Below are 43,799 nucleotides of genomic sequence, written 5' to 3' on the forward strand. Positions count from 1 at the left end.
ATTCATCAGGCTTTTGCAACAATTTTTCCTTCAAATAACACTCCATTTACTTTTAACAATTTCGTTTCTACCAGTTTACCCTTGAGACTAATATCACCTTTTGCCATTACCCTAATATAATTGTTTGTCAACCCTTCAATATAACCCTCTTCACCCTGCATCTCCTGCTCGTATAAAACTTCCATATCCCTTCCCACGTATCTTTCCAGATATTTTTTTTCAAGCTCATCCGAGAGGGCCAGCATTATTTCGCTTCTTCTTTCCTTCTCTTCTGGGCTTATCTGGTTCTTCATTTCTGCCGCAGGGGTTCCCTTTCTTGGTGAATATTTGAATACATGGATTTTCGAAAAACCGATTTCTTCCGCAAAATCACGGGACTTTAAAAAGTCCTCTTCCGTTTCACCGGGAAAACCTACCATCAAATCGGTAGTGATTGCAACATCAGGAATGTTGTTTTTAAGCAGCTCTACGCTTTTCCTATATTCATCAGTGTTATATTTTCTGTTCATTTCTGCAAGAGTTTTATCACAACCGCTTTGCAATGACAAATGGAAATGCGGACAAAGCTTGGGCAGTCTGCCTGCAGCTTCAACAAATTCCTTTGTAATTGTAGTAGGTTCTATAGAACCCAGCCGTATTCTTTTAATCCCGTCAATGCTGTGTATTTTCCGAATAATATCAAGCAGGTTGGTGTCTTGTAACTCTCTGCCATATGAAGCAAGATGGATACCTGTTAATACAACCTCTAAAAATCCACTGTCTGCAAGATGCCTTACCTCTTCTATTATATCATCCGGCTTTCTGCTTCGTATAGGCCCCCTTGCATAAGGAATTATACAATAGGCGCAAAACTGGCTGCACCCTTCCTGTATTTTCAGATATGCCCTTGTCCGCTCTTTATATGTACTTAATTTAAGCTCCTCAAAAGACCTTGAAGCCATTATATTGTCCACAGCATTTATTCTGCATTCACCTGCTTCAATTCTTTCTACATACTCCATAATTCTGCCGCGGTCTTTGGTGCCTATAACCATATTAACACCGGGAATCTTTAAAACTTCTTCTGAGGATGTCTGTGCATAGCAACCCATAACTACAACAATAGAATCGGGGTTTGTTTTCTTCGCCTTTCTAATAGCCTGTCTGGATTTTCTGTCACTTAGATTTGTAACCGTACATGTATTTATTATATAAACATCTGAAGCCTGTTCAAAAGAAACTACTTCATATCCGTTTTGCTCAAATATTGAAGAAACTGCTTCTGATTCGTATTGATTTACTTTGCAACCTAGTGTATAAAAAGCTACTTTTTTCATTAATGCTTTCAATCCTCATTTTTTATTTTATTCACTTTATATGGTTTCATATATATTAAAAAAGTATAACATTAATATCGTATTTATTTCAACACTAAGCTACCAGGATATTTGTTCAAATAATTATTGATTTGCTACCTTCTCAAAGTCGTTTCCGCTGTTGCCGCTTGCCTGACACCCTATCAGTGTTAAAATACCAGGATTGCTGTTCCAGGTAAAACCGTGTTTCTTATTATTGAATGCTTTGCAATTAACTAATTTGTGATTAACACTAATACCACTGCCTCCCAGCTTGAATCCGTTTCCGTCACTGTCTGTGGTTGAAGAACCATTTTCAGTCTTTCCGTTGTAGCTCGCTTCACAGTTTTCAAAATAAACTGAGCCGATTGGCCCCGTATCGTCTTTTGTATACAGATCCCAACCGTCATCAACATTATATTTAGATATACAGCCGATGAATTTATTACCTTGTCCGCATGTGAGTTTTGCTGCAAATCCGTCGGCGTCCTCACCATTGTCAGGGTCGTAGTTACTGTGTGAATAACAATTTCTTATAGTGTTATTGCTTGGCCACTGTGCTATTGTACTGTAGTTTGAATTAAATCTTGATAGTTGCAGACCTGAATCACTGTTTGCATAAAACTCACAGTCTTCAACTATGTTATTGTTTCCTGCCAGCAGCATTCCGTTGTCCCCGGCTTTCTGGATTTTAATGCCCTTTATGTTCCAGTAATTCCCGGCCAATATTACTCCCCTGTTGGATGAATTAAATGCCATGCCGGAGAAATCCAATACGGCTTTTTCATTACCCAGAACGGCTATGTTTTTCATACTGCCCTCATTTCCATTGTTACCCTCAGCTATGGTTACTGTCTTAAAAAATGAATATGTGCCGCTTTTAAGGTAAATTGTCTTGCCCGGTTTAATACTGTCAATAGCCTGTTGTAAAGTCATTGAACCAGTAGGTTCGATTGTAATATCGCCTTCTGTGGGATTAGTGTTCCCATTATTAACAGGGAGAGTAGCTACCTGTCCCAGCAAATATTTCTTTAATACTGCAAGATCAAGGATGGTTACTGCGTTATCGCTGTCAAGGTCAGAAGCCCCGATATTTATTGTAACCGGCTGTCCAAGCAAATACATTTTTAATGTTGCAAAATCAATGGTATCTATATTACCGTCACCATTTATATCACCGCATTTTACGGTTTGGCCCGGATCTTGTGGATCGGTGGGTTCAGTCGGGTCAGTTGGATTAGTAGGATTTGAACCATCCAGCTTACCCACACCTGCATACTGTGTAACCAGTTCCTTTACCCGATTTGCAGTAGTCAAATATCCTGTATACTCATATGGCGGGGTATAGTTGCAGGTTGAGATTGTTGGCTGATTACCTTTACAACTTACATATGTATTATCCTTTACATCATAATAACCGATTGAATCACTATTATATGAACCTATAGGACCTGATGCCAGCCCTGACTCTTCATTAACTGCACCCGAACCGACTCTTTCGAAGTAATTGCTTTCAACTTTGAGCTGAGCTCCCATTCTGGAATTCACAGCACTGTTCCAGACATCCGCGTAATAGTTGCTGAATATATGTCCTGTTCCGAATCTATAGCTAGGCAAACGTTCCTTTAGATTTTTAAAGACATTATGGTGATAAGTCATTTTTCTGTCATAGTTGTCACTGTCGGATGACCCGACAAGACTTGTCTTAAAGGAATCATGAAAGTAATTCCATGAAACTGTAATATATGCACTGTCTTTTTTACAATCCAGCAAGCCGTCATACCAGTCTACATCACCACCGGTAATATCTCCTTTCTCATCCACCTTTCCATCGCCGTTGCAGTCTCCTATCATGTTGTATAACTCACAATGGTCAATCCAGACATTTTTGCTGTTCTCGATTCCTATGCAGTCTGTAGGTGCCAGAGTATGGTGGATTTTCAGATTTTGAACTATAATATTGCTGGCTTTTACAATATTAAGCCCTACTCCTTCCAATTCTCCGCTGCTTCCGACACCGATTATTGAAACATTTGAAACCTCTTTAACTCCAATAGCACCTGTTCCTGTAAGCTTGGTTGCTACTTTTATAACCAGCGGAGAAGTGTCATCGTCCTTTTTTCTCTGGTTTAGAAGATCTGACATTTCTGTAGCACTTTTTACCGTCACCTCTTTTCCGCCGGCCCCCCCGGTGGTCCCGCCATTCATTGTAGCAAAACCAACCAGACCAAACAGCCCATTTTCTGCCGCATGAACTGTATTAACAGCACCAAGCCCTACAAGGGCTTGCGCCATGACAGCCCCAGCTAGAAGAAAAATTTTCATTTTTCTCAACATAATATTACCTCCTTGAAAATTTATTTTATTTTTTGTTACCTTTATCAAAATATAGGAGTGATTACCGATTTCCCGAGTTTTCTTTAGTACACGCGTCAAAAGTACTTCCGAAGGGCACTTTCCGACCTGTTCGGAAGACGGGTATAAATTAGAGAGTTTCCAAGTGATTTGGATATTCCGGGAGAAAAAGCGCAGGTTATTTTCCGATCTGCTTTCTGGCAGCTTCCATTCTAAACAACATACGATGATAAGCAAAATAAGTTTTATAGAGTATAATAAAGGGAATAAAGATAATCACGTAGAAACGTTTAGCCTTAAATCCGTAAGATATCACTTCCAGTATGGACTTAATATAATTTTTGGCGTATACCGGTAAACTGTTTTTTAACCCTTCAGGTCTTTTGTGCTGTTGACTGTTTTCCCTTTCAGGACTGGCGACAGGTTTTGCCCAGGACTTTCCATGTCCCATAAATTCACTGAATGTATCCCTGTTAATGTGAAGAACTTTGGCTTTAGGTTCAAAATACAGCCGGTATCCTCTATATGTAACTCTTAAACAAAAATCAACGTCTTCCCCTGTCTTCAAGTCCTCATTGAACACGCCTATTTCATCGACGAGGCTTCTGGAAATACTGATATTGGCAGAGGGAAAATAACTGTTGTTTATTTGTGGTTTCAAAGCAGGATGGTATGCGGACCATGAACAGAAGTCATCACAAACCGCCCAGAAGTTTTTGTTATAACCTCCTATTCCGCCACCTACCATTTTTACTTTAGGATTGCTTTTTTGTAAATCTAAATGGGCTTTAACATGATTCAGAACAAAATCACTATCAGCAAGACAGTCGGAGTCTGTAAAAATCAGATATTCTCCAGCGGCAAGTGATATTCCTTTGTTTCTTGAAGGGGATGGGCCTTTTTTCGCATTAAATACATACGTGACACCAAAAGATTTAATAATTTCAGCCGTATTGTCCGTTGAATTATTATCCACAACAATGATTTCCATTTTTTCTTTGGGATAATTCTGGTTAGTTATACAATTAAGGCATTTTTCAAGATATTTTTCCGCATTATATGCCGGAATAATAACAGATACGAAAGGGAGACTACTTGTATCCGAGCTATATATAAACTCATTTTTCATAAACCGCACCTCCTTTTTACACTAGCAGGTTTAATATCCATAAGTTTTTTATCATTATTTGATAGTTCCATTCAATTTAATACTACATATGTTATAATTTTACAGTAAATATTATATCAAATGAGCTAATCCATAGCTATAAAATTCACTACCAACCTTGTCTTAGTCCAAACAAATATTTCAAGAAATTATTGAATGAAAACATTGCCCAAACTTTGTAAGAAATGCACAACAATCTTCCAAACCCTTTATATAGTGGCATTCCATGGTATTATAATGTAAGGATTTACCCCAGTTTCAAACATCTTCATTGACTATTAATTCAAAAGCAGGTAATATTAAAATGTAAAAAAAATAATTGTTTTTTACCTTAATTATAAGGAGGATGGATAATATGAAATCATTTGATATTTCTTTAAAATCTATTAACGACGTAAAGGATTTCGTAAATATCGTTAACAAATATGACTTTGATGTTGATTTATCATCAGGACGTTACATCGTAGACGCAAAGTCAATCATGGGAATCTTCAGTCTTGACCTCAGCAAACCGATTAAAGTTGAAGTTCAGAACGATAACAGCGAAAAATTCTGTGATGAAATTAAGCGTTTTGTAGTTTAATTTATTTTTAACGAACTAACTATTAATAAATAGACAAAATAAAAGCGAGTTTTGAAACTCGCTTTTTGTTATTTAAGCATATAACTATTTCTCGGTCATATCCTCTTCAGTTATTACCTCAAAACCATTTCTTATTAAAAGTTCCGCTGTGACCCCGTTACCTTTAACCAGCTTTCCGCTGAATGTTCCGTCATATATCTTACCAACGCCACAGGATGGGCTTTTTGATTTTAATATTGCTTTTTTTATATTATAGAGTCTGGCTACCTTCAGTGCTTCTTCAGCACCCTTTAAAAATTTCTCTGTTTGATTTTGCCCTTTTGAGTCTATTATATTTGATTTTCCTGAAAGGACATCTCTTCCGTCTCCGCAGTCAATCTCACAAGAGTCCCTTGGGGTAGGCAGCCCGCCCATCTGTTCAGGGCATACCATAATTGCTTTGCCTTCCCTGACAAGTTTCTCTATATATTCGTTATAATTGCTTTTACCATTATATTTACTGTCAAGTCCTGCCAGACATGCACTAACCAGTATCATTTGACCCTACCTTTTTTTCCTTTTCCTTTTTCCCATTATTTTCTCATACACTTTTTTATCTATGATTTTTCCTTTTTTGGCGGGCTTATTGCCTGCAGAAGTATTCCTTCTGCCCTTATCCTCAGCTTTATCCGTTTTTGTACTCTGACTGTTTCTCTTAACTGATGAAGGTTCATTTTTGTGCTTTGTAAATATTATTGCATCTTCTGTTTCCTCGTCTATGCTGTCAAAATCCTCATCAGATTCAACCAATATAAACTCAATTTTCCTTGTAGATATATCGGCTTTTGCAAGAATAACCTTGACTGTATCGCCTATTCTGTAAATTTTGCGTGTTCGTTCACCTACAAGGCAGTAATGAACTTCATCATAGTTATAATAATCATCTTCCATGCTGCTCATTCTGACCAGACCTTCTATGGTGTTATCAAGTTCTATGAACATACCAAAGGAAGTTACATTTGCAATAATACCTTCAAATATTTCTCCCTCATGGGCTTTCATATATTCTACCTTTTTGAGGTCTTCACTTTCTCTTTCAGCCTCATCTGCTCCTCTTTCACGCTCAGAACATTGTTTTGCTATTTCAGGCAGTATTCCCTCCAATTGACTGATTTTTTCTTCACTCATTCCGCCTTTGAGATAAAGCTTCATAATTCTGTGAATTATCAGATCAGGATATCTTCTTATGGGCGAAGTGAAGTGACAGTAGTATTTTGCAGCCAAACCAAAGTGTCCTGTACTTTCATTGCTATACCTGGCTTTTTGTAGTGATCTTAGCATAACTGTACTGATTATTCTCTCGTGTCTGGTTCCTTTAACCTTTTCCAAAAGGTCCTGTAAGGCTCTAGGGTGAACTTTGTTTATGCCCTTAATACTGTATCCCAGATTGTAAAGAAATTCATTCAGATTGTGTATTTTTTCTTCATCAGGGTCTTCGTGTATTCTATATACAAACGGTGTATTGGTCCAGAAAAAATGCTCTGCAACAGTTTCATTGCAGGCCAGCATGAATTCTTCAATTATCTGGTTTGCAATGGTTATTTCATATCTTTTAACATCGATAGGCTTACCCTTTTCATCCAGCACTACCTTTGCTTCATCAAAGTCGAAATCAATAGCACCTCTCTGGAATCTTTTCTTCCTCAAAATCAGTGCAAGTTCCTGCATTTTGTAAAAGTCAGGCGTAACATGATTGTATCGTTTTATAAGGTCTTGGTCATTTTCCACCAGTATTTTATATACGTTGGTATATGTCATTCTCTCATCTATATTGATTACACTCTCAAATATTTCATGGTTATATACTCTTCCGTTTTTATCTATGTCCATCATTACGGTAAAACTCAGCCTGTCAACGTGTGGGTTAAGACTGCAAATACCGTTGGATAATTTTCTTGGGAGCATTGGTATAACCCTGTCAACAAGATATACGCTTGTCCCTCTGTCAAGTGCTTCCATATCAAGAGGAGAATTTTCCGTAACATAGTTTGTTACATCTGCAATATGAACACCAAGCCTGTAATTCCCGTTTTCCAGTATTTCAATTGAAACCGCATCATCAAGGTCTTTTGCATCTTCTCCGTCTATGGTAACCATACGGAGTCCCCTTAAATCACGCCTTCCTTGTATCATTTCCTCCGTTACTGTTTCACCTATGGAATTTGCCTGATTGAGAACATCCTCAGGAAAATCCTCTTCCAGATTATATGATTTTATTATGGACAGTATATCGACACCCGTTTCGTTCCTGTCACCGATTATTTCAATTACTCTTCCCTCAGCATTTCTTCTGGCTTCCGGGTATTTTAGTATCTCAACAACAACCTTCTGACCTTTCTTTGCACCATGAAATTCACTCTTTGAAACAAAAATGTCTCCTGAAATCCTCTTATTATCAGGAACTACAAAACCGAAGCTCATACTGTTTTCAAAGGTTCCAACCAAAGTGGTATTAGCCCTTTTCAATATACGGATTATCTCGCCTTCCATTCTCCTGTCTGTAGAACTTTTCTTATTTACCCGTGCCACAACTCTGTCATTATGCATGGCTCCGTTAAGGCTATCTGCGGGGATAAATACATCCTCCACAAGCTCATCATCAGGAATGAGGAATCCATATCCTCTTTCATGCCCCTGAATCCTTCCTGTAACCAGATTTAGCCTTGATGGTACGCCATACCTTTTTCCATGGGTCTTAAAAATTCTGCCCTCTTCTTCAAGTTCATCAATTACCTGTGTAAAAAGTTCAATATCTTCTTCCGGTACATCAAGTACCATTATAAGTTCCTTAAATAAAAGAGGTTTATACGCTTTATCCCTCATAAATGCGACTATTCGTTCTTTTCGTTCTTCCAAATCTGCCATGTATTAATTACCTTTCCATCATTTTTTAAAAAATTCACGTGCTTCTCCACTTATTCCTTATACTAATATATTATTCCAAGTATTTCAATTAAAATTCACCATTGTCATAGCTATTGTCAAAAGCCGTATCCGCAAACTCACCCCACATATCGGCATACTTTCCGGTGGCCCATTCGGTCATGATAATGGACTCTCCTTTTATAAGAGGTATTTTAAGCAACTGCTTGCTTATGGTATTCTTGTTTTGAACAGTATAAACAATTATATTATCTTCCGATGCCAATATAACGATATCCTTATTAGGTGACATATATGCATCCCTTGTCCACGGTGATCTGGATTTAATTTCATTCCATGGAATATTCATTTCATCATAGTGTATTAGCTTTGAAGGAACCATCTGCTTCAAATCAAAATCTTCAAACTTCCTGTCTCCAGCTGTGTCCTTATAATAAAGGCGGCTTTTCATTATCCAATGTCCGTTTCTTCTCTGCAAAGTAAAATTGTCTTCCTCCGTCTGATGGTTCAGTTTGTTTGCCCTTATGCTATCCAAAGAGGAAATAAACACTTCTGCCGATTGCTTTAAAGTATTGGCAGAGCCACCTTCAATTATATCTGACAGAAGCACCGGCTTTTTCGTTGCCAGATTGTCTATGGGTAAAACCCCAAGTCGCATGTCACTTTCAATACCTATATAGTCGTTCCCAACAAAAAGTATTTTTGAATCAGGCTTTTTATTTATGGTATTTATTTTGCTCATAATCTTTGGTTGGTGTTTTTTGGACAGTTCTGCAAAAGGCTCCGCATAAATATTTACCGAATTGTCAGTGGCTATGGAACCAATTTCCCAGAACCCCTTTGCCCTAGGAACTACAAGTTGGCTTGTATATAATTTTGCTTTGGCTTCACGGTTTTTAAAATAAAGCCATAGTGTACGGTAATTGTTATCGGCAGATCTTATTCCCAGAAGAACTCCCGACCTGAGCAAGGGGTCTTCCTTATAATCCCCACTGTCTATATCCAAACCTACACTTCCAAGACTTTCTGCTCTGATTTTTTCATCTATGTCCACAGAAATTCTTTTCAATGCTAAAAAACCACCTTCCATGTATACATATGCCGTATTTGCATCTGTAACTATAAGCTCATGAAAAAGCTGGTTATCTGTAGTTATTGTGACTATATTCACATTTTCGGTAGTAATTCCAAGTACGTCTTCACTAATACGGTATTTATTTTGTATAAAAGTACCTGCGGATGTTCTTATACTTTTGTATTGAGGGTTAATACAGACATCTTTATAAATAGCACTGACCTCATTATCAAAAACGGCTTCCTTCCCGATAAACTGTTCATACTTCTCCTGTTTTCCAGGTATTAATGCACTATTGTCAGTCAAAATATAATTCTGTATTTTCCATGTACCTTTTACTGCAATATTCTTGCCTTCCGGGGGCTTTATGGTATCCTCAATACTGAAATTAACGCTGCTGCAGCCTGAAAATAAGGATGCAGAAATTAATAATAATATGGTTAAAAGTACTCTGATTTTCTTTGCCAAAATATCAGCCTCCAAATGGAATCCTTACTGTTACAATTGTTCCTTTATCAAGTTCGCTTTCAATATTTAGACTTCCATTATGCAGCTTTACTATCTCATCGCAAATTGAAAGCCCCAGTCCGGTATGAGAGTTGCTGCTATTTCCCTTGTAGAATTTTTCCGTCACCAGAGGTAATTCTTCCGGGCTTATGCCGCAGCCCGTATCCTCAACTCTAAAAACAATATTCTCATTCTCCATAAATGAAATTAAAGCTACCTTTCCGTTCTGAGGAGTAAAATTGAAGGCGTTTCCCAACAGATTAATCAAAAGCTGAGTTATTCTGTTTCTATCCAATTCAACAATGGGAATCTTTTCACATTTAACATTAAAGCTAATTTTTTCTTTTTTAGCTCTATTACTCATTTGTTTCTCTATATAGTCAATAATTGAACTGACGTCTGTCTTTTCTTTTTTTAGCTCAACATTCCCCGAGACGAAACGGGAAAAGTCCAAAAGTTCCTCAACCATGTCTGTTAGACGATCGCTTTCCTTTACAATGATATTCAATCCGTCACTAAGAATTTCCCTGTCACTGTAATCATCATCAATTATGGTATTTGCCCAGCCTTTTATTGATGTCAGCGGTGTTCTAAGTTCATGTGAAACAGTAGATATAAAGTCATTTTTGATTCTTTCTCTTTTTTGTATTTCTGATGCCATGTAGTTCAGAGTGTCCGAAAGCTTACCTATCTCATCATTTCTGCTTTTGTTTATTCTAACATCGAGATTTCCCTCTGCCATTAATTCGGCTGCTCCCGTTACATTTTTCAACGGATGTATGATACTGTGTGCAAGTGCTATACTAATAGTACCTGCAACGAGAATAACAACTATTCCTATTATTATAAATATCATTGAAATATTAAATATTATTTTATCAACATCTTTCAACGATGTAATAAACCTCACTACTCCAACCTGCTCAGTATCTGATTTCAAAGGATAAGACACAATCATAATTTGCTCACTGCCATTGTTTAGTCTCCCTATCCAGACACCTTTTTTGCCCAGCTGAGCCTGCTTGAAGTCATTGCCGGACACATATTCTCCCGACTCAAGTCCTTGGGAATCCAGCAATACTTCCCCGTTGTTTCCAACAATCTGAACCTGTCCTGTAGTTTGTTTCCAGAATAAATCGGCATTGTCCATAATGTTAACATCCAAAGGGACATCAGAAAAATATCGGGTATAAAAGTCAGAAGCTGTCTTGATTTGATTTGTCAAAATACTCTCGACATTATTGTAGAAATAAAAACGCGTAAAATAAACAAGCAGTGCTTCAAAAGCAAGAACGCTTATAAGTATAATCAGTATGAAATTCCTTACCAATCTGGCCTGAATACTGTTTTTAAATGTCATAGAAGTCATTCCTTCCGCCATCTGTACCCAATACCCCACACTGTTTCGATAAACATACCGTGGGAATCCTTATCTTCAATCTTGCTTCTTAGTCTCCTTATATTGACATCAACTATTTTGGTATCTCCCATATAGTCATAGCCCCATATCTTGTCCAAAAGCTCATCTCTGGTAAATGCTTTATTTTTATTTTCCAGAAAGATTTTTAATAAGAAAAATTCTTTTGGTGTAAGCAGAATCTCTTTATCTTCCTTAAATACTCTTTGAGAATAAAGCTCCAGCTTGAATACACCACTTTTCAATGTATCCTCTTTACTATCTGCTGCACTTTTCCCTCCCAAACGTCTTAAAAGGGATTTTGCCCTCAGAATAAGCTCTGTAGTATTGAAAGGTTTTACAACATAGTCATCAGCACCGTACTCCAAACCCTTTATCTTATCTATATCCTGTCCTCTGGCTGTCAGCATTATAATTCCCAAGCCCGGCAACTCTTTTCTAAGTGTTTCACAAACCTGAAATCCACTTATTCCGGGTAGCATAACATCCAGTAGTACAACATCCGGATTTTCCTGTCTTGCTTTCAATAGTCCCTCTTCCCCTGTTGCTGCTTCGATAACAATAAAATTGTGCTTTTTGAAGTTTATTTTCAAGAAACCCCTTATACTTTCTTCATCTTCTATTATAAGAACTTTATTTTCCATATAAAAGAATTCCTTCCTACTTTTTCTTGTAAGCGTTATGATATACCTGTCCACTCTGAAGCTTTACCCCTCTGGCAGCAAAAAGCTCATCAATGGTGACCAATTTATAGCCCTTTGCAGTTAAGTTTTGTATTATTGCTTCGGCTGCCTGGGCAGTTGGTTTATACAAGTCGTGCATCAGCACAATGTCTCCGTCTTTTACCTTACCAACTACTTTATTTACTGTAGTTGTCTTACTCTTTGTCTTCCAGTCTAAAGTATCTATGGACCAAAGAATTAGCGGAGCGCCTGCGGATGATTTTACCCTGTTATTTACACTGCCATAAGTCGGTCTTATTATAGACGGTTTTTTTTGAATAATGTTCTGTAATATATCAGATGTTTTTGTCAGTTCCTTCTTTATACCGGCTTCATTTAGCTTTGTTAACTCTTTATGGCTATAGCTATGATTGCCAATCTGATTTCCATTTTTTGAAATTTGCTTTATAACAGCCGGATACTTCTCTGCTCTGTTACCTACAACAAAAAAGGTTGCATGTCCGTTATATTTCTTCAGAGAATTGAGTATCTGTACTGTGTACTGTGGATGAGGCCCGTCATCGAAAGTGAGTGCAACCATAGGTTTAACTTTAACAGGGGCCGGCTGTTTCGGCTTTTCCTTTTCCGGCTTTACCTTTTCCGGCTCTACAGGTTTTTTATCATCCGGCTTTTTGGTATCAGAGGGAACTGTTGGGTTCTCTTTAGACTCCTGAGAGGGTTCTTTTTTATTATCATCAGCTTCTTTTTGATTTTCTATTTTTGTTTCAATACTGCTATCATTGTTGTTATTTAATATTTTAGCTTCTTTGACAAATATCGTTGCAACCAAAACTATCAATACTAAAATGGCAATTGTTACCCCAAAAAATTTTTTCAATTTATTTTCACCCATACCCCTTTTTATTATATTATAATTATTTCAACTACCTTTATTTTATATTTATTTCTTTTTTGAGTAGTTACAAAACTACAAAAAAAAAGTTACAAATAAGTAACCTTTATATCTTTAAATTGTCAAAAGCCCTTTGCATTGCATTTAAGGTTATTTCTACAAATTCTAATAGAGTAATATTCAGTTCTTTATAATGCTTTATATGTTCAAAGTTTATTCCTTCAACATCTGATTTTGTAATATTTTCAATTACCATTTGGGCTGTAACATCTGAAAGGTTTTTATCAGGCAGTTTATCGGAACAGTAAGTTATTAACTGAGTAAGGTGATCTGCAGCATATAATACTTTATCCATTTTTCTTTTTCGTGGTATTTTATGGTAATCACTTTGAGAACGGATGCAGTATATAATCGATTCGTCTATATCAAAATTCTCGAGTATCTGAGCGGCTACAATACTATGTTTTTCCGGATCGCCGGTTGTTTTTTCAATATCAATATCATGCAGCAGCCCGGTCAATCCCCACGTCTCAATGTCGGCATCATAATATCTCGCAAACTCTTTCATTACTGCTTCCACCACTAAAGAATGTCTAAGAAGATCCTTATCGTACAAACGGACTTTGAGTTCTTCAAAAGCCTCATCTCTATTCATAATCAACCCTCCAGAAGCCGTAAATATAGCTATAGAATGTAATAAAAATGCATCCTACAACTCTTTTTTAATATTAGCATAGTATTATCTGGAATATCAACCAGTATATTATACCCATATTATATGCGAAAATATGCCTAACATGCAAAAAGCCCAAGTGTACGATATACACTTAGGCTTAATTTTATAAGTACAAATTAACCAACTCTATCTATCAACAAGTAAAGAGCAATAGATGTAACGAGAAATGCAATCGCAGCAAAAGCAGTATACTTTCCAAGCAATGCATCAATAGTACGACCCTTGTTCTTGCCGAAGAATGTCTCCGCTCCTCCTGCTATTGAGCCTGACAAACCAGCCTGTTTTCCCGACTGTAGCAATACAATAATAATAATTGAAACAGCAAAGACAATGTGAAGTATATTAACAATCCATTTTGCAGCTTCCAACTTAAACACCTCCTAAAATAGACAAGTCAAATTTTATCATACTTAAATGGAAAAAACAAGTCCGGAGACTTGTTTTTCTAATTTATTTTATAAAATAACTCTTTCCAAAAAAATTTGTGGGGTACAAGCTTAGCGCCCATATTTTTCTATGATATATGATTTTCACTTAGCATTTCTCTCAACCTTTAATGGTTCAATAATGGTTCAGTTTAAAAGGCATTAAGAAAGTGTTTTTAACGCCAAGCCGTACCCCGTAAACTAGGAAGGATATGTTTTGTATCTGGCTTTTATTAATGTTATTTTAGGTTAAACCATGCTTTTATACCCGGAAATTCTGCAACTTCTCCCAGTTCTTCTTCTATTCTTAATAATTGGTTATACTTAGCAACTCTGTCTGTTCTGGAAGGTGCCCCGGTTTTTATTTGACCTGAATTTGTTGCTACTGCTATGTCAGCTATAGTTGCATCCTCTGTTTCGCCTGATCTGTGAGATGTAACTGCAGTATAACCTGCACGGTTGGCCATTTGTATTGCATCAAGTGTTTCTGTAAGTGTACCTATCTGGTTTACTTTTATGAGGATAGAGTTTGCAACACCCTGCTTAATACCTTTTTCAAGTCTCTTTGTATTGGTTACAAAAAGGTCATCCCCTACCAGCTGAATCTTGCTGCCCAATCTCTCGGTCAACAATTTCCAACCTTCCCAGTCCTCTTCTGATACACCGTCTTCAAGAGAAATTATTGGATATTTATTAACCAGGTCAGCCCAGTAATCTACCATCTCATCTTTGCTCTTTCTTATGTTTGTTTTCCAGAAGAAATATGACCCATCTTCTTGATACATTTCGGTTGCGGCGGCATCAATAGCTATTCTGAAATCATCCCCGGGTTTGTAGCCGGCTTTTTCAACTGCCTCTAATATTACCTGAATTGCCTGTTCATCTGTTTCAAGATTTGGTGCAAAGCCACCTTCATCACCTACAGCAGTACTAAGGCCTTTGCTATGCAAGACTTTTTTGAGATTGTGGAATACCTCGGCGCACATTCTAAGGGCTTCCTTGAAGCTCTCTGCACCAACAGGCATTATCATAAATTCCTGTATATTTACGCTGTTATCAGCGTGCTTTCCTCCGTTTATTATATTCATCATAGGCACCGGAAGTGTCTTTGCATTTACTCCTCCGATATATTGATACAATCCTAATCCCAAAGCCTCCGCAGCAGCTTTTGCAACAGCAAGGGATACACCCAGTATTGCATTGGCACCCAATCTTTCCTTGTTAGGTGTACCATCAAGATCAATCATAAGTTTATCTATGGCAACCTGGTCAAATATATTCATTCCTTCTACTTCAGGTGCTATAGTATTATTTACATTGTCTACTGCTGTTTCCACGCCTTTTCCCATATACCTGTCGCTGTTTTCATCTCTCAGCTCAATAGCCTCGAAAGCACCGGTTGATGCTCCGGAAGGTACAGAAGCACGTCCGACAAAACCACCCTCGGCAATAACCTCGACCTCAACAGTCGGATTTCCTCTGGAATCAAGAATCTCTCTAGCGAAAACGCTTTCAATTGGTATATATTGTTTCATACTTAATTCTCCCTTCAAGGTAGTTATTCTTAATTAGGATACCATTTGGCCTACTTTATTGTAAAATATTTCCCTAAACATTATTTACCTATCGTTTCTTATTATATGTAGATGTTTAGATAAAATACAAAATATAACTTAACATTAATTGGTATCCTTATTAAATTTTTTATTTAATATATACCTACCACCGGGAACGATTTTCAAACACCTAAAAAACTAAATAAGCGGAAGCAGTGCCTGTCAAGAACACTGCTTCCGCTTGACTAAGCTTTACTTTTATTGATTTAACTCTTTAACAGGCCTTGCCTCAATATACCCTCTATATCCCATTGGAGCAAGCTGAAACCTTGGAGCTTCATCGTCCGCCCACTGAAATCCATATATTTCAGGGTTATAGTTTTTTATTACCTTCCAGAGATATAATATAGATTCCTCAAACTTTTCATCTTCGAAAGGCTGTCCCTGAAAAATCATCATCTTGCAAGGATTTAAGTCTATTGTTTCAAATCCCTCCGGAATGTCTCCGGAATAGTCCAGGGGTACTTCAACCCCCTGAACATATTGTGACGTACCGGGCTTAATCATTTTTTCCGGCAGCCACATTCCTGTGGGCTCGTAAATTGCTTCCTTTATACCTGATAATATATCCCATATACCGCAACCAACTTCTTCGCAATATTCAAAGTAATGTTTAGCATTTCGTCCTCTCTTTAATATGAGCTTTCTCGCAGGTCTTTCAACTACTTGCACAAATACGGTTTCAGTACATGAGTTAGGATTCTCAGCCATATTATCCTCTCCTTTTTGAATTCTAAGGTAATATCCACGGATTTCTTTCGGAATAAAGAATCTTATTTCCGGTTTTGTTTTCGAATACTGTTTCGGAGTTATGCCAAACTGCTTTGAAAAGGCTCTGGTGAAACCCTCATGAGAATCAAAAACAAAGTCAAAAGCAGCATCAATAACTTTGATATTGTTATCTCTGAGTTTCTCAGCGGCCATATTCAATCTCAATAACCTGATATACTCAAAGGGAGCTTTACCGGTAAGCTCTTTAAATATCCTCGCAGCATACCAAGGGGAGTATCCCGCTTCGTTAGCTAGCATGTGAAGCGAGATAGGTTCTAAGATGTGCTTCTCAATGTAGTTTTGCATTTTCTCAACGGTTTTTATCTTACTCCATGTATCCATTTTAATCACCTCAAATAAAAGGATATCATCAGGTACAACGGATTTCTTGACCTTCTTTGCAAAGAATAAATCTCAAGTATAAATTTGAGGTTTTTCCTTACACTAGTATTGTATCGCATATTTTGTTCGATTTCAACATTTTTTAGAATAATTTATTCTATTTTATCAAATGATTTTTTTGGCCTGTTATATTTATATTTGGAGGCATATTATGAGATTTGGTGATAGATTAAGAGAACTAAGGGAAGAACGAGATATTACCCAAAAGGAATTGGGCGAATTAATAAACGTTTCTGCCAGAGTTATTGGTTACTATGAAGCTAATGACAGATTTCCAAGAGATGAAAATGTATTAAAAACCATTGCTGATTACTTTAATGTGTCTGTGGATTATCTTGTTGGCCGTACCGAAATCAGACATTTTTCCGATGATTTTGTAGCAGAATCAAAAATCCCTTATAATCTGGATGTTAAGGGGCTTCCTGATGAAGCTCTGAAAAAGGTTGAGGAATATATTGACTTAATTAAAACCAAATACAAAACCAATAACAATTCTCCTAAAAAAAAATAAATACTCCCGGAATGTCACTTGGGAGTAAACATAAATAATATTTTTTACTATGTCATTAGCATTGAATTACTTTTAAATATCCTCAGTTCCCTTTCATACTCGCTTATAAGCTGTTGCCTTCTGTCTTCAAAAGTACCATGGTCCTGGATAAAATCAGTATCTTCATGTAAAAATCCATTGTTGTCTGCATTATCATTAGTCCCTTGGGGCAATATATGAATTATTTTCCCCATAGTGTTGCTCATACTTACTCATCCCTTCCAAATAACTCTTTCTTCTTTCTTTACTTTTCTTTAGTATATCAAATTTTTTAATTAATACATTAAACAGTTCATCTCTATAGTAATTAACCATAAGGATATGTACATAAGCCATAAAGGGCTTTACAAACTCCCTGATTTCTTCAGTAGTTCTTCCCAACAGCTGTTTTTCAGATATTTCAATCTGTAAAAGTGAAACTATTCCCTCATTTTCACAAAATACGGGGATAGCAATATATTGTTCAATATTCTTTTCGGTACACTTTTTACCGTATACAAATTCTTTTTTTATCTCACCTACGTTTTTCAATATATGTAAATCATTCTGCTTTTCATTAAATATTTTTACATGGTAATAACTCAAATCACTGTCAAGATAAAAGTGTTTATCAAATATACTTGGCGAAATCTGATTTGAATTACCATAACTTATCATTTTAATGTATTCCCGGCCTGTTTTTTTCTCCTTAAACCTGTGCATCAGAGAAACCTGATGAGTGTCGTTTTCCGTTGAAATTTTAATAGCATCATAAATGTTGTGGCATACCAGAGAGGCAATGTCCTGATAACTGAGAGTACTAAAGTCAGCTTTTGAAGGTATTATAACTGCTTTAACACAGACACTTCTGGTTATGTCGTTGAGTTTTCTGCTAATTGTCTGATTGATAACGGCTTCCCGGTTTATTACTTCTTTCAGGCATTTTATTCTGCGATCCTTGTATTTCTGATAATTATCAATGGTTATTGTTATCCAATTGTACATGATAATAAACACGAATGTTACCAGTATATGCAGCTTATCTCGGTAAAATTCCTTTTCATAGATATTATATGTCTTAAAATCAGTAAGTTGCATTTGAAAAGCAAATACAAAAGTAAAAAGAAAGTTTACAAAGGTTCTGAAATACGAGGACTTGAGCAGTCTATAAAAGTAATAAAGCACAGAACCCAGCTTTTTGTAATTGTTAGAAAACTTCTTAAGCTGCAAAATCACTTTCGAAGGTTTTTTCATTAATTGCACCTCCCTTTTACATAATATATTCTATATATGGTAAAATTATCCTTTAAAGGGCAATAAAAAATCCACCGTTTTTTTATTAACCCCGGTGGATTTTCATGAAATATAGTTATAACAGCACTTTGAACGATTATATTTTTTATTTTTGAAGCAGTGAAGTTCCTGTCATTTCAGCAGGCTTATCAACACCCATTATGTCAAGCATTGTAGGTGCCAGATCAGCAAGTCTTCCTTCTTTAAGAGTTGCATTTCCCAAACCGATACCAATAAGTGGTACTACGTTTGTTGTATGTGCAGTGAATGCTCCTCCATTTTCATAATCAATCATCTGCTCTGCATTTCCGTGGTCTGCGGTTATCAATACCACACCGCCCTGTGCAGTAACAGCATCAACTACCTTTCCTACACATTCATCAACTGCTTCAACAGCAGCCTTTGCTGCGTCAAATACACCTGTGTGTCCAACCATGTCACAGTTAGCAAAATTAAGAATTATTACATCGTATTGTTTTGAATCAATTCTCTTGACTGCTTCCTCAGCAACTTCATATGCACTCATTTCAGGTTTCAAGTCGTAAGTAGCTACTTTCGGTGAAGGTATAAGTGCTCTGTCTTCTCCTTCGTACTGTGTTTCAACACCGCCGTTGAAGAAGAAGGTAACATGTGCATACTTCTCAGTTTCAGCAATTCTCAGCTGTCTGTAGCCAAGTCTGCTTACGTATTCTCCGAAGGTATTATCCAGAGTCTGAGGCTTAAACGCAACCACAACGTTTGGCATTGTCTTGTCATACTGTGTCATACAAACAAAGAATAGAGGGAAGAAGCCTTTTACTCTATCAAATCCTTTGAATTCAGGGTCAACAAAGGTTCTTGTTATTTCTCTTGCTCTGTCAGGTCTGAAATTGAAGAATATTACAGAGTCATTTGCATCTATTGTAGCAACGGGCTTACCGTTCTCCATTATAGCCGTCGGTTTTACGAATTCATCAAATTCTTTTCTTGCAAATGATGCCTCTACAGCTTCAACAGCTGAATTTGCAGTTAATCCTTTTCCGGATACCATTACATCATATGCAAGCTGTACTCTTTCCCAGCGGTTGTCTCTGTCCATGGAATAGTATCTGCCCATTACAGATGCAATTTTACCCACTCCGATTTCTTTAAGCTTTGCTTCAAGTTCTTCAGTATATACCTTTGAGCTGTCCGGCGGAACATCCCTTCCGTCATAGAAGCAGTGAATAAACACATCTTTTAGTCCATTCCTTTTTGCCATCTCAACTAAACCATACAAATGTGTGTTGTGGCTGTGTACTCCGCCGTCAGATAAAAGTCCGAACAGGTGAAGTCTGGAATTATTCTTTTTACAATTCTCAACTGCCTTTAGAAATTCCTCTTTTTCAAAGAAATCTCCAGCTTTTATTGACTTAGTTATTCTGGTTAATTCCTGATAAACAATTCTTCCGGCACCGATATTGGTATGTCCAACCTCAGAGTTTCCCATCTGACCCTCAGGTAGTCCTACATCCAGACCGCTTGTATGAACAATGGTATTTGTATATTTAGTAAGATAGCTGTCCAAATTTGGCTTGTTTGCAGCCTGTATGGCATTTCCTTCTTGTTTCGGGTTGTTTCCGAAGCCATCAAGGATCATTAATGTTACTAATTTTTTTTCCATATGGTTATCTCCCTCTTTTAATGTTACTATAGTTAGACCCTCCAGTACTAACCGGAGGGTCAGATAATTCATTTTATGCTTAAATCTAAATTATTTGCAGACAGAGAAGATTTATGCTTTTGCTATTATTGAGAAATCCTCAACCTTTAAGCTTGCTCCACCAACAAGTCCGCCGTCTATATCAGACATTCCAAACAAGTCAGAAGCGTTCTTTGCATTTACGCTTCCGCCGTACTGAATTCTAACTTGTTCAGCTACTTCTGAACCATAAAGTTCTGCAACCAATTCTCTGATAATTGCGCAAACTTCATTTGCCTGTTCATTTGTAGCAGTCTTACCTGTTCCGATTGCCCAGATTGGTTCGTATGCAATAACGAGCTTGCTAACCTGTTCAGCAGTCAAGCCAAGTAACGCTACCTTTATCTGATATCTGATATGGTCAGCTGTAACTCCCTGTTCTCTCTGAGTGAGTGTTTCACCGCAGCAGATGATTGGAGTCATACCATATTTGAATATTGCATGAGCCTTTTTGTTTATCATTTCGTTGGTTTCACCGAAATATTCTCTTCTTTCGGAGTGACCGATTATTACATAATCAACACCAAGGTCTGCAAGCATTGGGCCGGAAACTTCTCCGGTAAATGCTCCGTTTTCTTCCCAGTGCATATTCTGTGCTGCAACCTTTATGTTTGAACCCTTAGCAGCTTCAACAACTCCAGGCAGGCAAACAAATGGAACACCAACTACCACTTCATTTTTTGCATCAGCAACAGCAGGCTTTAATGCATTTACAAATGAAACAGCCTCAGAAGCAGTCTTATTCATTTTCCAGTTACCCGCAGCAATTACTTTTCTTGGATTCTTATCCATAAGTACTGCTATACCCGGAAGCTCTTTACCTTCGAGGAATTCAAGAGAAGCTCCTCCACCTGTTGAAATATGTGTAATCTTATCAGCGAAACCAAGTTGTTCAACTGCAGCAGCTGAATCTCCGCCTCCAACTATTGAAAGTGCTCCTGATTCTGCAACTGCCTTTGCTATTTCCTTTGTACCTGTTGCGAAGTTAGGGAATTCAAATACGCCCATAGGTCCGTTCCAGATAACTGTCTTTGCTTTCTTTATTTCTTTTGCGAATTTTTCTATTGTAAGTGATCCTATATCCATACCCATCCATCCGTCTGGCATTGCATCTGATGGAACGTATTTTATTTCAGTATCGTTCTTGAATTCCTGAGCTACCATACTACCTATTGGAAGCATCAGGTTAACTCCCTTAGCTTCTGCTTTTTCCATAAGAGTCTTAGCAAGCTCAACCTTATCGTTTTCACAGATTGAATTTCCGATGTGATATCCTTTTGCCTTTAAGAAGGTATAAGCCATACCACCACCGATTATCAAAGTATCAACCTTGTCAATGAGGTTTTCAATAACTGCGATTTTGTCTGAAACCTTTGCTCCACCGAGGATTGCTACGAATGGTCTTGCAGGGTTAGCCAATGCCTTACCCATGAATTCGATTTCCTTCTTTATAAGGAATCCGCATACAGCAGGGAGATAGTCAGCCAATCCTGCAGTAGAAGCGTGTGCTCTGTGAGCAGTTCCGAATGCATCGTTTACAAATATTTCAGCCATACTTGCAAGTTCTTTTGCAAAGTTAGCATCGTTCTTTGTTTCTTCCTTGTGGAATCTTACGTTCTCAAGCATAAGAACTTCGCCGTCTTTTAATGCAGCAGCCTTTGCCTTTGCATCTTCGCCTACAACATCTTTAGCCATTATTACTTCTTTTCCAAGAAGTTCGCCAAGTCTAACAGCTGTCGGCTTCATGCTGAATTTATCTTCAAAACCTTCCTTTGGTCTTCCTAAATGGGATACAAGTATAGTCTTAGCTCCCTTGTCAACGAGATACTTGATTGTAGGAAGTGCTCCAACTATTCTCTTGTCATCAGTGATCTTTCTGTCTGCGTCCAGTGGCACGTTAAAATCAACTCTTACTATTACCTTTTTGCCGGCAACATCAATGTCTTCAATTGTTTTTTTGTTCATCATGCTCATAACTTCACGCTCCTGTATATATTTTTATTTATTTAAAGATGAGTCAAAATTTAGGAAATGATTGCAATATGTATAATATCCAAATTTCCATTCAAATAACCAAAGTAATTTTACCTCTTTTTACTGGCTATTTCAATACTTTGTTAGCAAATTAACATATTTGCGTTCTTCTTTGAAGTTGAATAAAAGCCCACTAACTGCTATACTTTGAAAGATAGTATGGGCAATAAAAAGTTTTGCCAAAGCTATAGTTAATTTTAAGGAGCTAATATGAAGTTACAAAAGCCTAAGATACCTGAAAAATTAATTCAATCAGAAAGTATAAATGAAATAGTGGCTAATTTAACCTCTTCAGGTTATGATATTGAAAATTATTACTTTAAAAATGACTGTTTTAGTGATATTTCTTCCATTTCTGTGGAATTTAACAAATGTATCATTGAAAAATGTCGCTTTAAGAAATGCGATGTTCAGAACTTTGTGTTCGACAATGTTATATTCAGGGATTGTGATATTTCAAACATGGATTTCAGCGATGCCGTATTCAGAAATACCGAATTTATCAACTGTAATCTGACTGGTATCATACTTTCTAAGGCAAGGCTTAGTGATATATCCGTCATCTCCTGCAATATGCAGTATTCTAATTTAACAAGTGCAGATATCGCCCGGAGTCACATTGAAAAGTCCAACCTCTCTAACAGCTACATATGGGAAGCAAATCTAAAGGATGTGGAATTTGAACAATGTACTCTGGTATCAGTAGAATTTACAGGAACTATGCTAAAAGGGATTGATTTTACCTCCTGTAAAATGGAGGGTCTGCTTATCAGAGGGCCTGAACTCAAGGGAGCCGTAGTCAATGAATTTCAAGCCCTATCCTTGTCAAAGCTGCTAGGTATAATCATTAAAGAATAATCGTAGTTTTTTAGACTATTCTATATTGCCACTTATTGCCTTTTCTATTTTACCGAGTGCTTCTACGTAACCGCAAAGGCTGTCCCAAGCTTCTTGTGTTGCTATTTTGTAATTTACTTCCGCTTCCTTTAAAGACAGTTCGGTTGCAAGCTTGTAGTTATATTTATTGAGCAGGATTATATACTTTTGGTAAAGTGCATTTGCTTTTTTTTCTTTTATATCTACTTCATAGTATTTGCTTTTATAGTCAGAATAATAATTCTGGAGTAAAGCTTTTCTTTGAACAAGCCATCTCCTTGCTTCAAGTTCTGCCTGCTTTTTTTCGTTAACAGCAAGCTTTATCTCATTGGATGAATCCTTATAATATTCCTTTAATATACTTACTTTTCCATCCAATATTCTTATTCTTTCCCCCATCTGCATACTTTTGTAATCATTTAAGTAAAAGCTTTTCTCTGCGTCAATAAATTTTTTAATGGGAATAGCTCTGATTGGTGCTACAGGAACACTGATTGTTACCGCCCTTGCCGTGTCCATACCGCAGCTGCTCAATAAATTCTCCATATTTGTGTTGACTTGCTGTGTATGTAACTCCTGCTGGCTGATGTAATAGTCATAATCAGCGTTATATAAGTCAATATCCGACTGGAAGGCCATATCTTTTGATTTGTTTATCTCCTTTGAATTAGCCTGAAGTCTGGCGTATTCAGCCATGTTTTTCTGAACTAAACTCTTTTCGTATATAAGTTTCGTCTTGAATAAATTGTCTCTGAATTCTGATAATTGTGAAGTACGTTGAATGTTCCGATACACGGATGAGTTATTATATGTAAAAATACTGGTTTCCTTATTTACGTAAAGCACTGCCTTTTGTATTATTAAATCAGCCAGCTGCTGTTGATTTTCTACAACGTCCTTATTTTGGTCAATGAGTTTTTTTATGTTTATAATATTATTATTGATTTTATCAAACTCCAGAGAATATTGCTGGTAAAGTAGATTGCTGTTCTCTATATCCATTTCTGTGCATTGAACGTTATAGTAATTATTTAAATACAAATTCTGCATTTCGTCATATGTGTACTTTGTTGAATTTTCAGTACCGTATACAAGGTCAAAGCTATCTCCCAAATTCCAGCTCCCGAGGGACACGACAGAAGCAGCATCGGTAGTGCCTATAGCTGCTGTCATCAGGAATAATGTTAATAATACCGTACAAAGTTTTTTTTTAAACATTTTATTCTCTCCTAAAACAATTTTTGGGCATAAATATTAATCAAGCAGATTTATTTTTTCAAGGAGATAACGTAAAAAGCTCTTTTGCTTTGTTATTACATTTGCTTCGCATATCATTCCTGTCTTTATTTCTCCCTGTTTTCCGGAACTGCCAATCATTTTTGTTACCGGAACTGTTGCTTCAACAGTATAGTAGCTTTGTCCTTCTGCATTGTTCACTGCATCCTTTGATATACTTGTTATTTTTCCTGCTGCCTGTCCGTATTCCCTGTAAGGTAGGGCTGCAAAGCTGTATTTAACCGTATCCCCTGTATGTATTTCACCGATGTCCTTGTTGCTGACAGTTATCTGCATTTTAAAAGCTGTATTGGTGTCAGGTATTATTGTTAATATTTCCGCTCCTGCTGCCACCAAGTCTCCCGGGTACATTTCTGTTATTATGTTAACTTCTCCATTTACACTGGCTTTTACAATGGCATTGTTAATACTAAGTTGCAGTTTTTTTATATTTTCTTTAACACCTGTAATGCTATCGGTTATAGTTCTAATCTTCTCGTCAGCAGCAACCACTTCCTGGACCTTTGTTCTTTCAACCAATGAGTAATTAAGAGAGTCATTATTATTACCATCGGCATCTGTTATGGTCTTGAGTTCTGCATCGGAAAGTACATTTTTTTGTCTTAGCGTTTCGATTGTATCGGTTAAACTGTCTATTGCCTGAGCTGCATCATTCCTCTCCTGTAAATACAATGCTTTCAAGCTGTTTTTCCTGTCCTTCTCATTCAAATCAAGAAGTCCTTGTTTGCCCTGTGTGCCGGAAATCTTGCTTTCCTTTTCCTTTATACTTATTTCAGTATTATTTATGTTTTTTTCCAATTCATATAAAAACTTGCTCTTGTATGAAGTGTATTCTCCTTGGGAATTCTGCATCTGAACACGTGCATCCTCCAGCTCGGATTTTGTAATGGCTATTCCGCTTAGTGAAAGGTATGCCTCGTATATTCTTTTTTTCTCATCGTATGTATTTTTCAGCAAGTTCAATTTATTTTCATAATCTGTGTAAAGATACGAATATCTGTCCCCGGACGGAAAATTATTTTTTGCTTCGCTGACACTCTTTTTCAATGTCTCATATGCCTTTAACTGAGATTTTTCCTCTTCCAATGATTGTTTCATGGCATCTAGGCTGTTACTCTTTATTTCATTGGCCTGTTGGTCATATTTTCTTTGTATTTCTGTCTTTGCTATAAGGTACTTGTCATATTTTTGTTTGTATTGTTTTTCCAGCTCATTTCCCGAATTAAAATAATTTTTATTGTTATCCAAGGATTTAATATACTTTTTTAAGTATTCTATCTCTTTAAGGTTTTTAGTGAGTTGTGCGCTGTTCAGAATCTTTTCTTCACTAAGCCTTGTAGTTTTATATGCCGTGTCTGTTTGCGAAAACCTTATGTCCATCAGAAGTTTTCTTACTTTTTCATAATATACAGGCTCATTTATTGAATCAAAATTGTTTTCTTTGGTAGTAATGCAATTTCTATATTTTTTTAGGTTTTCCAGTTCCTTTTCCAATTCTTTAAACTTTTCTTCTGCGGACTCTCTTTCCATTAGCAAATTGTCGTGTTTAATTATGTATAGAATATCACCGGCCTTTACTTTCATGCCTTGTTTTAAACAAGTACTTTTCAGTTCTCCCCCCACAATGTTCCTGACAGTACTTATTCCTGATTCTGGTCTTACCTGTCCCGGGGCCTTTACAACTATTTCCTTTTTGCCAAAAGCAGCCCATATTACAGCCGTTACAACCAACCCAATCAAAATATATGTAAATATCCACACGAAGGGATGAGGCTTTGAATGGTACATTTCACGGCTGTCTGTAAGTTCATTTATGTCAACTAATACTTCCTTCATACTAAAGTTCCCCTCCTGTCATTGAATATGCAGCTGTTTCGGGCAACTGGTCTTTCCATAATTCGTAGTATTTACTTCGAAGTTCCATAAGTTCCTGATGGCTGCCGTGTTCAATAATACTGCCTTCCTCCATTACATATATCCTGTCACAGCGTTTAATAGTGCTTAATCTGTGAGCTATTATAATGGTAGTTATTCCGCTACACATGGTCTCCAGTGTTCTTTCAATGGCCCTTTCGGCAATTGAATCCAGATTGCTGGTGGCTTCGTCCATTATAAATATGTCAGGTTTTTTTAATATTGCTCTGGCTATTGCAAGCCTTTGCTTTTGTCCTCCCGATAAATTTGTACCATTTTCTTCAAGATAAGTTTCATACCGCAATGGAAGCTTGTTTATAAAATCATGTGCCTGTGCCATTCTGCATGCTTCAATTATTTGCTCCATATCGGTGTTCTGGCTGCCCAAGGTAAGATTTTCCCGGATTGTTCCGCTGAACATAAAAATATCCTGGGAAATGTAGGCAAGCTTTTCTCTGAGAAATTCAAAAGATATATCCTTTACATTGTAGTCTTTTATTGTGATTTCACCTTTTTCCCATGTATACAGGTTCAATAAAAGCTTGACCAGCGTAGTTTTACCTGATCCGCTTTCCCCTACCAATGCAATTTTTTCGCCCTGCTTTATTGTAAAATCAATGTTTTTTAATACCAGAGAACGTGTTCCATACCTGAAATCAACATTTTTAAAAGTAATATCTCCCTTTAAATCAACGGGTTTTATTTTTTTGCCTTCATTTTGGCTCTTTTCCAATTCAAGGTCAAAAATTTCTCCAAGCCTGTCAGAAGCTACTATTGCGGTTTGTAACATGGGCTGTAGATTGATTAGGTTTTTTATGGGATCAAGAAAATATCCCAGCAGCGCATTAAAAGTTAAAAGCTGCCCTACGGACATGCTCCCCTTTATTACATTCCATGCACCTGCCCACAAGATAACTATACCTCCAGCCAGTGCAGCAAAGGATGTAATTGATGAACGTACATTATTAATTATACCGCCTTTGAATATAGAGCGGAGCAGCTTTACAAACCTTGTTTCGGTTTTTAGTGCTGCTTCACCCTCAGCATTAAAGGCCTTTACCGTTTCGATTCCATTCAACGATTCAACAAGATAAGAGGTAAGCTGTGAATTCTCCTCCATCTGCTCCTGATTTATTTTCTTTATTGGTTTGTTAAATGCAAAAACAATAGCCGCGTATATTACCCCTATAATGGCTGCTATTATAAAAAGTGTAGAATTCTGCGTATAGAGTATGATTGCTCCTGCCAGTGCCATCAGCGTGTCAATCATAATTGTAAGAGTAGCACCTGATATTGCATCCCTTACCTTTGATGCATCCATAAATCTTGAAACAATTTCTCCAACCTTCCTTGTACCGAAGAAATTCATGGGAAGTCCAAGAACATGCTGATAGTAGCCCAATATTAGAGGGATATCTATTTTCTGTGACAGATACAGTATCATATGAGACCTGAAAGCTCCCAACAAGGTCTGAAAAAGGTAAAGCAGAATTATGCCTATGGAAATTACATGAAGGGTTTTTTCAAGGTTGTATTGCAGAATATCATCAAGTAAAAATTTAAAATAAAATGAACCCAGAATTCCTAACACCGTATATACTAAAGATGTTAAAAAAATATTTATTAAGAGCTTCTTTTGTGGCAGAAGCAGACTGAAAAATCGTGAAAACAGACCTTTTGTTTCATTCCCCTTGCTAAAGGAAACATTTGGAACCATCAGAACAAGTACACCTGTCCATATTTTAAAAAAATCCTCCGGTGTATATTCTGCCAAACCCCTTCCCGGGTCAGCAACCAAAACCTTTTTTTTAGTTATTTTATGTATTACAACGTAGTGCAATAACGTTCCGTCAACGACAACATGGGCTATGCACGGTAGCGGAAACTCAGAAAAAAAGGCCTCCTGATTGCCCTTCACTCCTTTTGCTGTGAAACCCAGACTTTCAGCTGCCTTTATCAATCCATATGCATTTGTACCTTGTTTGTCGGTGCCAGCCGTTTCTCTTATCTTTGTTATTGATGTTTTAAATCCATATTGCTTACTTATGGTTGCAAGACATGCTGCACCGCAATCAGTTATATCATGCTGCTTGACACAATAATAGCGTTTAAATGGGGTATTCATTTTTCGACTCTCCAATTTTACTATTTAATTACATAGTTTAACATATTTGATGAATATATAGAAGAAAAACTTAAAATTTTGTAAAATCACTCATTTAAAGATGAAAGGCATCCAGCTTCTATTATTAGAAACCTGAACGCCTTTTCAAAGAATACAATATAAGTTGTAAATAGAAATGAATATCGGTAAAACCGATACTTCGGAAAAGCTTAATAAATTAAATACATCATATTTCAAGCAAGAAGGAAATCCTTTTGCTGTGAGCTCCTGATTAGTTTGTCGTAGATATTCCAACACAAAAAATTATGGATTTTGCTTGTTTCCTTTTCACTTTCTTTTGAAATACATACCGCATTAACCATATGAAAAATAGGTTTAAAAACATATTCACTCGATATGGTTACCCTTTTTGGTAACGGAACAAGTATTTCCATATCTATCAAAGGTACTCCATTTTGCATTTCTATTGAAAATGTTACCGTCGTTATTGATCCAGATTTTTTTAACCCATTATCTTTAAGAAACTTTTTAAGCTTTATTATTTCAAAAATGACCTCTTGACTTGTCATTTTTTTTCTTAAAGTAAGGACATTTCTCATTCGATAGTCCTTTTCTACTGCTGATAGTGCCATTTAAATTCTCCTTTGAGTTAAAATACCTCATTTGCCAAGTTTATTTAAAGCTCCTATTATTACGTTGATTATTGCAGCAACCAGAAAAATACTGGAAAGTATAATACCTACAACTGACATCCATCTTTTAGTTGATTTTATACCGAGTATACCCAATATCAGTCCTACAATTGAAACCGGAATCCCTATAATAGGCAACAACCAAGCCACTGTATCAACTATGCCCAAAATAAATGAAGTACGGGCTTTATCCATACAATCCGGTTCATTATTTGAAAAAGACAAACTTACAATTTATTCCACCTTCTATTCCTACAAGAATTCATAGCCTTTAAAAATAATCTATAATTTTAATAATGCCTAAAATAATAGTTGTAACGCATTGCCTTGGCGAATCAATACCACCATCTATGTACATAGCATCTTCATTGTTTAAATCTTCAAATCGATCTGCCTTAATTTCCATACAAACGTTTTTCTTACTCATAAAAACCCTCCTTAAAAAAAACTGTATTTGGCAATGACTTAACTTCAACCAAATACAGTTTATTATATTTACAGTTATATTCAATATTTTTTGCACAACATGTCTGTATAATGACATAAAATGTATATAATCATATTTTTATATTAAGTAATATTTCCAACTTGAATACTTTGTTTTCACAAATGGTGCTCAGGCTGCCACCGTATTTTTCTACGCTATCATTGATATTTTTAAGTCCGAAACCGTGATGTTCCTTGTTTTGTAGTTTCAATCTCTTTTCCTGTAATTTTTATATCCTTATCAACTGAATTTTCAATTAGAATAAACAAGCATTTACCTTGAATGTATGTACAAACTTTGATAAACCGCTCAGAATCATTGGATTTCACAGCTGCTTCTATGGCATTATCCAGAGCATTTGAAAAAATTGTACTTATATCAAAGGGATTTATAAAGTTCTCCCTTGGCAATATCCCGGAAAACTCGAATTTTATTCCCAATCTATGTGCCATCTTGTTCTTTTCGTTTAATATTGCATCTGTGATACTATTACCGCTGCTTATTTCAAGGTCAAGTCCACGCATAGTATCCTCAATTTCGTCAAGGAGCTCCTTTGCTTCATTGATATCATTATTTTCAATCAGAGTCCTAATCAATCTCAGGTGATTTTTCATATCATGCTTTAGCTTCCTGGTTTCCTGGTTTTTACTCATTATCTGTTCGTAATGATTGAACTGGGTTCGCAGCTGAGCTTCAGACATTTCATTGAGATGTTTATATTTTTTATTAAGAATCATCTTATCAATTAAAATCATTACTATTACGTTGTATATTATAGTACATAAAGATGCAATAAGCAGAAATGCAGAGGTATTTACCGGTATATTTACAAAATTCCTTACTCCCCAGTCAAGAATTGTGATTGTAGCAAAACTGAAGGCAGGAAGCATGATTAGAATTAAGGTCTGCACAGATGAAAGTATGTTTATTTTTAATGTTGTGTTAGTAGCAAAGTTCCTCATGAGAATATATACAAGAATAACTAATATAATTTTGATTATAGTAACCCATATTCCTCTTATACCTCCGGATAATGTGCTAAAAAACAAATTATAGTTAAATCCCATGTTTGTAAAGGAGATAATAAAAATATCTACAACATAGTTAAGGCAAACCGCTGTGCAAAATGCAAATATTTTGTGTGCAAAGTTCCCTTTAAAAGCAATAAAAACAAAAATGAGTACAAATAAAGAAGTGATGAAATCAACTAAAAACACAATAGGAAAAATAATTTTAGCAACTTTAAGTAATCCGTATATAACAAAATATAATATTACATTTTTTTTGGCTCTTTCGGTAAAGTCTAAAAATATTGAAATCATAAAAACGAAAATCAATATTTCAAATATACTTGAAATCAAGTCAATTAGGCTGTTTCCCAAAATTCCTAGCATTTTATATTTCCTTTCATAAACGCCTTGAAAGCCTCCTTGAATGAATTAATCTTTAGTCTGCTTATTAAAACCTTCTGGCTATTGGTCAAAATAATCTCATTATTTGAAAATTCGCAAACATGCTCAAGATTTACAAGATAACCCTTATGACATCTGAAAAACTGCTTGTTTCGGAGAGAGGCTTCTATTTGATTCATTTTCCCCAAAATCGTAATTGTTCCGTTTTTTGAATGAATATCAATTTTTCTCCCGTTACACTCAAAGTAGTAAATATCCTCTATTTGAATTCTGAAAGTATGATTGTTACATACGGCTTCAAAATGTGTAGTTTTCCGGTCTATTACTTCATTTATGGCATTTTTGAGAATACTGTTGACTTTGTCTGTATCAATGGGTTTTACAATATAGTTGTACGGCTTGACCTGAAAAGAATCAAAAACCATTTCCTTGTGAGATGTAAGAAATATAATCATTCCCTCATAGCCACCTTTGCGAAGCTCGCTGGCTGTTTCAATACCATTTATTCCGCTCATTTCAATATCCAGTAATACAATATCGTTATATAGATACTTACTGTCAAGCAAATTCTCTCCACAATCAAAGGAAAGTACTTCTATATCAGGCCTTATGCCTTTTATGTTAGCGGCTAAGGTTCCAGTAATCTGGTTTTCATCATCGCAAAGGGAAATTCGTATCATTCAATCACCTGCAAAAAAATATTATGTATATTGTACCATAATTTTCTAATATTCTGAATATTTTTTATATCAGAAGATTAAGATGCATTTATAATCTGCTGAAAATCGAGAAATTTTTTACTTTAATACTGTCATTAATTATATAAGTCCAGGTAGCCGAAGGGGTTTGCAAGCCCTTATCAGCCAGCTCACTGTCATTCATGGAAAAGTCCGTATTTTCAAGAGTATGGAGTATTTTCTCATCTACTTCTTCCCTGAGTTGTTCAAATTTATTAATACTAAGCCTGTTAAACTCGTCCACAGGGTCTTTTCTGCCCGCCGACACCAGATTTATTCCTTCCTTTATGTTTTCGCAGTATTCAAGAAAGTCATACCAGACCTCGTCCATACAGTTAAGAGATATTTTTCTCTGAATTTCATCAACTCTGTCTTTTCCATACTTACTGCACAGCTCGTTATACAGCTCATTTTTTTCAATGGACAAAATCCCCGGGACATTGCAGGACAAAACTTCAAACCTGCTTTTAAAAAATGTCCTTCTTTGCCATTCAAGGAGATACGAGTATCTTCCCAATGTTTTTCTTATCTCGAAATTCTGACCGTTGACTACTCTCTGTATATGACCTATCAATGACAAAAGCTTACTGTCATCAATCCTTTCCTCCTGTCTGAAGCCTAAATATTTGGATGGGATAACCTTTTTTAAACCGAATTGGACTAGTAAATCGTCTTCCAGACTTATGAAAAAGCGTGAAGAGCCGGGATCACCCTGCCTGCCTGCCCTGCCCCTCAGCTGATTATCTATCCTGACACACTCATTTCTGCTGATACCTATAACATAAAGGCCTCCCAATTCCAAAACCATTTTTCTTTCTTCGGGAGAGTCCTCTCCGCCCAACTTTATGTCTACTCCACGCCCTGCCATATTGGTAGAAACGGTAACAGCTCCAAACCTTCCGGCAAGTGCGATTATTTTAGCTTCCTCTTCGTCATTCTTTGCATTTAATACAACACATTCTATTCCTTGTTGTTTAAGCATAGCTGCCAGCATCTCGGATTCCTTTATGCTGGAAGTCCCTATAAGTACAGGACGGCCAATGTTATGAGAGGTACATACCTCTTTGACTACAGCATTGTATTTTGCTTCTTTATGGGTAAAAACATAATCATCGTAATCAATGCGAATACATTTTTTATTTGGCAGGACAACATATACATCATGTTTATATGTACTCCTGAATTCATCCTCAGACGACTTTGCCGTTGCCGTCATCCCTGAAATTTCAGGATATAAGCTTATGAAATTCTGAATTGATATTTTCCCAAGTATTCTATTACTGGCTGTGCATTTAATTCCGTGAAGAGCTTCCAAGGCCATCTGCAGACCATAATCCCATTTTCTTCTGTCCGCAACTCTCCCGGTAAATTCATCAATAATTTCAATCTGTCCGTCTTTTAAAATATAATCAATATCTTGTTTTAAAAGGACTTTTGCATGAAGAAGGTTGTTTATATCCGTGAGCGTTTCTACATTCCTACGGCTGTACAGATTTCCGCAGCCAAGGTAATTTTCGACTACAGAACTTCCTTTCTCAGTTAAATAAACATTTCTGCTGTTCTCATCAGTCATATAATCTATATTTCGCCTCAATAACCCTACCAGTTCTAAAAGTCGGTTATCTATTTGGTGTTGAGTTCCAATACTCCCTGCTATAACCAGAGGTGTTCTGGCTTCATCAATAAGAATAGCGTCCGCCTCGTCAACAATAACACAGTTGAACGGCCTATGTACGATTTCATTTTTGTCATAGACTATTGAATCCCTTAAATAATCAAAACCTGCTTCTTTTGGCGTAACATAAGTTATATCTGCCAAATATGCATTCCTTCTTTGAAGCCTGTCCATACTTTCCTGAATATATGACGCTTTTAATCCCCAAAACTCATATATTCCCTGCATCCATTGGGCATCTCTTTTAGCAAGGTAATCGTTAAATGTAAAGACATGAACACCCTTTCCCATAAGGGCATTTAAAACTGCCGGAAAAACTGCCGCAAGGGTTTTTCCCTCTCCTGTTGGCAGTTCTGCAATTTTCCCAAAGTATAGTGCTATTCCCGTCAATAGTTGTGAATCGTACGGGTCAACGCATAACACTCGCCTGCATATCTCCTTCGTAATTGCATAACATTCAGTCATGTATTCATTAACAAATCGCTCATTGTCACGAATATTGGAGTTATTGTTATTATCAAGATACTGGAAATAGTTTTTTTTAAAATTATTAATTAATTGCTTCAACTCAGAATCAGAAAGTATAGTAAAGTCTTTTTCGTTTATTATGTTGACCAGCACTTTGTACTGTGCCGGCTTTATACCTTTTTTTCTTTTTAAAAACATAAAATGCCTCCATTAATGCTTTAAGGAGTTATCTCTCTTGCACCGTCACTTATCTCACTTATATAGAATTCAGGAGTCAGGCCTGTCCGGTCTTTGTATTTCCTGCCAACCTGATTTATAAAAAGTTCAACCTTATCTTCACGTACTATATTTACAGTGCAGCCTCCAAAGCCAGCTCCTGTCATTCTTGCACCAATAACACCTTCAACCTTTAAGGCCTCTGCTGTCATAATATCAAGCTCCCTGCCCGTAACTTCATATAAATCTCTGATTGAATTATTTGCCTCCACCAAGAGCCTTCCCAGTTCACCAATATCATTTTTCTGCAAAGCATCTGCAGCTTTCAGCACTCTGGCATTTTCACCAATGACGTGAGTTACCCTTTTTCTGACTACTTCATTTTTTATTTTTGACTTATATTGTTCAAATTCACCGGTTGTTATATCACACAGGTTGTTTTTGTCAGGCATGTATTGCCTTAGTATTCTTAAACCCTCGGCACATTCAATGACTCGTTCATTATATTTTGATTCTCCGAGTGCACGCTTTTTCTTTGTATTCCCAAGGACAATCCGGTATCCATCCAGCTTCAGCGGTAAATACTTATATTTTAAAGCCCCACAGTCCAGCAGGATTGCATGATCCTTTCTTCCCATGGCAGAAGCAAACTGATCCATGATTCCACAGCTGACCCCACAGAATTCATTTTCGGTCTTTTGACCCAGTACCGCCATTTCCACCATATCTACATCCTTATTTATACCATTTGCCTCGTTGCCCAGGGTCACCAGAGTAACTGCCGTAACCAGTTCTATTGCAGCAGATGAAGAAAGTCCCGAACCGAGAGGTACCGTGTCATGGAACAGCATATCTACCCCTGTGAGGCTGTAGCCTGCTTTCTGAAGCATATATGCCACTCCTGCCTGATAATTCCCCCATTTCAATCCTTTTGCACTCTCAAGGTCATCCAGACTTATCTCGACCCTATCCGGCAAATCGGTTGCCGCAAGACCCAGAACATTATTTCGGTTTGGCCTTGCTATTACGGTTGAATCAAGACTTAATGCTGCCGGAAGTACATATCCTCCGCAATAGTCAATATGTTCTCCGATAAGATTTACCCTACCGGGAGCGGAAAAAATTCGTAAATCCTCTTTTTCTCCTCCGTAAACTCGGCAGAACTTATCTTTCAGTTCATCATAGTTCTTGTTCATATATTAAGCTCCAATCCCATTGATTCTAAAAATATATTAAATGATTTCAATCCCTTTTCATCCTGTTTAAACACTCCCGAATGCTCCAGACAAATTTCAAATTTCTTACCAATTTCATTCTTAAGCACCCGGTCAGCGACATCATGGGGCATAGATGTCCCATACTTTAAAATAAGCTGCTCAATCCAGTCTTTGTGTTTGAAAAGAACATTGTCACTATCGTCTATAATGTCTGTATCCGAATTGCCCACCAGAATTTCTTTTATCTTAATGATTTCATTTTCCAGTCTTCCCGGCAGTATTGCAAGACCCATTACCTCAATTAATCCGATATTCTCTTTCTTTATATGATGGATTTCCTTATGGGGATGAAAAATACCATCGGGATGTTCCGGTGTAGTTCGGTTGTTTCTCAATACTAAATCAAGCTCATATCTACCCGATTCATTTATTCTTGCAATAGGAGTTATTGTATTATGAGGAATCCTGCCCTCCTCAGTGTCCGTATATGCTAAAACATCTACACTTTCGTCACTATAGCCTTTCCAACAGGTCAGAACATAATCAGAAAACTCAACTAATTCATCTATGCTCTCGCAGGATAAACGGATAACAGACAGAGGCCATTTTACTAAACCAATGTCTACATTTTTTAATTTATCTGATTTATATTTTGCAGTTATAGGCGCCTTTTGCATTGGAAACAGATAATTTCCACCCTGAAAATGGTTATGGCTTAATATGGAGCCTCCAACAATAGGCAGGTCTGCATTTGAGCCGCAAAGGTAATGAGGAAACTGTCTGACAAATTCCAACAACAATTGGAAGGTCATTTTTGAAATAACCATAGGCTCATGTTTTTCACTTAAAACTATACAATGCTCATTGTAATAAACATATGGAGAGTACTGCAAATACCATTGCTCTCCGCAAAGGGTCACCGGTATAAGCCTATGAGTCTGTCTTGGAGGAAAATTAATCCTCCCTGCATATCCTATATTGTCTATACATAACATGCACTCAGGATAATTGCTTTTGGGCTGAAGCCTTTCCATAGCAATGGTTTTTGGGTCCTTTTCCGGCTTAGTGAGATTAATGGTAATTTCCAGCTTTCCATATTTTGATTCGTTAACCCATTTTATGTTCTTTGCTACCTGTGACGTTCTTATATAATTTGATACAAGGCATAAATCATAAAAATAATCGGTTGCAGCTTTTATAGACTGTTTTTCAGCCAAATCCGTAAAATTTGTTATTATTTCAGACTCTCTGGGCATCATTGTCCCCATTATTTCAGTATCAAAAAGTTCACGGCAGACGTAGATGTCTTTATCAAAAATTCCTGCCTCACCTGCATAATCCACTATTTTTTCAAGTATTTCACAGGGATATGTCATATATTCATCCGGTATTTCACCGCAGAATGGCTCTTTGAGCTTTAGTAACTCCAGAAGCTTATTTCTGGCAATAATTTTATCTAATTTATCTATCATTCCATGTCTTTCACCGAATTGAAGAAGCCGCTCAATCTCATAAGCAGGATTAATCAATGCTCTGCCCCCTTTTGCTCGTCAGTTACTTCAAAGAAAATGTACATTCTGATTATTTATTTTATTATATATCACTATATCGCTGTTTTATAGAATTATTTTCATAAAAAAAGCATAAAACCGTAACAACTGCACTATGCAGAATTTTACCGGCTTTATGCTTTTTAATAATAGTTTAGTCTATGGCTTCAATACTTGCTTCTATGTCAACATCGGTGTTATAATCTACACCTTCAAATTCAAAGCCGAAAAGTCTGAAAAACTCTTTTCTGTAGCCTTCAATATCAGTAATGTCTTTTACATTATCGTTATTAGCTTCATTCCAGAGTTTTGTCACCGCAGCCTGAACCTCTGGCTGCATTTCCAGATCATCCATACAAATTCTGCCCTTGCTGTCCAGCTTCAAATCCCCTGAATAGATCCTGTCACTGAACATTCTGTACATTTGTTCAATACAGCCCTCATGAAGATTTTTTTCTTTCATTACTTTAAATAATGCACTAATATAAAGAGATATAACTGGTATGGCTGCACTGGCTTGAGTTACAACCGCCTTATTAATGGATACATAAGCTTTTCCGCCGATACCCTTAAGATTCTCGTTTATTTTTACCACAGTAGACTCAAGGTCATCCTTGGCTTTTCCGATAGTTCCCTCTCTGTAAACAGAATGAGTCATTTCAGGGCCTACGTAGGAATATGCAAGTGTAATTACATTGTCATCAAGTACATCGGCATCTTTAAGAGCGTCCATCCACATTGCCCAGTCCTCACCACCCATTACTGCAATAGTTTGTCTTATTTCATCTTCGTTAGCAGGCTCAATGGTGATTTCAGAAACAAGCTGTGTATGAAAGTCTACCGTTTTTGATGTATACACTTTGCCTATAGGCTTTATAACAGAATTGAATACCTCACCTGTTGCAGGATGCGTCCTTCTTGGGGAAGCCAGACTGTAAACTACCATGTCTACCTTACCAAGGTCTTTTTTTATCAAATCTATAGTTTTCTGCTTTATTTCATTTGAAAAGGCATCACCATTTATACTTTTTGCATACAGTCCTTCTTCTTTTGCTATCTTTTCAAAAGCTGCTGAATTGTACCATCCTGCAGAAGCTGTTTTATTTTTGGATGCAGGCCTTTCAAAGAATATACCGATTGTGGCTGCTCCGCACCCAAAGGCAGCAGTTATTCTGGATGCAAGTCCATAACCAGTCGAAGCTCCAATAACCAGTACTTTTTTAGCACCATTTACCTTTTTCTGATTTTTAACATACTCAACCTGTTTCCTGACACTATATTCACAGCCGGCAGGGTGAGATGTTGTACAAATGAATCCACGGAATTTAGGTGTAACTATCATAAAATCCTCCTTGAATTTCAGCTTTATATATCATAAGCCGGATTAATGCTTAACATATTATTTTTTAGTCTACACTGTATATTATAGCACAATATGATGTGATTTAAAACTAGATATTAATACTTGGTACTAATTATTATCACTTTACTTATTCAAAAGACACATAATAGCTTCCGCAATTGCCTCCGGGCAACATAAATTTGAAATTCGCAGTTTCTTCATACCCTAAATCCTCTATCCAGAACATACCCGTTGTAATCTTTTCACCAACTATCCAAGGGCCATTGTTGACGCTGTAAACAAGTGTTGCATATGGCCTGTCCTGGCTCCACTTGGGATTTATTATTATTTTCTTATTAGCAGCATGGTTTATTGTTATATTGTAAACAACACCATAGTTTCCGGCGTGATATTTTGATGTACCCGGTTTTGAGTTTATTACACCATCGTACTCATATGTATTAAGTAATGAAGGCCATTCACAAAGGTTTGTAATGTTGCTTGAATCCCCATCAAGTGTAACATTTTTCTCCGTGTAACCTAATTCACCGCAAAAACCATGTCCTATCCCCTTTAACGGAAGGGGTTCTTTAAAAATATCTTCAGCAGTTTTTGATTGTCCGGCTGCAAATACCCTCAACCAAACTCCAAATTTCTGATTTGATTTAAACTGAGCTCTGCCGTACACAAATTCAGAAAACCCGGGTGTAAATCTGAAGTCATCTGACCATACTATTTTCTTTTCTCCGGGATTAAGTATAATAGTTTGATATTCTGCATTCTGAAAGTTTTTTAGCACCTGTGAAGTATCTTCAATAACAGCAAAATTATATCCATCCAGTGTTGCAGTACAACTTCCTTTATAAGTTATTATTGCGGGGTTTGGACCTTTGTTCATCATTGCCACTCCGACCCTGCAAGCTCCTGAATTGGACCAAGCGTTATACAAATGGTGATAAAATTCAACATCCTTATAAGAATTCCCAAGGTTTGTACCGTACAAATATACCAATTGGCCCGCATTAAGGCCAAAGGACTCCGGATTATTAACATAAATTAAATGGTTTCCACTGCTTGAAAAAGTTGAACCGGTTAATGCATATGATGTAAAGCTAAAAAATAAACATAAAGTAAAGATAATACAAATAAGCCTGATTAAGTTTGTTTTTTTCATTTGTCCCTCCTGCACCGGCAAAGTTTAAGCCTAGCAGGCAAGAACCTGTAGGCTTAAACTGCTCTGAATCCGTATTTATTAAATATTTATGTTAAGTATAAGCAAAAAATGGAAATTTAACAAGTTATATATTTAATTATATTTTCTATTAGAAGAAATTACGACGGGAATACTCTTTATTCCGTCATAGTATGCAGGATAACAAAAAAAGACCCGTCAGGAAAACCTGTCGGGTCTTTTTTTGCACTTCACAGTGCTTATTTTATCTTTAATTATTTAGCATCAACAGTAGCCATATGCTCAATAAGGTTAACAACTTTGTTTGAATAACCCCATTCATTGTCATACCATGAAACTAACTTAACGAAGTTTCCGTTCAATGCGATACCAGCTTCAGCATCGAATATTGAAGTACGTGCATCGTGGATGAAGTCAGTTGAAACAACTGCATCTTCAGTGTATCCAAGGATACCCTTCAATTCATTTTCAGAAGCCTTCTTAACAGCTGCTTTGATTTCTTCGTAAGTAGCTGATTTTTCAAGACGAACTGTGAGGTCAACAACTGAAACGTCAGCTGTAGGAACTCTGAATGCCATACCAGTTAATTTTCCGTTCAATTCTGGAATAACCTTTCCAACTGCTTTTGCAGCACCAGTTGATGAAGGAATGATATTTCCGAGGATTGATCTTCCGCCTCTCCAGTCTTTCATTGAAGGAGCATCAACTGTCTTTTGAGTGTTAGTTGCAGCATGAACTGTAGTCATAAGACCTTCAACTATACCGAAGTTGTCGTTGATAACCTTTGCTAAAGGAGCTAAGCAGTTAGTAGTACATGAAGCGTTTGATACAACTGTCATGTCCTTAGTGTACTTCTCACTGTTAACGCCCATTACGAACATCGGAGCGTCAGCTGAAGGAGCACTGATAACAACTTTCTTTGCTCCACCCTTGATGTGAGCTGAAGCCTTTTCAGTAGTAGTGAATACACCTGTTGATTCAACAACGTAATCAGCTCCGCATGCACCCCAAGCTATAGCTGTAGGATCCTTTTCTGAGAATACTGCGATTTCTTTTCCGTTAACAACTAATTTGCCATCTTTTACATCTACAGTTCCTTCAAATTTACCATGAACTGTGTCATAAGTAAGCATATATTTCATGTACTCGAGATCGATGAATGGATCATTGATTCCCTTTACTTCTACATTAGGGTTGTTTATTGCAGCCCTGAAAACAAGACGTCCAATACGTCCAAAACCATTAATACCCATTTTTACTGCCATTGGTGTTACCTCCTAAGTTTTTTTTATTAATTAGTCAAGCAAATTAATGCTTATCGACAAAATAATTGGTTTCCTTTTCCTAAACCAAAATAATTCTATAATATTTCAAAAACATTTTCAATAGTATATACGCTTAATTTAATAATTATTTAACAAACTTCTATTGTGTATTTTTCTATTAAATGATCGGGATTATAGGATAATTTGGCCTTTCTTAACCCTGCAATTCCCATGTCCTGTTCTCTATTTACATACTCCATATGGAGCCATTCATTGTTTATAAACTGTTGATTTATCAATGTGTAAATACCGTGAATTTCAGCGTTTGCCTTTTCAACGTGAATTACTGCGGTATTTTTATTAAGCTGTTCTCCAACCGTAAAAGCCTCTGTTTCACCGTTAACCCTGATTAATCCGCCTTTTAAGCCAAGTAGTCCGTAGTTGTCAAGGAGTTCATGGTTTGCGATTCTTTCATGGGAAAGGCTTTCATTACCTGATTGTGCTCTCTGGAGGTACCATTTTTCTACTATATTCTTGCAATCCTGTATATTTGCCGGTGTTATTTCTTCATACTCAAAGCTGTAAAGTTTTTTGAACCTGTTAATGTGGTTCCTCTTGCCGTCAAGCTTCTTTCCAGCCAATGTTGACAAACTTTTCACAGTATACACATAATCAGCATTGTCTCTATCTTCTGTAGCGTTATACTCGATTCCGATTTCGTCAAGAATTTCCTTTTGCTGTTTGGTAACTCTTGAGAATATTAAATTCCATCCCTGTGAAGCAAAGTACTCCTTAATTGCGTATATAGTCTTTTTTAATTCTTCTCCTTTTTTGTAATCTCCTACTGGGAAAAAGCAAAAAGGATTTAAATCATCCCTTACTGACATTATGCATAAAAAATCATTTATTATTCCGAATCTTATTTTATAGTGATCCTTCCACATGAAAAAATTTGTAAAATTCATTTCAGATGCAAGGACATCGGCTGTTTCAAAATATTTATCGAAACACTCCTTGTCGTTAATAGATATTTCCTTATCTATTAAAGTAGTTTGCAACATATATATCCCCCTGTTAGCTGCCTCGTTGTCAGTTATTTGACGTTTTGTATAATTGCAGTAAGATAAGTAACGGCATCTATCATATCCTTAATTGATATCTGTTCTTTAACACTGTGTACATTGGTCATACCAACGCTCAAATCAACTGCTTCAATTCCTTTTGAGTTAATAATGTTTGTGTCGCTACCGCCTCCGGTAACTACTGCCTCAAATTCAATACCACAGTCTGCTGCTGCTGACTTCATTATACTTATAATTCCCGAATCCGTCGGTAAATTGAAAGCAGGATATTCCACTTCATAGTCAAATTCAACCTGTCCGCCGAATTTTTCTGCTGCCTGTACAAAACAGTCTTTCATATGGTCAGTCTGCGCCTGCAGCTTATCCTGCTGTCTGCTTCTGGCTTCACCTTCAATCTCAACTCTGTCGCATACAATGTTTGTAGCTGTTCCGCCGTGAATTATGCCAATGTTTGCTGTTGTTTCCTCGTCAATTCTTCCAAGCTTCATGTTTGCCATAGCGTAAGCCATAATTGTAAATGCGCTTATTCCGTTTTCAGGCTCCATACCGGCATGAGCAGCTTTACCTTTTATTACCACATTTATCTTGTGGTGTGAAGGAGCTTTTACGGCTGCTGAACCTATTCTTCCGTCGCTGTCTAATATGAATCCGTATTTTGCATGTATTTTGCTGTAGTCCAGATTTTTTGCACCAAGTAATCCGACTTCTTCAGCTACAGTGAATACTATCTGTATATCACCGTGAGGAATGTTCTCCTCTTTGAGAATTTTCATTGTCTCCAATATAATTGCTATCCCGGAAGCATCATCTCCTCCCAGAATTGTTGTTCCATCTGTTTTGATTATATCTCCGTCCACAATGGCTTTTTTTCCAATTCCGGGAACTACAGTGTCCATATGTGCACCAAGCATAATAGCAGGAACATTCTTGGTTCCTTTAACGGTGCATAATATATTTCCGCTGTTTCCGTCAATTTTCTCTCCTGCATTGTCCTCTACAGGCATATATCCCATATTTTCAAGCTTTCGCTTCAGAGTATCGCACATTTGTCTTTCTTTTCCCGACAAGCTATCTATTTTAACCAATTCCAAAAATTCCTCAACAAGTCTGGTTCTATTAACCATTTTAACCCTCTCTTCGATTCCACTATTTTTATTATACTTTTTTAATATACCCATTTTTTATAGTTAAACACCATAATATTTTTACCACTCATATTTTACCATATGTCCCTCAAGCTTCATTTCTTTGAAATTCTGCTGTCTTAGGGCCTCATATAAAACGATTGCAACAGAATTTGAAAGATTAAGGGACCTAATGCCGTTTTTCATAGGTATTCTTACGCAATACTCCTTATTCTCTCTCAACAGTTCCTCTGGAAGGCCTGCTGTTTCCTTTCCGAACAGAATAAAACAATCGTCATCAAACTGTACGTCACAGTAGTTATTTACTGCTTTAGTGGTTGAATAATAGAAGGTTTTTCCCAGAAAATTTTCAAAAAACTCGTCAAGGCTGTTATAATATCTGACATCTGCCTCATCCCAGTAGTCAAGTCCGGCTCTTTTCAGATATTTGTCCTCTATGGAAAATCCAAGAGGCCCCACAAGATGCAGCACAGTTCCCGTTGCTGCACAGGTTCTCACTATATTTCCTGTATTCTGTGGAATTTCGGGTTCCACCAGTACTATATTAAGTGGCATATTTAATCACATTCCTTTCAGTAACATATCAAAGAATCTACTAAAATAAACATACAATAAAAAGATGGCTTTAATAACCATTCTTTTTATT

General features: G+C 36.7%; 36 protein-coding genes and 1 pseudogene. 3 read left to right on the forward strand and 34 right to left on the reverse strand.

Annotated elements, in window-relative coordinates:
- Positions 1-5 precede the first annotated feature (5 nt).
- The 3 genes from mtaB to L323_RS31110 form a co-directional block, all read right to left on the reverse strand.
- The gene (gene mtaB, locus L323_RS31100) at positions 6-1,316 is read right to left on the reverse strand and encodes a tRNA (N(6)-L-threonylcarbamoyladenosine(37)-C(2))-methylthiotransferase MtaB (RefSeq protein ID WP_020815570.1); all 1,311 of its coding nucleotides are present in this window, start codon (positions 1,314-1,316) and stop codon (positions 6-8) included.
- 123 nt (positions 1,317-1,439) lie between these two features.
- Complete coding sequence (locus L323_RS31105) at positions 1,440-3,671, reverse strand: dockerin type I domain-containing protein (RefSeq protein WP_020815571.1); 2,232 nt, start codon at positions 3,669-3,671, stop codon at positions 1,440-1,442.
- A gap of 196 nt (positions 3,672-3,867) precedes the next feature.
- Positions 3,868-4,818 (reverse strand): glycosyltransferase, encoded by a 951-nt coding sequence (locus L323_RS31110; protein WP_020815572.1) that lies wholly within the window; start codon positions 4,816-4,818, stop codon positions 3,868-3,870.
- Positions 4,819-5,212: 394 nt separating this feature from the next.
- On the opposite strand from L323_RS31110, the gene L323_RS31115 reads away from it, so the two are divergent.
- Complete coding sequence (locus L323_RS31115) at positions 5,213-5,440, forward strand: HPr family phosphocarrier protein (protein WP_020815573.1); 228 nt, start codon at positions 5,213-5,215, stop codon at positions 5,438-5,440.
- Positions 5,441-5,524: 84 nt separating this feature from the next.
- Here the strand turns inward: L323_RS31115 and L323_RS31120 are convergent, their stop codons facing one another.
- The 10 genes from L323_RS31120 to L323_RS31165 form a co-directional block, all read right to left on the reverse strand.
- Positions 5,525-5,977, reverse strand: coding sequence for a DUF523 domain-containing protein (locus tag L323_RS31120; protein WP_020815574.1), 453 nt, complete (start codon positions 5,975-5,977; stop codon positions 5,525-5,527).
- A 6-nt stretch (positions 5,978-5,983) separates the two neighbouring features.
- On the reverse strand, positions 5,984-8,344 hold the full coding sequence (rnr, locus tag L323_RS31125; protein WP_020815575.1) for a ribonuclease R: 2,361 nt from the start codon (positions 8,342-8,344) through the stop codon (positions 5,984-5,986).
- A gap of 88 nt (positions 8,345-8,432) precedes the next feature.
- Positions 8,433-9,905, reverse strand: a complete 1,473-nt coding sequence (locus L323_RS31130; RefSeq protein ID WP_020815576.1) for a hypothetical protein — start codon at positions 9,903-9,905, stop codon at positions 8,433-8,435.
- Positions 9,906-9,909: 4 nt separating this feature from the next.
- Entirely contained in the window at positions 9,910-11,325 is a 1,416-nt protein-coding gene (locus tag L323_RS31135; protein ID WP_020815577.1) for a sensor histidine kinase, read from the reverse strand.
- Positions 11,310-12,005 (reverse strand): response regulator transcription factor, encoded by a 696-nt coding sequence (locus tag L323_RS31140; RefSeq protein ID WP_020815578.1) that lies wholly within the window; start codon positions 12,003-12,005, stop codon positions 11,310-11,312. Before L323_RS31140 ends, L323_RS31135 begins: the two co-directional genes overlap by 16 nt.
- 16 nt (positions 12,006-12,021) lie before the next feature.
- Positions 12,022-12,921 carry a polysaccharide deacetylase family protein gene (locus tag L323_RS31145; protein ID WP_242835269.1) on the reverse strand — a complete coding sequence of 300 codons (900 nt, stop codon included), beginning with the start codon at positions 12,919-12,921 and terminating at the stop codon, positions 12,022-12,024.
- 121 nt (positions 12,922-13,042) lie between these two features.
- Positions 13,043-13,591 (reverse strand): HDIG domain-containing metalloprotein, encoded by a 549-nt coding sequence (locus tag L323_RS31150; protein WP_020815580.1) that lies wholly within the window; start codon positions 13,589-13,591, stop codon positions 13,043-13,045.
- A gap of 197 nt (positions 13,592-13,788) precedes the next feature.
- Positions 13,789-14,040 carry a preprotein translocase subunit SecG gene (secG, locus tag L323_RS31155; protein ID WP_014314216.1) on the reverse strand — a complete coding sequence of 84 codons (252 nt, stop codon included), beginning with the start codon at positions 14,038-14,040 and terminating at the stop codon, positions 13,789-13,791.
- Positions 14,041-14,336: 296 nt separating this feature from the next.
- Positions 14,337-15,632, reverse strand: a complete 1,296-nt coding sequence (gene eno, locus L323_RS31160; protein ID WP_020815581.1) for a phosphopyruvate hydratase — start codon at positions 15,630-15,632, stop codon at positions 14,337-14,339.
- Between the two features lie 279 nt (positions 15,633-15,911).
- On the reverse strand, positions 15,912-16,826 hold the full coding sequence (locus tag L323_RS31165) for a helix-turn-helix transcriptional regulator (RefSeq protein ID WP_020815582.1): 915 nt from the start codon (positions 16,824-16,826) through the stop codon (positions 15,912-15,914).
- 211 nt (positions 16,827-17,037) lie between these two features.
- Between L323_RS31165 and L323_RS31170 the strand changes: the two genes are divergently transcribed.
- Complete coding sequence (locus tag L323_RS31170) at positions 17,038-17,397, forward strand: helix-turn-helix domain-containing protein (protein WP_020815583.1); 360 nt, start codon at positions 17,038-17,040, stop codon at positions 17,395-17,397.
- A gap of 47 nt (positions 17,398-17,444) precedes the next feature.
- Here L323_RS31170 and L323_RS31175 read toward each other — a convergent pair whose 3' ends face one another.
- The 4 genes from L323_RS31175 to tpiA all read right to left on the reverse strand — a co-directional run bounded on the left by L323_RS31175 (position 17,445) and on the right by tpiA (position 22,402).
- Positions 17,445-17,630: a hypothetical protein gene (locus L323_RS31175; protein ID WP_020815584.1), complete on the reverse strand. Its 186-nt coding sequence runs from the start codon at positions 17,628-17,630 to the stop codon at positions 17,445-17,447.
- A complete protein-coding gene (locus L323_RS31180; RefSeq protein WP_020815585.1) occupies positions 17,593-18,669 on the reverse strand; it encodes a hypothetical protein in 1,077 nt (358 codons plus the stop codon). The genes L323_RS31175 and L323_RS31180 overlap by 38 nt, the downstream gene beginning before the upstream one ends.
- Positions 18,670-18,814: 145 nt before the next feature.
- Complete coding sequence (gene gpmI, locus L323_RS31185) at positions 18,815-20,350, reverse strand: 2,3-bisphosphoglycerate-independent phosphoglycerate mutase (protein ID WP_020815586.1); 1,536 nt, start codon at positions 20,348-20,350, stop codon at positions 18,815-18,817.
- 111 nt (positions 20,351-20,461) lie between these two features.
- Entirely contained in the window at positions 20,462-22,402 is a 1,941-nt protein-coding gene (gene tpiA, locus L323_RS31190) for a triose-phosphate isomerase (protein WP_020815587.1), read from the reverse strand.
- A 270-nt stretch (positions 22,403-22,672) separates the two neighbouring features.
- Between tpiA and L323_RS31195 the strand changes: the two genes are divergently transcribed.
- The gene (locus L323_RS31195; RefSeq protein ID WP_020815588.1) at positions 22,673-23,320 is read left to right on the forward strand and encodes a pentapeptide repeat-containing protein; all 648 of its coding nucleotides are present in this window, start codon (positions 22,673-22,675) and stop codon (positions 23,318-23,320) included.
- A gap of 15 nt (positions 23,321-23,335) precedes the next feature.
- Here the strand turns inward: L323_RS31195 and L323_RS31200 are convergent, their stop codons facing one another.
- The 17 genes and pseudogenes from L323_RS31200 to trmL form a co-directional block, all read right to left on the reverse strand.
- On the reverse strand, positions 23,336-24,556 hold the full coding sequence (locus L323_RS31200) for a hypothetical protein (RefSeq protein ID WP_020815589.1): 1,221 nt from the start codon (positions 24,554-24,556) through the stop codon (positions 23,336-23,338).
- Positions 24,557-24,592: 36 nt separating this feature from the next.
- Positions 24,593-26,470, reverse strand: a complete 1,878-nt coding sequence (locus L323_RS31205) for an HlyD family efflux transporter periplasmic adaptor subunit (protein WP_020815590.1) — start codon at positions 26,468-26,470, stop codon at positions 24,593-24,595.
- A 1-nt stretch (position 26,471) separates the two neighbouring features.
- Positions 26,472-28,673 carry a peptidase domain-containing ABC transporter gene (locus L323_RS31210; protein WP_020815591.1) on the reverse strand — a complete coding sequence of 734 codons (2,202 nt, stop codon included), beginning with the start codon at positions 28,671-28,673 and terminating at the stop codon, positions 26,472-26,474.
- Positions 28,674-28,906: 233 nt separating this feature from the next.
- Positions 28,907-29,305: a hypothetical protein gene (locus tag L323_RS31215; RefSeq protein ID WP_020815592.1), complete on the reverse strand. Its 399-nt coding sequence runs from the start codon at positions 29,303-29,305 to the stop codon at positions 28,907-28,909.
- Between the two features lie 27 nt (positions 29,306-29,332).
- Complete coding sequence (locus L323_RS31220; protein ID WP_020815593.1) at positions 29,333-29,590, reverse strand: hypothetical protein; 258 nt, start codon at positions 29,588-29,590, stop codon at positions 29,333-29,335.
- Between the two features lie 46 nt (positions 29,591-29,636).
- A complete protein-coding gene (locus L323_RS41365) occupies positions 29,637-29,792 on the reverse strand; it encodes a hypothetical protein (RefSeq protein WP_020815594.1) in 156 nt (51 codons plus the stop codon).
- A gap of 130 nt (positions 29,793-29,922) precedes the next feature.
- Positions 29,923-31,246, reverse strand: a pseudogene (locus tag L323_RS31225) (sensor histidine kinase).
- On the reverse strand, positions 31,240-31,944 hold the full coding sequence (locus tag L323_RS31230) for a LytR/AlgR family response regulator transcription factor (protein WP_020815595.1): 705 nt from the start codon (positions 31,942-31,944) through the stop codon (positions 31,240-31,242). The pseudogene L323_RS31225 and the gene L323_RS31230 overlap by 7 nt, the downstream one beginning before the upstream one ends.
- Before the next feature lie 88 nt (positions 31,945-32,032).
- Positions 32,033-34,342 (reverse strand): accessory Sec system translocase SecA2, encoded by a 2,310-nt coding sequence (gene secA2, locus L323_RS31235; RefSeq protein WP_020815596.1) that lies wholly within the window; start codon positions 34,340-34,342, stop codon positions 32,033-32,035.
- Positions 34,343-34,362: 20 nt separating this feature from the next.
- Positions 34,363-35,556, reverse strand: a complete 1,194-nt coding sequence (locus L323_RS31240) for a galactokinase (protein WP_020815597.1) — start codon at positions 35,554-35,556, stop codon at positions 34,363-34,365.
- Entirely contained in the window at positions 35,553-37,106 is a 1,554-nt protein-coding gene (locus L323_RS31245; RefSeq protein ID WP_020815598.1) for a UDP-glucose--hexose-1-phosphate uridylyltransferase, read from the reverse strand. Before L323_RS31245 ends, L323_RS31240 begins: the two co-directional genes overlap by 4 nt.
- Positions 37,107-37,281: 175 nt before the next feature.
- Positions 37,282-38,469, reverse strand: a complete 1,188-nt coding sequence (gene fabV, locus L323_RS31250; protein WP_020815599.1) for an enoyl-ACP reductase FabV — start codon at positions 38,467-38,469, stop codon at positions 37,282-37,284.
- Positions 38,470-38,617: 148 nt separating this feature from the next.
- A complete protein-coding gene (locus L323_RS31255; RefSeq protein WP_020815600.1) occupies positions 38,618-39,643 on the reverse strand; it encodes a hypothetical protein in 1,026 nt (341 codons plus the stop codon).
- 272 nt (positions 39,644-39,915) lie between these two features.
- Positions 39,916-40,926 (reverse strand): type I glyceraldehyde-3-phosphate dehydrogenase, encoded by a 1,011-nt coding sequence (gene gap, locus L323_RS31260; RefSeq protein ID WP_020815601.1) that lies wholly within the window; start codon positions 40,924-40,926, stop codon positions 39,916-39,918.
- Positions 40,927-41,075: 149 nt separating this feature from the next.
- Positions 41,076-41,987 (reverse strand): DUF2156 domain-containing protein, encoded by a 912-nt coding sequence (locus L323_RS31265; protein WP_020815602.1) that lies wholly within the window; start codon positions 41,985-41,987, stop codon positions 41,076-41,078.
- 32 nt (positions 41,988-42,019) lie between these two features.
- Positions 42,020-43,132, reverse strand: a complete 1,113-nt coding sequence (locus tag L323_RS31270) for a M20/M25/M40 family metallo-hydrolase (protein ID WP_020815603.1) — start codon at positions 43,130-43,132, stop codon at positions 42,020-42,022.
- Positions 43,133-43,213: 81 nt separating this feature from the next.
- Positions 43,214-43,708 (reverse strand): tRNA (uridine(34)/cytosine(34)/5-carboxymethylaminomethyluridine(34)-2'-O)-methyltransferase TrmL, encoded by a 495-nt coding sequence (gene trmL, locus L323_RS31275; RefSeq protein ID WP_020815604.1) that lies wholly within the window; start codon positions 43,706-43,708, stop codon positions 43,214-43,216.
- Positions 43,709-43,799 lie beyond the last annotated feature (91 nt).

It is taken from the genome of Ruminiclostridium papyrosolvens C7, assembly GCF_000421965.1.
Lineage (GTDB): Bacteria > Bacillota > Clostridia > Acetivibrionales > DSM-1351 > Ruminiclostridium > Ruminiclostridium papyrosolvens_A.

Excerpts from the sequence above, each read along its gene's own strand:
- mtaB (WP_020815570.1), bottom strand. The coding sequence starts at position 1,316 with ATGAAAAAAGTAGCTTTTTATACACTAGGTTGCAAAGTAAATCAATAC.
- L323_RS31105 (WP_020815571.1), bottom strand. The coding sequence starts at position 3,671 with ATGTTGAGAAAAATGAAAATTTTTCTTCTAGCTGGGGCTGTCATGGCG.
- L323_RS31110 (WP_020815572.1), bottom strand. The coding sequence starts at position 4,818 with ATGAAAAATGAGTTTATATATAGCTCGGATACAAGTAGTCTCCCTTTC.
- L323_RS31115 (WP_020815573.1), top strand. The coding sequence starts at position 5,213 with ATGAAATCATTTGATATTTCTTTAAAATCTATTAACGACGTAAAGGAT.
- L323_RS31120 (WP_020815574.1), bottom strand. The coding sequence starts at position 5,977 with ATGATACTGGTTAGTGCATGTCTGGCAGGACTTGACAGTAAATATAAT.
- rnr (WP_020815575.1), bottom strand. The coding sequence starts at position 8,344 with ATGGCAGATTTGGAAGAACGAAAAGAACGAATAGTCGCATTTATGAGG.
- L323_RS31135 (WP_020815577.1), bottom strand. The coding sequence starts at position 11,325 with ATGGCGGAAGGAATGACTTCTATGACATTTAAAAACAGTATTCAGGCC.
- L323_RS31140 (WP_020815578.1), bottom strand. The coding sequence starts at position 12,005 with ATGGAAAATAAAGTTCTTATAATAGAAGATGAAGAAAGTATAAGGGGT.
- L323_RS31150 (WP_020815580.1), bottom strand. The coding sequence starts at position 13,591 with ATGAATAGAGATGAGGCTTTTGAAGAACTCAAAGTCCGTTTGTACGAT.
- eno (WP_020815581.1), bottom strand. The coding sequence starts at position 15,632 with ATGAAACAATATATACCAATTGAAAGCGTTTTCGCTAGAGAGATTCTT.
- L323_RS31165 (WP_020815582.1), bottom strand. The coding sequence starts at position 16,826 with ATGGATACATGGAGTAAGATAAAAACCGTTGAGAAAATGCAAAACTAC.
- L323_RS31170 (WP_020815583.1), top strand. The coding sequence starts at position 17,038 with ATGAGATTTGGTGATAGATTAAGAGAACTAAGGGAAGAACGAGATATT.
- L323_RS31175 (WP_020815584.1), bottom strand. The coding sequence starts at position 17,630 with ATGGGGAAAATAATTCATATATTGCCCCAAGGGACTAATGATAATGCA.
- L323_RS31180 (WP_020815585.1), bottom strand. The coding sequence starts at position 18,669 with ATGAAAAAACCTTCGAAAGTGATTTTGCAGCTTAAGAAGTTTTCTAAC.
- gpmI (WP_020815586.1), bottom strand. The coding sequence starts at position 20,350 with ATGGAAAAAAAATTAGTAACATTAATGATCCTTGATGGCTTCGGAAAC.
- tpiA (WP_020815587.1), bottom strand. The coding sequence starts at position 22,402 with ATGAGCATGATGAACAAAAAAACAATTGAAGACATTGATGTTGCCGGC.
- L323_RS31195 (WP_020815588.1), top strand. The coding sequence starts at position 22,673 with ATGAAGTTACAAAAGCCTAAGATACCTGAAAAATTAATTCAATCAGAA.
- L323_RS31200 (WP_020815589.1), bottom strand. The coding sequence starts at position 24,556 with ATGTTTAAAAAAAAACTTTGTACGGTATTATTAACATTATTCCTGATG.
- L323_RS31205 (WP_020815590.1), bottom strand. The coding sequence starts at position 26,470 with ATGAAGGAAGTATTAGTTGACATAAATGAACTTACAGACAGCCGTGAA.
- L323_RS31210 (WP_020815591.1), bottom strand. The coding sequence starts at position 28,673 with ATGAATACCCCATTTAAACGCTATTATTGTGTCAAGCAGCATGATATA.
- L323_RS31215 (WP_020815592.1), bottom strand. The coding sequence starts at position 29,305 with ATGGCACTATCAGCAGTAGAAAAGGACTATCGAATGAGAAATGTCCTT.
- L323_RS41365 (WP_020815594.1), bottom strand. The coding sequence starts at position 29,792 with ATGAGTAAGAAAAACGTTTGTATGGAAATTAAGGCAGATCGATTTGAA.
- L323_RS31230 (WP_020815595.1), bottom strand. The coding sequence starts at position 31,944 with ATGATACGAATTTCCCTTTGCGATGATGAAAACCAGATTACTGGAACC.
- secA2 (WP_020815596.1), bottom strand. The coding sequence starts at position 34,342 with ATGTTTTTAAAAAGAAAAAAAGGTATAAAGCCGGCACAGTACAAAGTG.
- L323_RS31240 (WP_020815597.1), bottom strand. The coding sequence starts at position 35,556 with ATGAACAAGAACTATGATGAACTGAAAGATAAGTTCTGCCGAGTTTAC.
- fabV (WP_020815599.1), bottom strand. The coding sequence starts at position 38,469 with ATGATAGTTACACCTAAATTCCGTGGATTCATTTGTACAACATCTCAC.
- L323_RS31255 (WP_020815600.1), bottom strand. The coding sequence starts at position 39,643 with ATGAAAAAAACAAACTTAATCAGGCTTATTTGTATTATCTTTACTTTA.
- gap (WP_020815601.1), bottom strand. The coding sequence starts at position 40,926 with ATGGCAGTAAAAATGGGTATTAATGGTTTTGGACGTATTGGACGTCTT.
- L323_RS31265 (WP_020815602.1), bottom strand. The coding sequence starts at position 41,987 with ATGTTGCAAACTACTTTAATAGATAAGGAAATATCTATTAACGACAAG.
- L323_RS31270 (WP_020815603.1), bottom strand. The coding sequence starts at position 43,132 with ATGGTTAATAGAACCAGACTTGTTGAGGAATTTTTGGAATTGGTTAAA.
- trmL (WP_020815604.1), bottom strand. The coding sequence starts at position 43,708 with ATGCCACTTAATATAGTACTGGTGGAACCCGAAATTCCACAGAATACA.